The 56,607-nt window shown below is 73.9% G+C and carries 52 protein-coding genes (1 of these 52 only partly in view); 30 read left to right on the top strand and 22 right to left on the bottom strand.

What is annotated here, in order from left to right; translation table 11 throughout:
• On the bottom strand, positions 1–1,032 hold the 5' portion of the coding sequence (locus V6U89_RS21625) for a RelA/SpoT family protein (RefSeq protein ID WP_334573228.1). It extends 756 nt beyond the left edge of the window; only the first 1,032 of its 1,788 coding nucleotides appear in the window; the start codon lies at positions 1,030–1,032; its stop codon lies off the left edge, out of view.
• A gap of 128 nt (positions 1,033–1,160) precedes the next feature.
• Positions 1,161–2,918 carry a DEDD exonuclease domain-containing protein gene (locus V6U89_RS21620; RefSeq protein ID WP_334573169.1) on the bottom strand — a complete coding sequence of 586 codons (1,758 nt, stop codon included), beginning with the start codon at positions 2,916–2,918 and terminating at the stop codon, positions 1,161–1,163.
• A gap of 127 nt (positions 2,919–3,045) precedes the next feature.
• Here V6U89_RS21620 and V6U89_RS21615 point away from each other — a divergent pair, with 127 nt between their 5' ends.
• The 4 genes from V6U89_RS21615 (at position 3,046) to V6U89_RS21600 (ending at position 7,325) form a co-directional block, all read left to right on the top strand.
• Positions 3,046–4,449 (top strand): NYN domain-containing protein, encoded by a 1,404-nt coding sequence (locus V6U89_RS21615; protein ID WP_334573168.1) that lies wholly within the window; start codon positions 3,046–3,048, stop codon positions 4,447–4,449.
• 121 nt (positions 4,450–4,570) lie between these two features.
• Positions 4,571–4,783 carry a hypothetical protein gene (locus V6U89_RS21610; protein WP_088961052.1) on the top strand — a complete coding sequence of 71 codons (213 nt, stop codon included), beginning with the start codon at positions 4,571–4,573 and terminating at the stop codon, positions 4,781–4,783.
• A gap of 161 nt (positions 4,784–4,944) precedes the next feature.
• A complete protein-coding gene (locus V6U89_RS21605; protein WP_334573167.1) occupies positions 4,945–6,204 on the top strand; it encodes a M48 family metallopeptidase in 1,260 nt (419 codons plus the stop codon).
• Positions 6,201–7,325 (top strand): glycosyltransferase family 4 protein, encoded by a 1,125-nt coding sequence (locus V6U89_RS21600; protein ID WP_334573166.1) that lies wholly within the window; start codon positions 6,201–6,203, stop codon positions 7,323–7,325. Before V6U89_RS21605 ends, V6U89_RS21600 begins: the two co-directional genes overlap by 4 nt.
• Before the next feature lie 637 nt (positions 7,326–7,962).
• Here the strand turns inward: V6U89_RS21600 and V6U89_RS21595 are convergent.
• Positions 7,963–10,080, bottom strand: a complete 2,118-nt coding sequence (locus tag V6U89_RS21595) for an MMPL family transporter (RefSeq protein WP_334573165.1) — start codon at positions 10,078–10,080, stop codon at positions 7,963–7,965.
• Positions 10,081–10,222: 142 nt separating this feature from the next.
• Between V6U89_RS21595 and V6U89_RS21590 the strand changes: the two genes are divergently transcribed.
• A complete protein-coding gene (locus tag V6U89_RS21590; protein WP_334573164.1) occupies positions 10,223–11,527 on the top strand; it encodes a sensor histidine kinase in 1,305 nt (434 codons plus the stop codon).
• On the top strand, positions 11,479–12,192 hold the full coding sequence (locus tag V6U89_RS21585; protein WP_334573163.1) for a response regulator transcription factor: 714 nt from the start codon (positions 11,479–11,481) through the stop codon (positions 12,190–12,192). Before V6U89_RS21590 ends, V6U89_RS21585 begins: the two co-directional genes overlap by 49 nt.
• Here the strand turns inward: V6U89_RS21585 and V6U89_RS21580 are convergent.
• The 5 genes from V6U89_RS21580 to V6U89_RS21560 all read right to left on the bottom strand — a co-directional run bounded on the left by V6U89_RS21580 (position 12,181) and on the right by V6U89_RS21560 (position 19,185).
• Positions 12,181–13,884: a putative bifunctional diguanylate cyclase/phosphodiesterase gene (locus tag V6U89_RS21580; protein ID WP_334573227.1), complete on the bottom strand. Its 1,704-nt coding sequence runs from the start codon at positions 13,882–13,884 to the stop codon at positions 12,181–12,183. The two genes, V6U89_RS21585 and V6U89_RS21580, sit on opposite strands and share 12 nt — an antisense overlap.
• Positions 13,885–13,972: 88 nt before the next feature.
• A complete protein-coding gene (locus tag V6U89_RS21575; protein ID WP_179801083.1) occupies positions 13,973–14,785 on the bottom strand; it encodes an SAM-dependent methyltransferase in 813 nt (270 codons plus the stop codon).
• A gap of 212 nt (positions 14,786–14,997) precedes the next feature.
• Positions 14,998–15,666 carry a response regulator transcription factor gene (locus tag V6U89_RS21570; protein WP_007072219.1) on the bottom strand — a complete coding sequence of 223 codons (669 nt, stop codon included), beginning with the start codon at positions 15,664–15,666 and terminating at the stop codon, positions 14,998–15,000.
• Positions 15,667–15,673: 7 nt separating this feature from the next.
• A complete protein-coding gene (locus tag V6U89_RS21565) occupies positions 15,674–17,365 on the bottom strand; it encodes a sensor histidine kinase (protein ID WP_334573162.1) in 1,692 nt (563 codons plus the stop codon).
• A gap of 14 nt (positions 17,366–17,379) precedes the next feature.
• Positions 17,380–19,185, bottom strand: a complete 1,806-nt coding sequence (locus V6U89_RS21560; protein ID WP_334573161.1) for an AMP-dependent synthetase/ligase — start codon at positions 19,183–19,185, stop codon at positions 17,380–17,382.
• 208 nt (positions 19,186–19,393) lie between these two features.
• On the opposite strand from V6U89_RS21560, the gene V6U89_RS21555 reads away from it, so the two are divergent.
• From V6U89_RS21555 to V6U89_RS21530, 6 genes are all read left to right on the top strand, one after another.
• Positions 19,394–19,849: an SRPBCC family protein gene (locus tag V6U89_RS21555; protein ID WP_334573160.1), complete on the top strand. Its 456-nt coding sequence runs from the start codon at positions 19,394–19,396 to the stop codon at positions 19,847–19,849.
• 31 nt (positions 19,850–19,880) lie between these two features.
• Positions 19,881–20,549 carry a hypothetical protein gene (locus V6U89_RS21550; protein WP_334573159.1) on the top strand — a complete coding sequence of 223 codons (669 nt, stop codon included), beginning with the start codon at positions 19,881–19,883 and terminating at the stop codon, positions 20,547–20,549.
• Between the two features lie 73 nt (positions 20,550–20,622).
• On the top strand, positions 20,623–21,570 hold the full coding sequence (locus V6U89_RS21545) for an ROK family glucokinase (RefSeq protein WP_334573158.1): 948 nt from the start codon (positions 20,623–20,625) through the stop codon (positions 21,568–21,570).
• Positions 21,567–22,283, top strand: a complete 717-nt coding sequence (locus V6U89_RS21540) for an endonuclease/exonuclease/phosphatase family protein (protein ID WP_334573157.1) — start codon at positions 21,567–21,569, stop codon at positions 22,281–22,283. The genes V6U89_RS21545 and V6U89_RS21540 overlap by 4 nt, the downstream gene beginning before the upstream one ends.
• A gap of 107 nt (positions 22,284–22,390) precedes the next feature.
• Positions 22,391–23,797, top strand: a complete 1,407-nt coding sequence (locus V6U89_RS21535) for a flavin-containing monooxygenase (RefSeq protein ID WP_334573156.1) — start codon at positions 22,391–22,393, stop codon at positions 23,795–23,797.
• A 76-nt stretch (positions 23,798–23,873) separates the two neighbouring features.
• The gene (locus V6U89_RS21530; RefSeq protein WP_442933969.1) at positions 23,874–24,668 is read left to right on the top strand and encodes an alpha/beta hydrolase; all 795 of its coding nucleotides are present in this window, start codon (positions 23,874–23,876) and stop codon (positions 24,666–24,668) included.
• Positions 24,669–24,674: 6 nt separating this feature from the next.
• On the opposite strand, the gene V6U89_RS21525 is transcribed toward V6U89_RS21530, so the two are convergent.
• Both V6U89_RS21525 and V6U89_RS21520 read right to left on the bottom strand, forming a co-directional pair.
• Positions 24,675–26,108 carry an alpha,alpha-trehalose-phosphate synthase (UDP-forming) gene (locus V6U89_RS21525; protein WP_334573154.1) on the bottom strand — a complete coding sequence of 478 codons (1,434 nt, stop codon included), beginning with the start codon at positions 26,106–26,108 and terminating at the stop codon, positions 24,675–24,677.
• Positions 26,109–26,286: 178 nt separating this feature from the next.
• Complete coding sequence (locus V6U89_RS21520; protein WP_334573153.1) at positions 26,287–27,126, bottom strand: DUF308 domain-containing protein; 840 nt, start codon at positions 27,124–27,126, stop codon at positions 26,287–26,289.
• Positions 27,127–27,374: 248 nt separating this feature from the next.
• On the opposite strand from V6U89_RS21520, the gene V6U89_RS21515 reads away from it, so the two are divergent.
• Positions 27,375–28,085, top strand: coding sequence for a lysophospholipid acyltransferase family protein (locus V6U89_RS21515; protein WP_334573152.1), 711 nt, complete (start codon positions 27,375–27,377; stop codon positions 28,083–28,085).
• A 148-nt stretch (positions 28,086–28,233) separates the two neighbouring features.
• On the opposite strand, the gene V6U89_RS21510 is transcribed toward V6U89_RS21515, so the two are convergent.
• A complete protein-coding gene (locus V6U89_RS21510) occupies positions 28,234–31,818 on the bottom strand; it encodes an ATP-binding protein (RefSeq protein ID WP_334573151.1) in 3,585 nt (1,194 codons plus the stop codon).
• 157 nt (positions 31,819–31,975) lie between these two features.
• Between V6U89_RS21510 and V6U89_RS21505 the strand changes: the two genes are divergently transcribed.
• Positions 31,976–32,191: a hypothetical protein gene (locus tag V6U89_RS21505; protein ID WP_334573150.1), complete on the top strand. Its 216-nt coding sequence runs from the start codon at positions 31,976–31,978 to the stop codon at positions 32,189–32,191.
• A 60-nt stretch (positions 32,192–32,251) separates the two neighbouring features.
• Here V6U89_RS21505 and V6U89_RS21500 read toward each other — a convergent pair whose 3' ends face one another.
• Entirely contained in the window at positions 32,252–32,944 is a 693-nt protein-coding gene (locus V6U89_RS21500) for a Crp/Fnr family transcriptional regulator (protein ID WP_088961072.1), read from the bottom strand.
• 283 nt (positions 32,945–33,227) lie between these two features.
• On the opposite strand from V6U89_RS21500, the gene V6U89_RS21495 reads away from it, so the two are divergent.
• The 5 genes from V6U89_RS21495 to V6U89_RS21475 all read left to right on the top strand — a co-directional run bounded on the left by V6U89_RS21495 (position 33,228) and on the right by V6U89_RS21475 (position 36,842).
• The gene (locus V6U89_RS21495; protein WP_334573149.1) at positions 33,228–33,725 is read left to right on the top strand and encodes a polyadenylate-specific 3'-exoribonuclease AS; all 498 of its coding nucleotides are present in this window, start codon (positions 33,228–33,230) and stop codon (positions 33,723–33,725) included.
• A 67-nt stretch (positions 33,726–33,792) separates the two neighbouring features.
• Positions 33,793–34,296: a pyridoxamine 5'-phosphate oxidase family protein gene (locus V6U89_RS21490; RefSeq protein WP_334573148.1), complete on the top strand. Its 504-nt coding sequence runs from the start codon at positions 33,793–33,795 to the stop codon at positions 34,294–34,296.
• A gap of 179 nt (positions 34,297–34,475) precedes the next feature.
• Entirely contained in the window at positions 34,476–35,504 is a 1,029-nt protein-coding gene (locus V6U89_RS21485; protein WP_334573226.1) for a 6-phosphofructokinase, read from the top strand.
• Positions 35,505–35,577: 73 nt separating this feature from the next.
• Entirely contained in the window at positions 35,578–36,396 is an 819-nt protein-coding gene (gene proC / locus V6U89_RS21480) for a pyrroline-5-carboxylate reductase (RefSeq protein ID WP_334573147.1), read from the top strand.
• Positions 36,397–36,491: 95 nt separating this feature from the next.
• Positions 36,492–36,842 (top strand): DUF2203 domain-containing protein, encoded by a 351-nt coding sequence (locus V6U89_RS21475; protein WP_334573146.1) that lies wholly within the window; start codon positions 36,492–36,494, stop codon positions 36,840–36,842.
• 15 nt (positions 36,843–36,857) lie between these two features.
• On the opposite strand, the gene V6U89_RS21470 is transcribed toward V6U89_RS21475, so the two are convergent.
• A complete protein-coding gene (locus V6U89_RS21470; protein ID WP_334573145.1) occupies positions 36,858–37,538 on the bottom strand; it encodes a class F sortase in 681 nt (226 codons plus the stop codon).
• The gene (locus V6U89_RS21465) at positions 37,535–38,401 is read right to left on the bottom strand and encodes a DUF4397 domain-containing protein (RefSeq protein ID WP_334573144.1); all 867 of its coding nucleotides are present in this window, start codon (positions 38,399–38,401) and stop codon (positions 37,535–37,537) included. Before V6U89_RS21465 ends, V6U89_RS21470 begins: the two co-directional genes overlap by 4 nt.
• A gap of 147 nt (positions 38,402–38,548) precedes the next feature.
• Between V6U89_RS21465 and V6U89_RS21460 the strand changes: the two genes are divergently transcribed.
• Together V6U89_RS21460 and V6U89_RS21455 are read left to right on the top strand one after the other, a co-directional pair.
• Positions 38,549–39,031 (top strand): GNAT family N-acetyltransferase, encoded by a 483-nt coding sequence (locus V6U89_RS21460; protein WP_334573143.1) that lies wholly within the window; start codon positions 38,549–38,551, stop codon positions 39,029–39,031.
• Positions 39,032–39,040: 9 nt separating this feature from the next.
• Positions 39,041–39,589: a GNAT family N-acetyltransferase gene (locus tag V6U89_RS21455; RefSeq protein WP_334573142.1), complete on the top strand. Its 549-nt coding sequence runs from the start codon at positions 39,041–39,043 to the stop codon at positions 39,587–39,589.
• A gap of 459 nt (positions 39,590–40,048) precedes the next feature.
• On the opposite strand, the gene V6U89_RS21450 is transcribed toward V6U89_RS21455, so the two are convergent.
• Positions 40,049–40,738 (bottom strand): NADPH-dependent F420 reductase, encoded by a 690-nt coding sequence (locus V6U89_RS21450; protein ID WP_442933964.1) that lies wholly within the window; start codon positions 40,736–40,738, stop codon positions 40,049–40,051.
• Between the two features lie 238 nt (positions 40,739–40,976).
• Between V6U89_RS21450 and V6U89_RS21445 the strand changes: the two genes are divergently transcribed.
• Complete coding sequence (locus tag V6U89_RS21445) at positions 40,977–41,780, top strand: SGNH/GDSL hydrolase family protein (protein ID WP_334573140.1); 804 nt, start codon at positions 40,977–40,979, stop codon at positions 41,778–41,780.
• Between the two features lie 107 nt (positions 41,781–41,887).
• Here V6U89_RS21445 and V6U89_RS21440 read toward each other — a convergent pair whose 3' ends face one another.
• A complete protein-coding gene (locus tag V6U89_RS21440; RefSeq protein ID WP_334573139.1) occupies positions 41,888–42,376 on the bottom strand; it encodes a glutathione peroxidase in 489 nt (162 codons plus the stop codon).
• Between the two features lie 143 nt (positions 42,377–42,519).
• Between V6U89_RS21440 and V6U89_RS21435 the strand changes: the two genes are divergently transcribed.
• Positions 42,520–44,148, top strand: a complete 1,629-nt coding sequence (locus V6U89_RS21435; RefSeq protein WP_334573138.1) for a glycosyl hydrolase family 18 protein — start codon at positions 42,520–42,522, stop codon at positions 44,146–44,148.
• Between the two features lie 68 nt (positions 44,149–44,216).
• Here the strand turns inward: V6U89_RS21435 and V6U89_RS21430 are convergent, their stop codons facing one another.
• Positions 44,217–45,191, bottom strand: coding sequence for a helix-turn-helix domain-containing protein (locus V6U89_RS21430; protein WP_334573137.1), 975 nt, complete (start codon positions 45,189–45,191; stop codon positions 44,217–44,219).
• Positions 45,192–45,518: 327 nt separating this feature from the next.
• On the opposite strand from V6U89_RS21430, the gene V6U89_RS21425 reads away from it, so the two are divergent.
• From V6U89_RS21425 to V6U89_RS21415, 3 genes are all read left to right on the top strand, one after another.
• On the top strand, positions 45,519–46,001 hold the full coding sequence (locus V6U89_RS21425) for a hypothetical protein (RefSeq protein ID WP_334573136.1): 483 nt from the start codon (positions 45,519–45,521) through the stop codon (positions 45,999–46,001).
• Between the two features lie 69 nt (positions 46,002–46,070).
• Complete coding sequence (locus tag V6U89_RS21420) at positions 46,071–47,477, top strand: class II 3-deoxy-7-phosphoheptulonate synthase (RefSeq protein ID WP_334573135.1); 1,407 nt, start codon at positions 46,071–46,073, stop codon at positions 47,475–47,477.
• Positions 47,470–48,498 (top strand): threonine aldolase family protein, encoded by a 1,029-nt coding sequence (locus V6U89_RS21415; RefSeq protein ID WP_334573134.1) that lies wholly within the window; start codon positions 47,470–47,472, stop codon positions 48,496–48,498. Before V6U89_RS21420 ends, V6U89_RS21415 begins: the two co-directional genes overlap by 8 nt.
• Before the next feature lie 287 nt (positions 48,499–48,785).
• Here V6U89_RS21415 and V6U89_RS21410 read toward each other — a convergent pair whose 3' ends face one another.
• Positions 48,786–49,637, bottom strand: a complete 852-nt coding sequence (locus V6U89_RS21410; protein WP_334573225.1) for a deoxyribonuclease IV — start codon at positions 49,635–49,637, stop codon at positions 48,786–48,788.
• Between the two features lie 2 nt (positions 49,638–49,639).
• Positions 49,640–51,622 carry a Stk1 family PASTA domain-containing Ser/Thr kinase gene (gene pknB, locus V6U89_RS21405; protein ID WP_334573133.1) on the bottom strand — a complete coding sequence of 661 codons (1,983 nt, stop codon included), beginning with the start codon at positions 51,620–51,622 and terminating at the stop codon, positions 49,640–49,642.
• A 143-nt stretch (positions 51,623–51,765) separates the two neighbouring features.
• Here pknB and V6U89_RS21400 point away from each other — a divergent pair, with 143 nt between their 5' ends.
• Entirely contained in the window at positions 51,766–52,155 is a 390-nt protein-coding gene (locus V6U89_RS21400; RefSeq protein ID WP_334573132.1) for an Rv2175c family DNA-binding protein, read from the top strand.
• 101 nt (positions 52,156–52,256) lie between these two features.
• Here V6U89_RS21400 and V6U89_RS21395 read toward each other — a convergent pair whose 3' ends face one another.
• Positions 52,257–53,339, bottom strand: a complete 1,083-nt coding sequence (locus V6U89_RS21395; RefSeq protein WP_334573131.1) for a polyprenyl synthetase family protein — start codon at positions 53,337–53,339, stop codon at positions 52,257–52,259.
• A 9-nt stretch (positions 53,340–53,348) separates the two neighbouring features.
• A complete protein-coding gene (locus tag V6U89_RS21390; protein ID WP_334573130.1) occupies positions 53,349–54,584 on the bottom strand; it encodes a transcriptional regulator in 1,236 nt (411 codons plus the stop codon).
• 130 nt (positions 54,585–54,714) lie between these two features.
• Between V6U89_RS21390 and V6U89_RS21385 the strand changes: the two genes are divergently transcribed.
• The 3 genes from V6U89_RS21385 to V6U89_RS21375 are packed head-to-tail and all read left to right on the top strand — an operon-like array spanning position 54,715 to position 55,924.
• Complete coding sequence (locus V6U89_RS21385; RefSeq protein WP_334573129.1) at positions 54,715–54,909, top strand: hypothetical protein; 195 nt, start codon at positions 54,715–54,717, stop codon at positions 54,907–54,909.
• A complete protein-coding gene (locus V6U89_RS21380) occupies positions 54,906–55,631 on the top strand; it encodes a DUF2637 domain-containing protein (protein ID WP_334573128.1) in 726 nt (241 codons plus the stop codon). Before V6U89_RS21385 ends, V6U89_RS21380 begins: the two co-directional genes overlap by 4 nt.
• Complete coding sequence (locus V6U89_RS21375) at positions 55,628–55,924, top strand: hypothetical protein (RefSeq protein ID WP_334573127.1); 297 nt, start codon at positions 55,628–55,630, stop codon at positions 55,922–55,924. Before V6U89_RS21380 ends, V6U89_RS21375 begins: the two co-directional genes overlap by 4 nt.
• Before the next feature lie 502 nt (positions 55,925–56,426).
• Here V6U89_RS21375 and V6U89_RS21370 read toward each other — a convergent pair.
• A partial coding sequence (locus V6U89_RS21370; RefSeq protein ID WP_334573232.1) for a DNA-binding protein occupies positions 56,427–56,607 on the bottom strand: 181 nt, incomplete at its 5' end.

Here is a 56,607-nt window from a genome sequence, read left to right as displayed (position 1 = left end):
GACGCTGGTGTGCAGCGACCGGTAGAGGTTGTTCTTCGGGGAGGCGATGAAGTCCTTGAAACGGCCGGGGACGGGCCGCCAGCGCCCGTGCACCGCGCCGAGCGCGGCGTAGCAGTCGGTGGCCGGGCCGTCCACCACGATCACGATCCGGGGCAGGTCGAACGGGGCGGTGTGGCCACCGGCGACGGTGTCCTTCCAGATCGAGTAGAGGTGCCGGGGTCGGGGGCTCACCTCGGCGTCGACCCGGCTGCGGCGCAGCGCCGTCCTGGTCTGGGCGACCACATCGTCCAGGTAGGCGTCCCACCCGGGCCGGTCGTGCACGTGCCGGGCGATCCGGGCGTGCTCCTCGGGATGCAGGTGCAGTAGCACCACGTCGTCCAGCTCGCGTTTGAGGGTCTGGATGCCCAGCCGGTCGCAGAGCGGAACGAGCACCTCCTGGGTCTTGCGGGCGATCCGCTCGCGGGACGCCGCCGAGCGCACGCCGAGAGTACGCATGTTGTGCAGCCGGTCGGCCAGCTTGATGATCAGCACCCGGACGTCCTTGCCCGCCGCGATGATCATTTTGCGGATCGTCTCCGCCTCGGCGGCCTTGCCGTAGAACTCCTTGTCGAACTTGGTCACCCCGTCGACCAGGTGGGCCACCGCGCGGCCGAAGTCCTCGCAGAGCGCCTGCAGCGTGTAGCGGGTGTCCTCCACCGTGTCGTGCAGCAGCGCCGCCACCAGGGTGGTGGTGTCCATGCCGAGGTCGGCGCAGATCTGGGCGACCGCCAGCGGGTGGGTGATGTACGGCTCGCCGCTCTTGCGGAACTGGCCGCGGTGCATGTTCTCCGCGATCGTGTACGCCCGGCGCAGCACCGACGTCTCGGCACTGGCGTGGATGCCCCGGTGGGTGCGGACCAGATGGTTGACCGGGTCGGTGTCGTTGGTCGGCCAGGTGAGCAGGGACCGCAGCCGGCGGGCCAGCGGCAGCTCCCCGGGCTGGGTCGGGAGCGCGCCCCCCAGGGCGGCGCCGTGTCCGGCGTCGACGTCCACGAGGGACACCTCCTCACCCCGGCTCCGCGATCACCATCTCTGGTAACCGGAAGCAGGCCCACGAAACGGGCAGGACTGCACTCCCTTAACAGCCTAAGTCAGTCACCGTCGTCCGATCGGTCACTTGCTCATGAGCGTTCGGTCGAGAGTTGGTGGGATCCGCCGTTCTCGGCCTTGGCCAGCAGGTCGCGGAAGCGGCCCGCACCGGACACCGGCGAGGACCACTCGGAGGACATCTCCACCAGCCGGGTCTCCGGCCGCTCCAACCAGGACAGGATGCGTTCGGTCTCCTCGGCGGAGGCGCGCGGCACCGGCCCGTGACCGGGCTCCACCGTCTCGGCGGTGGCCCGGATCGCGGTGATGGTCGGTCGAGGATGGACCCCGGACGGGGAGACCCCCGCCCCGGCGAGCCGGCCGTGCCGGACCAGCGCCAGCTCCCAGCCCCCGCCGGGAGCACGCCGGGCCGCGGTCAGCTCGGCGATCCGGGTCAGCCCGGCCAGCCGCTGCATGCGTACGCTCGCCCGCAGCACCGCCGCCAGCCGGGAGCGCACCACCGCCGCCTCCTCGTAGCGCTGGCCCGCCGACAGCGTCTCGATCCGGGCGAGCAGGGCGTCGACCACCACCTGCGGGTCGCTGGCCGTCGCCGTGCGAAACGGTGCGGCGGCGCGGTGGTCGTACTCCTCGGGGGTGATCCGGTGCTCGCAGGGCGCCGGGCAGCGACCCAGCTCGGCCAGCGCGCAGGCCGGCGTGACCGTGCGCAGCGAGAGCCGGTGGGTGCACTGGCGCAGCGGGACGGCGTCGTGGAAACCGGCGGCGGCCAGCTCGGCGGCCTGCTTGGAGCGGAACGGCCCCAGGTAGGCGGTGTCGCCGGGGGCGAGGCTGCGCACCACCGACAGCCGCGGATAGGGACCGTCGGTCAGCTTGAGCCAGACCATCCGCTCCGGGAACTTGGAGCGCCGGTTGTACGGCGGGGCGTGCGCCGCGATCAGCCGCAGCTCGCGGACCTCGGCCTCCAGCGGGTGGGCGCACTCGACCGCCTCCACCCGCTCGGCGGCGGCCAGCATCTCCGAGATCCGGGCCCGCTTCTCCGCCGCGGTGAAGTAGCTGCGCACCCGGGTGGCGATGTCGCCGGAGGTGCCGACGTAGAGCGGCCGGTCGTCGGCGGCCCGGAAGATGTAGACCCCGGGCACCTTGGGCAGGCCCTCGGCGAGGTGCCGCTTGCGGCGCTGGGTGGGGGTGACCGCGCGGGCGAACTCGATGGCCTCGCCGACCGTGTCCACCCGGTGCCCGCCCAGCCGCCCGATCAGCCCGTGCAGCACGTCGACGGTGGCCTTGGCGTCGTCCAGCGCCCGGTGGGTGGGCTGGGTGGCGGTGCGGAAGTAGGCGGCGAGGGTGCCGAGCTTGCGGTTGGGCACCTCGTCGCGGGTGAGCACCCGGCGGGCCAGGGCGGCGGTGTCGAGCACCCGCGGGTTGGGCCAGCGGTAGCCGTGCTTCGCGCAGGCCGCCTTGAGGAAGCCCACGTCGTAGGGGGCGTTGTGGGCGACCAGCACGGCGTCGGCGATGAACTCCAGGAAGCTCGGCAGCACCTGCTCGATCGGCGGGGCCGGGATCAGCATGGCCTGGGTGATGCCGGTCAGCACGGTGATGAACGGCGGGATCGGCACCCCGGGGTTGACCAGGGTGGCCAGCACCCCCAGCTCCTCGCCGCCGCGCACCTTGACCGCGCCGATCTCGGTGATGCCGCCGCCGTCCGGGGCGCCGCCCGTCGTCTCCAGGTCGACGACCACGAAGGTCGTCGCGTAGAGCGGCAGCGCCGGGTCCACCCCGCCGCCCGCTGTCGGATCCAGACCGGCCAGCGTCTGCTGGACGTACTCGCCAGGTGCCACGCGCGGCAGGCTAGCGGCCCGGTCCGACACTCCCGTCGCAGCGGTCCCAGCCGTCACCGTCGGTCTAGGATGAGAGATCGGCTCACTCACCCGGCGGTGGGCCCGGTCGCGGTGGGAGACTTGCCCCATGCCCCTCACCGAGCCGTACGACGACCACCTCCCGGAGGAGGGGTCGTCCACCGCCGCGCCCGACGGCGGAGCGGAACCGGGTGCGGGGGCGCCCGAGCCGGAGCCCACCCTCCCCGAGCCGGTCCGCCAGCGCATCGTCACGCTCACCGCCGCGGTGCTGCCCGGGCTGCCCGCCGACGAGTTGCCGGTGCCGCTGCGCCGGGTGGCGAAGTTCGCCCCGAACCGCCGCGCCCGGCTGGGCGCGCCGGTGATCGCCGCCCAACTCACCGCCGACCCGCTGTTCCGCCAGCGGGTCACCGCGCGGGTGCTCGCCGACGCCGGCGACCTGGGCGCCGCCGTGGTCGAGGGCACCGCGCCGGCCGCCGCCGACCCGGTCGAGGTGGCCGCGCTGGCGTACCTGGCCCGGCCCCGCGGCTGGCGGGAGCTGATCGAGGCCAGCGGCGCCGCCGTGCGGGCCGAGGCGGACAGCGCCGTCATCGCCGAGCTGGTCCGGGAGGCCGAGCAGCGGGCCACCCGCGCCGAGCACGACCGGGCGGTGGCCCGGGTCGAGGCGGAGAAGCTCCGCGACGAGCTGGCCCGGGTCCGCGAGGAGCTGGGGCAGTTGCGGGAGGAGAACCGTCAGGTCCAGCGGACGCTGCGGGAGACGCAGGCGCGCGAACGCCGGGCCAACGAGCTGCTCGCCACCGAGCGGGGCCGGGCGGCCCGGGCGGCCGCCGACAGCGACGCCGAGCTGCGCCGGGCGCGGGCCCGGCTGGCCGAGGCCGAGGCGGCGGCCGGGGTGGCCCGGGCCAGCGCCAAGGAGTCCCGCTCGGTCGACGACGCCCGGCTCTGGCTGCTGCTGGAGACCATCGGCCAGGCCGCCGTCGGGCTGCGCCGGGAACTGGCGCTGGACCCGGTGGAGAAGCTGCCGGCCGACTTCGTGGCCGACGCGTTCGCCGACTCGTCGGCGGTCACGCCCGCCGGCACCGCCGCCCGCGCCCGGGACACCGACGACCCGGCCCGGCTGGACCAGCTGCTCGCCCTGCCCCGGGCGCACCTGGTGGTCGACGGCTACAACGTCACCAAGCGCGGCTTCGGCGAGATGTCCCTCGAACAGCAGCGCAAACGGCTGATCACCGGGCTGGGCGGGATCGCCGCGCAGACCGGCGACGAGGTCACCGTGGTCTTCGACGGGGCGGAGCGGATGCACGGGCTGCCGCCCACCCCGCGCGGCGTGCGGGTGCTCTTCTCCCGCAAGGGGGAGACCGCCGACGAGCTGATCCGCCGCCTGGTCCGGGCCGAGCCGGCCGGCCGGCCGGTGGTGGTGGTCTCGTCGGACCGCGAGGTCGCCGACGGCGTGCGCCGGCACGGCGCGTACCCGCTCGGCGCGGACTCGCTGCTGCGCCGACTGGCCCGTTCCTAACTCTTGATCACTGTTGTCCGGTTCTGTCGTACCCGGTGACTAGTGTCCGACCTGACCGACGGTGCGCGGGTGGTGACCAGGCTGTCGCACCCGCCGCGCCGCACTCCGTCAGGGAGGCACGATGCTCATCGACTGCGACAGGTGCGGGATCCGCGGCGCCGGCTGTAACGGCTGCCTGGTGACGGCTCTGCTCGACGCCGACTCGCCGGCTGCCGACCTCGGGCCGGCCGAGCTCCGGGCGGTCGAGGTGTTCGCCCGGGCCGGCTTCGACGTGGAGGTGCTGGCCCACGAGGCCGCGCCGACCCGTGCCGCCCGCCGGCGCCGGGTGGCCTGACCGGCACGCCGTTCCCGCAGGGGCGTCCGCCCCGTGGACCGCGCGGGCACCGCGCCGGGCCCGGTGGCGGCGGGCAATAGGATGGGCGCTCACGGCGGGAGGAGCGGCGGCATGACGCGGTTACGGCGTGGTGGCGGCGGGCCGGCGGACGAGGTGCCGGCGTGACCCCCCGCGGGTGGGCGGTGCTGACCCTCGGCGGGCTGGTGCTGGCGCTGCTGGTCGCCAGCATCGTGCTGGTGCCGTGGAGCCGGCCGCCGGCACCCCGGGCCGACCAGGTCGCCGCGCTGGGCGAACTTCCCGCCGACCGGGTGGCCCACGCGCGGGAGTTCCGCTCCGCGCTGCGCCCTGGCGCGTACGGCGCGCTGGTGGTCGGGTTGCTGGTGGCGCTGCTGCTCGGGCTCACCCCGCTCGGCGCCCGCCTGGTCGAACTGGCGGGGCGCCCCTTCGGCGGCCACTGGACCGCCCGCGCGGTGCTCGGCGGGCTCGCCGTGGTGCTCCTCGCCGACCTGCTCACCCTGCCCTTCGCCGCCTGGCGGCAGTCCGTGCTCACCCGGTACGGGCTGAGCACCCACGGCTGGAGCGGCTGGGCTGTCGACCTGCTCAAGTCGTACGCGGTCAGCGCGGTCATCGGCGCGATCGCGCTGCTCGGCTTCTACACCGTGACCCGGCTCGCCCCCCGCTGGTGGTGGGCGTTCGGCGCCGCCGGGGCGGCCGGCCTGGTCGTGCTGCTGTCGTTCGTGCTGCCGGTGCTGGTGGAGCCGGTGTTCAACCGGTTCACCCCGATGGAGCAGGGTCCGCTGCGCACCGAGCTGATGGCGATGGCGGCTCGCGACGGGGTGCCGGTGCGCGACGTGCTGGTCGCCGACGCCTCCCGACGGACGAAGGCGGTCAACGCGTACGTCTCCGGGCTGGGGCCGACCCGGCGGGTGGTGGTCTACGACACCCTGCTGCGCGAGGCCACCCCGGCCGAGGTGACCAGCGTGGTCGCGCACGAGCTGGGGCACGCGAAGGACCGGGACGTCTGGACCGGCACCCTCACCGGCGCGCTCGGCGCCGCCCTCGCGGTCGTCGCGCTCTACCTGCTGGGCTCCTGGGGGCCGCTGTTGCGGCTGGCCGGCGTCGACTCGGTCGCCGAGCCGCGCGCGTTCCCGCTGCTGATCGCCCTGGTGACGGTGGCCGGGCTGGTCGCCGCACCGGCGCAGGCGCTGGTCTCGCGCCGGGTCGAGGCGCGCGCCGACGCGCACGCGCTCGCGCTGACCGGCGACCCGGCCACCTTCGAGGCGATGCAACGCCGGCTGGCCGGGGTCAACCTGGCCGATCCCGACCCGCCGCGCTGGGAGTACCTCTGGTCGGCGTCGCACCCGTCCACCGTGGAGCGGATGGCCGCCGCCCGCGCCTACGCCAGGGAGGCCGGTAGATGAGCCGGACGCTGCTGATCACCAACGACTTCCCACCCCGCCCCGGCGGCATCCAGTCCTTCGTGCACAACCTCGCCGTCCGCCAGCCCTCCGGCTCCGTGGTGGTCTACGCCTCCAGCTGGCGGGGGGCGGCGAAGTTCGACGCCGACCAGCCCTTCGAGGTGGTCCGGGAGCGGACCCGGGTGCTGCTGCCCACCCCGCTGGTGGCCCGCCGGGCCGCCCGGCTGGCCCGCGAGCACGGCTGCGACACCGTCTGGTTCGGCGCCGCCGCCCCGCTGGGCCTGCTGGCGGCCGGGCTGCGCCGCCGGTCGGGGATCCGCCGGGTGGTCGCGCAGACCCACGGCCACGAGGTCGGCTGGGCCGCGCTGCCCGCCGCCCGGGCCGCGCTGCGCCGGATCGGCCGCGGCACCGACGTGGTCACCTATCTCGGCGACTACACCCGGGTACGGCTCGAACGGGCGCTGCACGGGGTGACGGATCTGCACCGGCTGGCTCCCGGCGTCGACGTGGACACCTACCACCCGTCCGTCGACGGCGAGCCGGTCCGCGTCCGGCTGGGCCTGGCCGACCGGCCGGTGGTGGTGTGCGTGTCCCGGCTGGTGCCCCGCAAGGGGCAGGACATGCTGATCCGGGCCATGCCGGAGATCCGCCGCCGGGTCCCGGACGCGGCGCTGCTGGTGGTCGGGGGCGGGCCGTACCGGGCGGCGCTGGAGAAGCTGGCCCGGCAGACCGGCGTGGAGCGCGACGTCGTCTTCACCGGCTCGGTGCCCGCCGCCGAGCTGCCCGCGCACTACGCCGCCGGTGACGTCTACGCGATGCCCTGTCGCACCCGCAACCGTGGCCTGGACGTCGAAGGGCTCGGCATCGTCTACCTGGAGGCCTCCGCGACCGGCCTGCCGGTGGTCGCCGGCGACTCCGGCGGCGCGCCGGACGCGGTCCGCGAGGGGGAGACCGGGTACGTGGTGCGTGGCCGGGACGTCGCCCAGCTCGCCGACCGGGTGGCCACCCTGCTCGCCGACCGGGACCTGGCCCGGCAGCTCGGGGCGGCCGGCCGGGCCTGGGTGGAGCGGGAGTGGCGCTGGGAGACCCAGGCGCAGCGGATGGCCGCCCTGCTCGCCGGCTGACGACCGGCACGCTCGGCGGGCGCGGGCACGCTCGGCGGGTGTGGGCGAGGGCGACGCGGCCAGGCTGCGGGGCGCCCGCTCGGGTCATGCCCGATAAGTCGTGCGGCTTTGGTCGTGCGGCTTTGGTCGTGTCGCTCCGGTTGTGCCGGCTGTGGTTGCGCGGCTTCGGGTGTGCGGCTCCGGTCGCGTCGGTTCCGGTTGTGCCCGCTCCCGTCGTGCCCGATCGGGTCGCGCGGGATTGCGGTCGCGCCGTTCCGGGGCATGACACCACTGCGAGCGCGATACCGCAGAGGTATCAATATGACTCTGAGGTATCACGCTCTTTCAGTGACGGCCGGGCCGGCACGACACGCCCGTGGCGGCTCGGGAGCGGTGCGGCGTCCGCATATCAAACGGCAGCGGCCGGGGTCGCGGTGCCGGGTCGTGGCCTGCTTGCCTGTCCGGCCGTGAACGTGAGCCTCGTTGAGACTCCGCGCCTCGATCTCCGCCAAGCATGCGGGGCGGCCGGGTGTCGCGGTGTTGGGCTCCCGGCAGACGGGGCGGCCGGGCTTCGTGGTGCCGGAGTCGGCACGCGGGGACCGGGCGGACCGGGCGGCGAAGCCCGGCCCGCCCGGTCCGGCGGAGGGTGCGGTGTGGGTCAGGCTCCGGCGGGGATCCGCTCGGCCGGTGCGGCCGGGGGCGTCGCGGCGGTCCGCCGGGACAGCTTCCCCGGCCACCAGGTGCGGGCGCCCAGGTCGAGCGCCAGCGCCGGGATGAGCAGGCTGCGGACCAGCAGCGTGTCGAGCAGGATGCCGACGGCCACGATCACCCCGGTCTGCATCGACGGCACCAGCGGCAGCACGCCCAGCGCGCCGAACGTGGCCGCGAGCACCACCCCCGCGCTGGTGATGACGCCGCCGGTGACGGTCAGCGCCCGCAGGACGCCCGGCCGGTGGCCCAGCTGCGCCGCCTCCTCCCGGGCCCGCGTCATCAGGAAGATCGTGTAGTCGACGCCGAGGGCGACGAGGAACAGGAACGCCTGCAGCGGGATGCCCACGAAGAGCTTGGTGTAGCCCAGGGCGTCCAGGACGAAGCCGGCGGCCCCCATCGCGGCGGCGTACGACAGCACCACGCTCACCATCAGCAGCAGCGGCGCGACCAGCGCCCGCAGCAGGAGCACCAGGATGACGAGGACGACGGCGAGGATCAGCGGGATGACCACCCGGTTGTCGCGGCCGACGATGCGCTCCTCGTCCACCAGCACGGCGGTCCTTCCGCCGACCAGCGCCTGGGCGCCGGGCACCTCGTGCACCGCCGTGCGGAGCCGCTGCACGGTCGCCATGGCGGCGTCGCTGTCCGGCGTGTCGGCCAGCACCGCGGGGACCCGTACCCAGGCGCCGTCCGGCGAGCGCTCCGGCTCGTCGACCCGGGCGACGCCGGGCACCGCCCGGGCGGCGGCGATCACCTGGTCGGCCGCACCGGCGGCGGCCAGGATCTCCGCCGGCGACGCGGAACCGCTCGGGTAGTGCGCGGCGATCAGCCGCTGGCCGGTCACCGAGCCGACCTCGGAGGTGAAGGACTCCTCGTTGGGCAGGCCGATGCTGAGGTTGCCGATGCCGAAGGTCAGCGCGACGAGCGCCGCCGCGGTGCCGATCCAGACCGCGCGGGGACGGCCCCCGACCAGCCCCGCGATCCGGCGCCAGAGCCCGTGGTCGGCGGTGACGTCGGCGCTGACGGCGGTCGGCGTGTAGCGCGGCACGAACGGCCAGAAGAGCCACCGGCCGCACAGGACGAGCACCGCCGGCAGCAGGGTGGTCATCGCGAGCAGGGCGGCGCCGATGCCGACCGCGCCGACCGGACCGAGGCCACGGGTGGACGGCAGGTCGGCGGCGAGCAGGCAGAGCAGTCCGATCGCGACGGTCGCGGCCGAGGCGCAGATCGCGCCGAACGACCGGCGCAGTGCCACCCGCATCGCCTCGTGCCGGTCGGCGTGCCGGCGCAGCTCCTCGCGGTACCGGGCGATCAGCAGCAGGGCGTAGTCCACGCCGACGCCGAAGACCAGCACCGTCAGGATGGTCTGGCTCTGGAAGTCGACGGTCACCCCGCCGTACTTCGCCATCAGGTACACGATGCCGCCGGCGAACTGGTTGGCGATGCCGACGGTGACCAGCGGGATCAGCCAGAGCACCGGGCTGCGGTAGGTGACCAGCAGCAGCACCGCGACGGTGGCCGCGGTCGCCAGCAGCAGCGTGGTGTCCATCCCGCCGAAGGCGTCGAGGACGTCGCTCTCCGCCGCCGCGTCGCCGGTCAGCGCGGTACGCAGGCCGGCGGGCTGGTCGAGGGCGAGGCGCTCCTTGACGTCGGTCACCGCCTCCGGGCGCTGGGTGTCGTCACCGGCGACCGGGAAGGACACCAGCAGCGCCTTCCCGTCTTCGCTGGGCACCAGGGGCGACACCGCGCCGCCGTCGGCGTACCGGACGAAGACGGCACGGTCGGCCTCGGCCTTGGCGCGGTCGGCGTCGGTGAGGCCGCTGTCGCGGACGTAGACGGCGATCGCCACGGGCTTCTTCGAGTCCGGGAAGGCCGCCTCGGCCCGCTCCACGGCCCGGCTGCTCTCCACGCTGGCGGGCAGCAGGCCGAGCGTGTCGTTGTTCTGCACCTCGCTCAGCTTGATGGAGAGCGGGCCGGCCACCGCGACGAGGACCAGCCAGAAGACGATCAGGGCGTACTTGCTGCGTCGGCCGGACGGCAGACCGGCCAGTCTTTGCCGGGACATGTCGGGTTCCTCCGAGGATCGGGTTCGCTTCCTGCCTCAGATCCTTCTGGCCGGCGGGCGTGCGGACAGGAGTGCCACGTCCCCGACGCCGGTGGTCCTAGCACCACCGAGCCCGGGGCGGTCGTGCCCGAGAATGGAACCCGTGGACAGCCCCGTACGAGAGTTCGCCCGCCAGACGGTCCGGCCCGGCGCGACCGCCGCCCTGCAGGGCCTGGCCGTCGCCGTGCTCTCCCTGACCACCAACGTCGCGCTGTTCGTGCTGTCGCTGGTGTCGCTGCTGCTCATCCCCGCCTTCGGCATCGGCTTCGCGCTGTTCCCGATGGCGACGGCGTTGGTGCGGCTGTCGATCGGGTTGCAGCGCCGGCTGGCCCGGTGGGGCGGCGTACCCATCGCGACGCCGTACCGGCCGCTGCCCGAGGGGGCGCAGTTCGGCACCTGGCGGCGTTTCCGGTGGGTGGTGGGCGACCCGGCCACCTGGCGGGACTTCGCCTGGCTGGTCCCCGGCGCGGTCACCGGCGGGGCGTGCCTGCTCGGGTTCGCCCTGCCGCTGTACGGGCTGGAGGGCTCGCTCGGGGTGCCGCTGCTGCTCTACCTCCTCGCCGACTCCTACGGATACGGCCTGTTCTGGCCGATGACCAACCTGGCCGAGGCGCTGGCCGCGCTGCCGCAGGGCTGGCTGCTGCTGCTCGGCGGCCTGGCCGTCGCCCCCTGGCTGGTCTGGCTGCACCTGCGCTTCGCCCGGCTCTTCCTGGCCCCCACCCGGGCGGCGGAGCTGGCGCTGCGGGTCCGCCAGCTCACCGTCACCCGGGCCGACACCGTCGACGCTCAGGCGGCCGAGCTGCGCCGCATCGAGCGGGACCTGCACGACGGGGCGCAGGCCCGGCTGGTCGCGTTGAGCATGAGCATCGGCCTGGCCGAGCAACTGCTGGAGCAGGACCCGACGGCCGCCGGGAAGCTGTTGGCCGAGGCGCGGGAGACCAGCGGTCAGGCCCTGGTCGAGCTGCGCGGCCTGGTGCGCGGCATCCACCCGCCGGTGCTCGCCGAGCGCGGCCTGGACGGCGCGGTCCGGGCGCTCGCGCTCGCCGTGCCGCTGCCGGTGGCGGTCGAGGTGGACCTGCCGGGCCGCCCGGTGGCGCCGGTGGAGTCCGCGGCGTACTTCGCGGTGGCCGAGGGGCTGGCGAACGTCACCAAGCACAGCGGCGCCACGCACGCCTGGATCCAGCTGAGCTACGGCGACGGTCGACTGACCATGGTGGTGGGTGACGACGGCCGGGGCGGCGCCGATCCGGCGGCGGGCAGCGGCCTGGCCGGGATCGGACGACGGCTCGCGGCCTTTGATGGAACGATGGTGGTGACCAGTCCGCCCGGCGGGCCCACAGTCGTGACCATGGAGCTGCCTTGCGAGTTGTCATCGCCGAAGACCTCGCCCTCCTCCGGGACGGGCTGACCCGCATCCTCGAGGCGTTCGACTTCGAGGTGGTCGCGGCCGTCGACAACGGACCGTCGGTGCTGTCGGCCCTGGTCACCCACCGCCCGGACGTGGCGGTGCTCGACGTGCGGCTGCCGCCGACCTTCACCGACGAGGGGTTGCAGGCCGCCATCGGAGCCCGCGCCGAGATCCCCGGCCTGCCGATCCTGGTGCTCTCCCAGCACGTCGAGCAGCTCTACGCCCGGGAGTTGCTCTCCGACCGCGCCGGTGGCGTCGGCTACCTGCTCAAGGACCGGGTCTCCAACGTGGCCCAGTTCGTCGACGCGGTACGCCGGGTGGCCGGCGGCGGCACGGTGATGGACCCGGAGGTGGTCTCCCAGCTGCTGGCCAGCCGGTCCGGGGCCGAGCCGTTGCAGGAGCTGACCGCCCGCGAGCGCGAGGTGCTGGGCCTGATGGCCGAGGGACGGTCCAACGCGGCGATCGCCGCGCGGCTCTTCGTCACCGAGAAGGCGGTCAGCAAGCACATCAACAACATCTTCAGCAAGCTGCGGATGCCGCCGTCGGACGACGACAACCGGCGGGTGCTGGCGGTGCTGACGTACCTCAACGGGGACGACAGCCAGCTGCCGGTGCCGGGCCGGGCGCCGCGGCGTACCGCCGCCGGGCCGTCGCTACCCGGCTGAGGCCAGCGGCTCGGCACCGGCCACGGTGGACAGCGCGGGGGAGCGGCCGAGGCAGCCCTCGGCCGGCCCCGGCCGCCCGAAGTACCAGCCCTGGCCGGCGTCGCAGCCGATCGCCCGCAGCCGTTCGGCCTGCCCGGCCGTCTCCACCCCCTCGGCGGTGACGGTCAGGTCGAGCGCGTGGGCCAGCGACACCAGCGAGGCGAGGATCCGCTCGTCGGTGCGGCTGGCCGGGTCGACCGCCGGCGCGCGCAGCCCGGTGACGAACTCCCCGGCCACCTTCAGCTCGGTCACCGGCAGGTCCCGCAGGTACGCCAGGTTGCAGTAGCCGGTGCCGAAGTCGTCGATGGCGATCCGTACGCCGAGGTCGGCCAGGACCCGCAGGGCCCGGACGGGCTCCTCCGCGGTGCTCATCATGGTGCTCTCGGTGATCTCCAGCTGGAGCCGTTCCGGCGGCAGGCCGGTGGCCGCCAGCAGGCCGCGCACCTCCTGCACCAGGCCGGGCCGGTGCACCTGGCGGACCGCCAGGTTGACGCTGACGAAGGGTGCCGGCGTGCCCCAGCTCTCCGCCTCGCGGCAGGCCTCCGCGAGCACCCAGCCGCCGAGCCGGACGATCAGGCCGGTCTCCTCGGCCAGCCCGATGAAGCTGTCCGGCCGCAGCACCCCCAGCTCCGGGTGGCGCCAGCGGACCAGCGCCTCCACGCCCAGCATGGTGCCGTCGCGCAGCGAGGTCAGCGGCTGGTAGTCGAGGAAGAACTCGCCCCGGTCGATCGCGGCGGGCATCGCCGCGGCGAGGGCGTACCGGGCCAGGTCGGCGCGGTGCCGGTCCGGGTCGAACACCGACCAGCGGGCGCCCCCGGCCGCCTTGGCCCAGTGCAGGGTGCTGTCGGCCGCCCGCATCAGCTCGCCGGGGGTGGTGCCGGCCACCGGGCGCTCCACGATGCCGATGCTGGCGGTGACGGTCAGCTCGTGCCCGTCGACCAGGGCCGGCTCGGCGAGCACGGCCAGCGCCGCCTCGGCGACCGCGACCGCGTCGTCGACCCGGGCGGTGCGCTCGACCAGGATGACGAACTCGTCGCCGCCGAGACGGGCCAGCAGGTGCTCGCCGAGCGCCGCGCGCAGCCGCCGCGCCACCGACATCAGCAGGGCGTCGCCGACCTGGTGCCCGAGCGAGTCGTTGACCACCTTGAACCGGTCGAGGTCGAGGAAGCAGACGCCCACCCGGTCGGCGCACCGGCTCGGCGCGCCGATCGCCGCGGTGAGCCGCTCGGTGAACAGGACCCGGTTGGGCAGGCCGGTCAGCGGGTCGTGGGTGGCCTGGTGGCGGAAGCGGGACTCGCTGTCGCGCAGCGCCCGCTCGGCCTGGGCCCGGGCCACCATCGCGGCCCGACGGATCGACTCCTGCTCGTCGAGTGTCCGGTCGCGCAGCGCCCGGGCGTAGCCGGTGGCGACGGTGGCCAGCAGCCGGGCCATCCGGTCCTCGACGTCGTCGGCGACCAGCCCCAGGTCGCGGATCAGGCGGAGCTGGATGACCTCCATGGTGCGGCCGAGACCCTCGGCCGAGGCGATGTGGGCGGCGACCAGCTCCGCGCCCACCTGGTGCCCGACGCGCGGGTCGAACGGCTCGGCCCGCAGCGCACCGGCCAACCGCTCGGTGAGCCGTTGCAGCAGCAGCTCCAGCTGCGCCTGGGTCATCGGCAGGTAGCTGGTGCCCGAGACCGCCTTGGCCCAGGCGCGAGCGAACACGCCGGGGCGCGACGGGTGCCCCGGCAGGTCCGGCGTCTCACCCACCGAGGCGTCCGACGCCACCCATGAAGACCGCCTGCGCGGCGTCCTCGGCGCTCTCCGGCGACTCCGGCCGCCACTGCGGCACCCACACCACGCCCGGTTCGAGCAGCGTGAAGCCGTCGAAGAGCGCGGTCAGTTCGGCCCGACTGCGGATCGAGAGCGGGCTGTCGGTGCGGCGGTAGACCCGCTCGGCCTCGGCCCGTTCGCCGGTGTGGCCCCGGTCCTCGTCGGTGGCCTGCGACAGCACCAGGTAGCTGCCCGGGGCCAGCGTCTCGCGCAGCGTCCGCAGGATCTCCTCCGGCCGGTCGGCGTCCGGGACGAAGTGCAGCACCGCCACGATCAGCACGGCCACCGGCTGGGAGAGGTCGAGCAGCTTGGTCACCTCGGGATGGCTGAGGATCGCCGCCGGGCGGCGCAGGTCCTCCTGGACGACCGTGGCGCCGGGGTTGCCCTGCAGGATCTCTCGGCTGTGGGCCACCGCCACCGGGTCGACGTCGACGTAGACCACCCGGGAGTCGGGCGCGGCGCGCTGGGCGATCTCGTGCACGTTGCCGACGGTGGGGATGCCCGAGCCGATGTCGAGGAACTGGCGGACCCCGGAGTCGACCAGGTACTGCACCGCCCGCCGCATGAACGCCCGGTTCGCCTGGGCCATCAGTGGGGCCTCGGGGACCGCCTCCATCATCGCCCGGGCCGCCGCCCGGTCGGCCGCGAAGTTGTGCGAGCCGCCGAGGTAGTAGTCGTACATGCGGGCGACGCTGGGGCGCTCGATGTCGATGTCGTCGGGTGCCCAGTCCGGCCGCTGCATGCCCACCCCTTTAGTTGACAAACGCGAGGATGTCGCCCGCGCGGGCCACCCGGGTATTCTGCCCTCGCTTCGCCCCGGTGCAAAGACCACGGTCGTTGCGCGACGGTCTGCTCACTCAGGGCGCTGGCGGCGCTGCCGCGGCCGCGCCCCGGACAGGCGGGAGGTCCGCGACCGGCGGGCGGCGCGGACCTCTCGACGACGGGCCGGAGCCCTCAGAACTTCGGCGCGTCCGGGGCCTCGAGCAGGCCCAGCCGCAGCGCCGTCATCAGCGCCTGGGCGCGGTTGGCCGCACCCAGCTTCTCGTAGAGCTTCGAGATGTGGGTCTTGGCGGTGGACTCGCTGACGAAGAGCTGCTTGGCGATGCCGGCCACGCTCATGCCGTCGGCCAGCAGCCGCAGCACCTGCCCCTCGCGGGGGGAGAGCTGCGGACCGGACGGGGCCAGCCGGCGCTTCATCGCCTCGGCCAGGTCGGCCGCGGTGAAGGCGCTGGGAGAGGAGGCGGCGTGCCGGGCGGCGGCCACCACCTCGTCGGCCGGCGCGGTCTTCGGCACGAACGCGCTCGCCCCGGCCTCCAGCGCGCCGAAGAGCTGGTCGTCACCGGCGTACATGGTCAGCACGACGATCCCCATCGACGCGCTGGACTTGCGCAGGGCCCGGGTGGCCTCGAGGCCACTGCCGTCCGGAAGGCGCAGATCCATGATGACGACGTCCGGCTGCAGCGCGCCAGCCTGGCGTACGCCCTCCGCCGCCGTGGCGGCCTCGCCGACGACCTCGAACTGCCGGTCGCGCTCGAAGGCGTGCCGAAGCCCCTTGCGGATCAGGTCGTGATCGTCGACAAGGAGGACCTTGGTACGAGTGGCCGGTGTCGGGCTTGTGGTCATCCTCGGGTTACTCCCCTTCTGCTGCTGCGCTGCCACGCACGTTATCGCGCCGGGGCGAGGAACCGACCACCACCGCCACGGTCGTGCCGCTGGGCTGCCGCGGCCTGATCTCCAACCGGCCCCGGATACGTTCCGCTCTCTCGGCCATGATCGCAAGACCGTAGTGCCCGTCCGCGTGCTGGTCACCGATGCCGTGACCGTCATCCGACACTTCGATCTGCGCGTACGGGGGGTCCACCTCGCAGGTGACCCAGAGATTCGAGGCCCCGGCGTGCTTGCGCGCGTTGGTGACCGCCTCCTGCGCGATGCGCAGCAACTCGGCCTCGGTGGCGGCGGGCAGCCGGGCGGTGGACTCGTCCAGCGACAGGTGCACCCGCAGGCCGCCGGAGGCGCCGACGGTACGCGCGTACTCGGCGATCGCGGCGGCCAGGCCGCCGTGCCGGTCCACCTCGCTGCGCAGCTCGAACAGGCTCAGCCGCAGCTCGGTGATCACCCGGGTCACCTCGCCGCGCAGCGTACGCAGCCCCTCGGCGGTCTCGTCGGCGTCGTCGTGGACGGTGGCCAGGGCGTTGTCGATGCCGTAGCCGACCATCACCAGCTCCTGGGCGACCCCGTCGTGGATCTCCCGGGCCAGCCGCTGCCGCTCCTCGTTGGTGGCCAGCGAGCGCACCTCGTCGAAGAGCAGCGCCGCCTCCAGCCGCAGCGCGGCGGGGCCGGTCAGCGCGGTCACCCGGGACACCACCGGCGGCGGGTACGCATGCGCGGCGTCCGCCTCCAGGACCACCAGCCCGACCGTACGCACGCCGGCGACCAGCGGCACGATCAGCGCCGAGACGTCCCCGCCGCGGTGCGAGCGGGCCTGCGACCGGGCCGCGGTCTGCGGCTGCTGGCTGGCCCACGCGTCGGCGATGGCGGAGTCCGCGTCGAGCGTCGTCTCCCAGTCCACCCGGTCCACCCCGACCTGGGCGAGCACCACGAGCCGGCCGCCGCCGCTGGCCGAGAGCACCGCGGCCCGGTTGTTGGGCGCGACGCCGCGCAGCTCCTCCAGCAGGTGCTCGGAGATGCCGCCCGGGTCCAGGGTCGCGCCGGGCAGCTGCCGGGCGACCGTGCGCAGCTGGGTCAGCAGCCGGGTCGCCTCCGCGTACGGCTGTGGCTTGCCCTCGCCGCGGACCCGCATCACCTGGTGCAGCGTGCCGGCCGCGTAGAGCCCGAGCCCGGCCAGGATCAGCCACTGGGCGCAGACCGCCAGGTAGCCGGGCTGGCCGAGCTGCCGCCCGCCGTCCACCTCGGTGAACGCCCCGGCGATCAGCAGGGTCGCCGCGGCGACGCCGAGCAGCGCGGCTCCCTCGCGGAAGCGGCGGCGCAGCGCGGTCACCGTCACCGGCACCGCCAGGTAGGGCAGCACCGCCGAGGCGCCGAGCCCACCGACCGATCCGCCGAGGGTGGACTCGGCGGCGACCTGGCTGGCGGCCAGTCCCAGCACCACCGCCTCGGCGACCCGGCTGAGCGGGCCGAGCAGCCGGTGCCCGGGGGCGAGCACCGCCGGCAGGCCGGCGGCCGCCAGCAGGGCGATCCACCAGAGCTGGGCGGGGTCGCGGGTGGCGATCAGGGTCAGGGCGCCGACCAGGACGAGCATGATCCCGCGCGCCGCGGCGGCGAGGGGATACGGCTGGGGCCGGACGGGTGTGGAGGCGGGCACGTGACGGATGGTAGTCAGCTCCGGTAGATCTCGGCGATCTCGGACGCGTACGTCTTGTGCACGACCTGCCGCTTGACCTTGAGCGACGGGGTCAGTTCGCCGGTGGCCTCGGTGAAGTCCCGGGGCAGGATCCGGAAGACCTTGATCGCCTCGGCCTTGGAGACCGCCTGGTTGGCCACGTCGACCGCGCCCTGGATCTCGACCAGCAGCTCCTCGTGGTCGAGCAGCTCCTCGACCCGGGTGTCCTCCGGCAGGCCGTGCGAGGCCAGCCACTTCGGCAGGGCCTCCTCGTCGACGGTGACCAGCGCGGCGATGAACGGCTGCCGGTCGCCGACCACCAGGCACTGGCTGACCAGCGGGTGCGCCCGCACCTGGTCCTCCAGCACGGCCGGGGCGACGTTCTTGCCGCCGGCCGTCACGATGATCTCCTTCTTGCGGCCGGTGATGCTGACGAAGCCGTCGCTGTCGATGTGGCCCAGGTCGCCGGTGCGGAACCAGCCGTCGTCGGTGATCGCCTCGGCGGTCGCCGCCTCGTTGCGCCAGTAGCCCTGGAAGATCAGGTCGCCGGAGATCAGGATCTCGCCGTCGTCGTCGATCCGGATGGTGACGCCGGGCAGCGGCCGGCCGACCGTGCCGATCCGGGTGGCGGTGGGCAGGTTCGCGGCGGCGGCGGGGGAGGTCTCGGTCAGGCCGTAGCCCTCGCAGATGGTCACCCCGATGCCGCGGAAGAAGTGCCCGAGCCGGGCGCCGAGGGGGGCGCCACCGGAGATCGCGTCCCGGCAGCGGCCGCCGAGCGCGGCGCGCAGCTTGCGGTAGACCAGCTTGTCGAAGAGCGCGTGCTGGGCGCGCAGGGTCAGGCCGGGGCCGTCGGGGGTCTCCAGCGCCTCGCTGTAGGCGATGGCCACCCGCTCGGCCCGGTCGAAGATCTTGCCCTTGCCGTCCGCCTCGGCCTTCTGCCGGGCGCCGTTGTAGACCTTCTCGAAGACCCGGGGTACGGAGAGCACGAAGGTCGGCTTGAACGCCTGGAGCTCGGCGACCAGGTTCTTGGTGTCGGGGCAGTACGCCATGGTGGCCCGGGCCTGCACCACGCCGATCTGGATCAGCCGGGCGAAGGCGTGCGCCAGCGGGAGGAAGAGCAGGGTCGACGCGCCGGGCCGGAACAGGTTCGGCAGCACCGGCACGGCGTTGGCGATGTCGGCGTACATGTTGCGGTGGGTCAGCACGCAGCCCTTGGGCCGGCCGGTGGTGCCGCTGGTGTAGATGATCGTGGCGACGTCGGCGGAGCGGACCGCCGTGCGGCGCCGCTCGACCTCTTCCGGTTCGACCGACGCGCCGGCCGCGGCGATCTCGTCCACCCCGCCCAGCTCGATCTGCCAGACCTGGCGCAGCTCGGGCAACCGGTCGCGGACGCCGGCGACCAGGGTGGCGTGCGCGTTGGACTCCACCACGACGGCGACCGCGCCGGAGTCGGCGAGGATCCAGGCGGCCTGCTCGGCGCTGGAGGTCTCGTAGATGGGCACGGTGACCGCGCCGGCCGCCCAGATGGCGTAGTCGAGCAGGGTCCACTCGTAGCGGGTGCGGCTCATCAGCGCGACCCGGTCGCCCGGGTTGATGCCGGAGCCGACCAGGCCGCGGGCCACAGCGACGACCTCGTCGCGGAACTGCCGGCAGGTCACGTCCACCTGGGCGGCACCCTCGGCGCGGGCGGGCCGGACGAACTGGACCGCGTCCGGCGCGGCCTCGGCGTTGTCCCAGACCGGGTCGGTCAGGTTGGCCGCGTCGCCGATGGTGACGATCGGCGGGACGGAGAACTCGCGCACCTGCACTCCCTCGTGCTCGCACTGGCCGGGCCGGCCGCCGTGGCGGGTCGGCTTTGTCGAAACCTACCCGCACGCCCGGGTGGGTGAGGTAGGGAGGTTGCCCGCCCGCCTGGTGGGACGCCGCCGTCCCGGGGCCGGCGGCCCGGCGCGGCGCGCGTGGCCGGGGTCAAGCGCCGCGCGCCGGGGTCGCTCCGGGTAGCCTCCCCCCATGGCGGACTCCTCCACCCAGTCGATCATCATCGGCGCGTCACCGGACCGGGTGGCGGCGGTCATCTGCGACTTCGCGAGCTACCCCGAGTGGACCGAGGCGGTGCGCCGGGCCGAGGTGGTCGAGGAGTACGAGGACGGCTACGCCAGCCAGGTCCACTTCACCATCGACGCCGGCGTGATGGCCGACGAGTACGTGCTGGCGTACGAGTACGCCGAGGACCTGTCCCGGATCGAGTGGCACCTGGTGGCGCCGTCGAAGATGCAGAAGTCCCAGCGCGGGTCGTACGACATCGTCGGCAACCCGGACGGGACGTCGACGGTCACCTACACCCTCGAGGTCGAGCTGTCGGTCGGCATGCTCGGCATGTTTCGCCGCAAGGCCGAGAAAATGATCATGGATACGGCGTTGAAGCAGCTCAAGCGCCGGGTAGAAGCAGCCGGTGCGGCACAGTGACGCAGCCGGCGGCACGGTAGAGGAGCCGACGATGGCGGGTACGCAACCGGGCTCCGCCCGGGAGGAGGCCGAGCGGCTCGTCGCCACGCTGCTCGCCACGGCACGGCTGGCCAACGCCGGCTCCGGCGGCGGTCCGTGGGGTCCGCTCGGTGGGATCCTCAGCGGTGTCCTCGGTCACAGTGGCGGCGCGTCCGGCCCGGCCGGGGGCGCCGGCGGCACCGGGGGATTCGCCACCGGATCGCCGGAATGCTGCGTCTGTCCGGTCTGCCGCGGTATCGCGGCGCTCCGCGATCCGAGTCCGGAATTCGCCGAGCGGCTCGCCACCGGCGCGGGTGATCTGGCCGCCGGGATCGCCAGTCTGCTGCGCGCGTTCGCTCCCGCCGACAGCGGGGAAGCCACGGACAGGGCGGCCGGAGCGGCCGGCGCGCCCGGACCCGCCGCCGGGTCGGACGCCGACGCCGACCACGTGTGGCGCGAGGCGACCCGTACCGGGCATGATTCTCCGTCGGCGCCGGAGCGGGACGTCTGGTCCGCCGCCACGCGGGCGGAGGACGTGGTCGTGCCGGCCGCCGCCGCGCCCGTCGACGACGCCGGGCCGGTCGCACCGGCCCAGGTCCGGTCGACGGCCGACCGTCCGGTGGTGCCCGCCTCGCGAGCGCCGGCCGGCGCGGGCGGGGACGCACCAGGCGACGAGGCCTGAACACGGGACATCCGACATCGCAGCCGGCCGGTCCGGCCGATGTCGGGCAGCACAGCAGAGGGGAGTGGCAGCGGTGACGCTGACCATCGGAGTCGACGTCGGTGGCACGAAGGTGGCCGGCGGTGTCGTGGACGACACCGGCAAGGTTCTCGTGCAGGCCCGACGGGACACCCCCGCGGACGACGTCGGCAAGACCCGCGACGTCATCATCGAGCTGGTCACCGAACTGGCGATCGGGCACGATATCGACGCGGTCGGCATCGGCGCGGCCGGCTGGATCGACGCCTCCCGCTCCACCGTGCTGTTCGCCCCCAACCTGGCCTGGCGGGACGAACCGCTGCGCGAGTACGTCAGCACCGCCACCGGCCTGCCGGTGATCGTGGAGAACGACGGCAACGTGGCCGCCTGGGCCGAGTTCCGCTACGGCGCGGCCCGCGACGCCGACGACTCGATGGTCATGTTCACCATCGGCACCGGAGTCGGTGGCGGCATCGTGCTCGGCGGCGAGCTGCTGCGCGGCGCCAACGGCATCGCGGCCGAGCTGGGCCATATGCTGACCGTCCCGGACGGCCACCTGTGCGGCTGCGGCCGGCTCGGCTGCATCGAGCAGTACGCCAGCGGCAGCGCCCTGGTCCGCTTCGCCCGGGCCGGCGCCCGGCAGGAGCCGCAGCGCGCCACCGCCCTGCTGGAGCTGGCCGGCGGCGACGCCGAGGCGGTCACCGGCCGGATGGTCACCGCCGCCGCGAAGGCCGGCGACCCGGTCTCCGCCGAGGCGTTCGCCCAGGTCGGTCGCTGGCTCGGCACCAGCCTCGCCGACATGGCCCAGATCCTCGACCCGCAGGTGCTGGTGGTCGGCGGCGGCGTCGTCGAGGCCGGCGACCTGCTGCTCGGCCCGACCCGGCGCTCGTTCACCGACGCGCTGGCGCAGCGCAGCCGGCTCCCGGTGGCCGAGGTGCGCCCCGCCGAGCTGGGCAACACCGCCGGCGTCATCGGTGCCGCCGACCTCGCCCGCCGGCTGTGACCGTCGCGCCGGCCCCCGCCGGCGGCGTCCGGCTGCGGGTGGTGTCGTACAACATCCACAGCCAGCGTGACGACACGGCCGCGCTGGCGGCGGTGGTCCGCGAGGCGGCCCCCGACGTGGTGATCGTGCAGGAGGCACCCCGCCGGTTCCGCTGGCGGCAGCGCTGCGCCACCCTCGCCGAGTCCTTCGGCCTGGTGGTGGCCGCCGGTGGCCTGCCGTCGCTGGGCAACCTGCTGCTCACCAGCCTCCGGGTGCGGGTGCTGGCCACCCGCTGCCAGCGGTTCCCGCTCACCCCCGGGCGGCACCTGCGCGGCGCGGCGTACGCCGAGTGCGCGGTCGGCGGCGCGCGGTTCCTGCTGGCCGGCTCGCACCTGTCCACCGACCCGGCCGAGCGGCCCGGCCAGGCCGCGCTGCTCAAGCGCGAGCTGGCCGGCGCCGACCTGCCGGTGGTGCTGGGCGCGGACCTCAACGAGGGCCCGGACGGGGCGGCCTGGCGCACCGTCGGCACGGGACTGACCGACGCGGCGGTGGCCGCCGGCGCCGCCGACCGGCACACCTACTCCTGCGCCAACCCGCGCCGGCGCATCGACGCGCTCTTCGTCGATCCCCGGGCCACCGTGGTCGGCTACGACGTGGTCGACACCCCGCTCACCCGGCGGGCCAGTGACCACTTCCCGGTCCTGGTCGACCTGCTCCTGCCGGCCACCGCCTGAGCCCGGCGCCGGTGCGCGCCCGGAGTGCCGGGCTGGACAACCGGCTCCGGGTACGGGGAGGATGCCCGTCGAACCGGCGTTCGTGCCGCACATAAGGAGATTCCCCGGTGCCCCCCTCCACCGAGCACGGCCGGCCCGATCCGGAGACCACGCTCACCCCGAGCCGGGACGGCCGCCCGGTCTCCGACCGGGGCGACACGGTCTGCGTCATCGGCGCCGGCGCCAGCGGCCTGACCGCCGTGAAGAACCTGAAAGAGCACGGCTTCGGCGTCGACTGCTACGAGCGGGAGACCGGCGTCGGCGGCGCGTGGAACTGGCGGCACGACCGCAGCCCGGTGTACGCCAGCACCCACCTGATCTCCTCGCGGCCGTTCACCCAGTTCCCCGACTTCCCGATGCCGGACTCCTGGCCGGACTACCCGCACCACAGCCAGCTGCTGTCCTACTTCGAGCGCTACGCCGACCACTTCGACCTGCGCCAGCACATCTGGTTCGGCACCGAGGTCGTCCGGGTCGAGCCGGTCACCGGCGACCGCTGGGACGTCACCACCCGCAGCACCGGCGGGTACGGCCCGGAGCGCACCTCCCGCTACGCCGCGGTGGTGGTCGCCAACGGGCACAACTGGTCGCCGAAGCTGCCCCGCTACGAGGGGCTGGAGGAGTTCCGGGGCGAGGTCATGCACGCCTCGTCCTACAAGGACCCCGCGCAGCTGCGCGGCAAGCGGGTGCTGGTGGTCGGCGCGGGCAACACCGGCTGCGACATCGCGGTCGAGGCCGCCCAGCAGGCGTCCCACTGCTGGCACTCCACCCGCCGCGGCTACTGGTACGCCCCGAAGTACGTCCTCGGCCGCCCGGCCGACCAGGTCAACGACGCCCTGCTCGCGCTGCGCGTGCCGCTGCGGGTCCGGCAGTGGCTCTACCACTGGACGCTGCGGCTGACCGTCGGCGACCTGACCCGGTTCGGCCTGCCGAAGCCCGACCACCGGGTCTACGAGACCCACCCGATCGCCAACAGCCAGCTGGTCTACTACGTCGGCCACGGCGAGATCACCCCGGTGTCGGAGCTGGCCCGGTTCCACGCCGGCGGGGTCACCCTCACCGACGGGCGGGAGATCGACCCGGAACTGGTCGTCTTCGCCACCGGCTACCTGCCCCGCTTCGAGTTCCTCGACCCGAAGGTGCTCGGCGACGACGACGCCTCGGGTCGCCCCCGGCTCTGGCTCAACGCCCTCGTCCCGGGGTACCCGACGCTCGCGGTGGCCGGCCTGGTGCAGCCGGACTCCGGCATCTTCACCCTGTCGCACTGGCAGACCGTGCTCTTCGCCCGGTTGCTCCAGGCCCGGCTCGGCCGCCCGGAGCGGGCCGCCGCGTTCGCGTCCAAGGTGGCGGCCGGCGCCGGGGAGCGGTACTCCGGCAAGGTCAAGGACAGCAGCCGGCACTGGTTCGAGGTGGGCCACGCCGACTACCTGCGCGCCGTCCAGCGCGCCCTGCACGAGCTGGAGGGTGTCCGGTGAGCGCGAGGAACGCAGCGCAGCGGAGTCCCGCAGTCGCGAACGAAAGGCAGGCCCGGTGAGCGAGCGGCTGCGGATCATGCGGGGCCGGGAGTGGGCCCGTCCGGTCCGCCCGGCCCGGCGGGAGGTGCTGGGCGCGGTCCCGGAGCTGGAGGAGGGGCGGCCGCCGCTGCTCTTCGTCCCCGGCTTCGGGCACGGGGCCTGGGCGTTCGCCGAGCACTGGCTGGAGCACGCCGCGTCGCGCGGCTTCCCGGCGTACGCGCTGAGCCTGCGCGGGCACGGCGGCAGCGAGCCGGCGCCGGAGGCGACGCTGCGGGCGTACACCCATGACGTGGTCCAGGTGGCGGCGGGCCTGCCGCGCCAGGCGGTGCTGGTGGGGCACGGCGCCGGGGCGCTCGTGGTGACCCACGCGCTGGCGCGCTACCCGGCGCGGGCCGCGGTGCTGGCCGCGCCGGTGCTGGGCGGCTGGTCGACGGCCGGCGTGGCGCTGCGCCGCAACCCGGTCGGCACGCTGCCCGCGCTGTTCGGTGCCGGCCTGCGGCTGCACCGCCGGCAGCTGTTCAGCGGGGAGTTGCCCGAGGCCGACGCCCGCCGGCACGTCGCGCGGCTCGGCCGGGCCGGGCGGCGCGCGCAGTGGCAGCTGCTGGCCGGCCGGGAGGCCGAGCCGGCGGTCGGTCGCCCGCCGGTGCTGGTGCTGGGCAGCCCGGACGACCGGGTGGTGCCGCCGGCCGCGCTGACCCGGGCCGCCCGCCGGTACGGCTCGGCTCCGCTGCTCTTCCCGGGCATGGGGCACGACCTGATGCTCGACGCCCGGTGGCGGGAACCGATCGACGCGATCCTCGACTGGCTGGTCAAGGACCCGCAGCGGGGGTGACCGGGATCAGCCGGTGCTGCCCAGCCGGGTCACCAGCGAGCCGGTCTGGTCCAGGGCGCTGAGGTAGGAGCGGGCCCAGGCGCGGATGTCGTGGCGGTGCAGGTGCGCCCGCATCGCCCGCATCCGGTCGCCGACGTCGTCCGGGCCGGCCCGCAGCGCGGTGCGCAGCATCTGCTTCAGGCCCTCCAGGTCGTGCGGGTTGACCAGGTACGCCTGCTCCAGCTCGGCCGCCGCGCCGGCGAACTCGCTGAGCAGCAGCGCGCCGGTGTCGTCCACCCGGGCGGCGACGTACTCCTTGGCGACCAGGTTCATCCCGTCCCGCAGCGGGGTCACCGCCATCACGTCGGCGACCCGGTAGAGGGCGGCCAGTTCGGCGCGGTCGAAGGGCTGGGTGAGGTAGTGGATGGCCGGCTCGCCGACCCGGCCGAACTCGCCGTTGATCCGGCCGACCTCGCGCTCCACCCGGTCCCGCAGGATCTGGTACTGGCCGACCCGCTCCCGGCTGGGCACCGCCACCTGGACCAGCACCGTGTCCCGGACCTTGACGTCGCCGCTGGCCAGCAGCTCGCTGTAGGCCTTGAGCCGCTGCTCGATGCCCTTGGTGTAGTCCATCCGGTCGACGCTGAGGATCACCTGCTGCGGGTCGCCGAGGTCGTGGCGCAGCCGGCGGGCCCGGGCGGTCACGTCGGGACGGCCGGCGAGCGCGGCCATCTCGGCCGTGTCGATCGAGACCGGGTACGCCCCGACCCGCACCACCCGGTCGTCGACGCCGATCCGCCGGTCGGTGGCCGGCAGGCCGAGCACCTTCACCACCAGCTGGGCGAAGTTGTGCGCGGCCTGGGCCCGCTGGAAGCCGATCAGGTCGGCGCCGAGCATGCCGCGCAGCAGCTCGGCCCGCCGGGGCAGCTGCATGAACAGCTCCGGCGGTGGGAACGGCACGTGCAGGAAGAAGCCGATCCGCAGGTCCGGCCGGAGCGCCCGGAGCAGGGCGGGTACCAGTTGCAGGTGGTAGTCCTGCACCCAGACCAGACCGCCCGGCTCGGCCACCGCCGCGGCCGCCTCGGCGAACCGCTGGTTGACCCGCTGGTACGCCTCCCACCAGCGGCGGTGGTACACCGGCTGCTCGACGGCGTCGTGGTAGAGCGGCCAGAGGGTGGCGTTGGCGAAGCCCTCGTAGTGGTCGCGCAGGTCCTCGGCGGTGAGCGCGACGGAATGCATCCGGACGCCGTCGATGTCGGGCAGGCGGGGCGCGGGACCGGTGCCGCCGGCCCAGCCGACCCAGGTGGCCGGGGTGTGTCGCAGCAGCGGGTGCAGCGCGCTGACCAGCCCACCGGGGCTGCGGCGCCACTCGCAGGCGCCGTCGGGCGCCACGCTGTCGTCGATGGGGAGCCGATTGGCCACCACCACGAGGGAACTGGAAGTCGGTCGCATCTCGGGCATTCCGATCCGCAGTGGGCCGACCACCGCGAGGGAGGAACAACCGGGCAGCCGGCCGGAGGGGGAAGTGACGGACAGCGGTATTCCTACTGACCGTAAGTTACACCACTGTTACCTCGGCCGCGGGGGCCCTGACCGTCCCGGGATACGGGCGAAGCGTGCCGATCGGACGCCGGGAGCGTCAGACGACGGCGCCGTCGTCGGGATCCTCGTCGTCCTCGTCGCCGGGGCGCAGCCGCCAGATCAGCGTGACGAAGCCGGCGAGGATGCCGGTGAACCCGAGCAGGGTCACCACCGAGGCGTCCACCGGCAGCAGCGCCGGGTTGAGGAAGAGCACGAAGCCGAGCACGATCGCCAGCACGCCGACCACCGCGTACTTCGACACCCGGGGCAGCGGCGGGGGCGGGGGCGGGGTGTAGCCCTCGTCCGGATCGCCCGGCAGGTCGGCGCCGAAGGTGTCCAGACCGTCCAGCAGCGAGGGCTCCTCGGCCCGCGGCCGGCCCACCGAGACGCCGGAGATGTCCGCCGCGTACGGCAGCCGCCGCACGTCGGTGGCGGTCGGGCCGGTGGCCTCCTCGGTGCGGGTCGCCGGCGCGCCGGCCGGGCCGGTCGGGCCGGTCGGGTCGTCGTCGACGTCCTCGGCGGCGGGCCAGGGGTGGCTGCCGGCGGCCGGGGCGGTGTGGAACGCGGCGACGATCCGGTCCCACTCGGCGTCGACGTCCGGCTCGCCGCGCGGCGGCTCCGGGGTCGACTCGTCGGCGAGCTGGGTGAGGTAGTCCCGGGCGGTGGTCAGGTGCGAGCGGTCCACGTAGAGCCGGTCGACCGGGCGGGCCGGGACGGTGGTGGTGCGGGTGATCGGGTTGAGGTCGGCCGACGGCTGGAGGTAGGCCGCGATCCCGCCGGCGGCGAGCACGTCGAGCAGGTGCTCGCCGACGCGCGGATCGACGTCGCCCGCGACGGCGTACTCGCTCGCGTCGAGCCCGTTGTCCCGCCGCCCCCGGCGGGCCCCACCCGCTGACACCGGACATCCTCCTCGGCGCACCTCACGGTGCAGGTTGTGTCGGCGCCCCGTACGCCGTGCCCTGAATCGTGACACGTCCGGACCCGGTTCCGGGAGTGCGTTGTGGCGTGCCGCTCCCGGTTCGTAGGCTCAGGGCCGACGATCCCACCGACCGACGGCCATTCCCGGCGCGGTCGCCGGGCCCGCCCGGCAGCCCACCGGCCCGATTCTCCGGTGGTGTCGCCCGCCCCTGCTCCGGAAGGACACCGTTGCTGTACTGGCTGATGAAGTACATCATCCTCGGCCCGCTGCTCAGGCTGATCTTCCGTCCCCGGGTGGAGGGGCTGCACCACGTACCGGAGACCGGTCCGGTGATCCTCGCCAGCAACCACCTGTCGTTCTCGGACTCGATCTTCACCCCGCTGATCGTGCCGCGAAAAGTCACTTTCGTGGCCAAGGCGGAATACTTCACCGGTAAGGGCATCAAAGGCTGGCTCACCAAGGCGTTCTTCGCCGGCACCGGCTGCATCCCGGTCGACCGCTCCGGCGGCCGCGCCGCCCAGGCGGCCCTGGACACCCAGCTCAGCGTGCTGCGGGCCGGCGGCGTCGCCGGGATCTACCCGGAGGGGACCCGGTCGCCCGACGGGCGGCTCTACCGGGGCAAGACCGGGGTGGCCCGGCTCGCGCTGGAGAGCGGTGCCCCGGTGGTGCCGGTGGCGATGCTCAACCTCGACGAGATCCAGCCGCCCGGCAAGCTGATCCCCAAGATCGCCCGGGTCCGGATCCGGTTCGGCCCGCCGCTGGACTTCTCCCGCTACGCCGGCCTGGCCGGCGACCGCTTCGTCGAGCGGGCGGTGACCGACGAGATCATGTACGAGCTGATGGAACTCTCCGGTCGCGAGTACATCGACATGTACGCCGCCAAGCTCAAGAACCAGCCCCCCACCGAGCCGGTCACCCGCGAACCGATCGCCGCCTGACCAACCCCACCGCCGACCCATCACGCCACATGCCGCCGTGAGCGGGCAGTTTCACGGAAAGAGTGGCTATTCCGCGCGGAATAGCCACTCTTTCCGTGAAAGTGGGCGGATCTTGGGCCCGGGTGGTGGGTGGGCGAGGGGGTGGGGGTCAGGAGGCCAGGGCGGGGCCGGCCTGCGGGACGGGGCCGCGGGCCAGGTCCAGTAGCCCGGGGGCGTCGTTGCGCAGGGCGAAGGTGCGCACCTCGGCCAGCGGCGCCCGGGCCGCCGGGTCGCCGGCCAGGGTCAGCTCCGCCGCCGCCAGCGCCAGGGCAAGCACCCGGTCGGTGACGTCCGGGATGCGGGCGTAGATCTCCGCCCCGGCCAGGTGCAGCTCGCCGGCGCGCCGGTGGTCGCCGTCCGCCGCGGCCAGCGCCCCGGTCACGGTGCGCAGCGCCGCCTCCGACCACGGGGTGCGGTGGGCCAACTGGTCCAGCATCGCCCGGACCCGTACGGCGGCGTCCCGGCCGGCCAGCGTCGCCGCGTACGCCGCCGCCGCGATCCACTCGCCGCTGGCCAGCGCCGGCACGGCCGTCCACGCCTCGGCCAGCTCCTCCACCAGCGCGGCGGCCTCGTCGAGTCGTCCCTGCAAGGCCCGGCAGAGCGCGGCCATCCCGAGCATCGTCCAGTACGGCCGGTGGAAGCCGCTGCGGCGGGCCGTCTCCAGCGCCGCCGCCACGTCGTCGCGGTGCCGCTCGGCCCCCACGGCGGCCGGCCCGTCGCCGGCGGCCGGCAGCGGGCGCGGTGCCGGCGGCACCGGCAGGCCCCGCAGCACCAGCAGGCACGAGCGCAGGCCGCGCACCTGCATGTCCCAGCCGCCGGTGGGGGTGTCCACGAACGCGTCGGCGGCGGCCAGCAGCCGGCCGAAGTCCCCGTCGAAGTACGCCCGCATCGCCTCGCCGGAGTAGCTGGTGGCCAGCGTCTGCCCGCTGCCCCGGGCGGCCGGCGCGGTCGACAGCAGCGCGTCGGAGCGCAGCCAGTCGCCCTCCTCGCGCAGCGCGAAGGCGAGGTTCTGCAACGCCCGGGGCAGGGCCAGCAGCTGCTGGGCTCGGCTCAGCTCGACCAGCGCGTGCAGCTCGTCCAGGCCGGCCCGGTCACCGGCCTGGTAGCGAGCGGTGGCCGCGGTGATCCGGGCGTTGGTGCGGATCTCCGCCAGGCCCAGCCGCTCGCCGATCCCGGCCGCCGTCTCGGCGGCGGCCACCGCCGCGTCCCGCTCGTAGTTGAGCATGTGCAGCCGGCCCAGCTCGGCGTGCGCGTCCGCCTTCTGGGCACTGTCCGGCAGCGGCGCGAAGAGCGCGACCGCCCGGTCCAGGCAGGCCACCGCGGCACTGCGGTCGGCGCGCAGCCAGGCGGCCTGGCCGAGCAGCGTCCAGGCCCGGGCGGCGCAGGCGTCGTCGCCGTGCGCGAGCAGCCGGTCGGCCAGCGCGTGCAGCTGCTCCGGGCCGCCGCCGGACAGGAAGGCGTTGCCGTCGCGGTAGAACGAGATCTCGGTGCTCAGCAGCTCCAGTTGCAGCCGGTCGACCGGGTCGCTGTCGTCGGCCAGGCCGAGGGCGCGGCCCGCGTGGCTGGCCGCGGCGTCCAGCCCGTGCAGGGCGTACGCGCGGCGGGCCGCCCGGTGCAGCGCGGCCCGCGCGGGGCCGGCGTACCGCTGGATCGGCATGCCCAGCGTGCGGGCGATCTCGTGGGCCGCCCAGCGGTGGTGCGCCAGCACCTCGGCCAGGTCGGTGTCCCGGCTCTGCGACAGCGCGTCCAGCCAGCCCGCCGTCCGCTCGTGCCGGGCCACCCGCTCGGTACGCGGCAGCCGCTGGTAGCAGACGTCGCGCACGAGTACGTGCCGGAACCGGAACTCCGGCTGCCCGGCCATCGTGGACGCCGCCTGCTCGTGGACGAAGTCGCGCTGCTCCAGCCGGCGCAGCGACCGCTCCACCGACTCGACCGGCTGGCCCAGCGCGGCGGCCACCGCCCCCGGCCAGAACTGCACGCCGACCACCGAGGCGGCCAGCAGCACCGCGCGGTCCTTGGCGTCGAGCAGGTCGACGCGATTGGCGATGACCGAGTGCACGCTCTCCGGCATCGGCAGTTCGAGGTGCTTCTCCAGCGACCAGCCCCGCCCGGACTGGCGCAGCGCGCCCTGTTCGATCAGCATCCGCACGTACTCGTGGGCGTAGAGCGGGTTGCCCCCGGCCACCTCGATCAGCGGGCTGAGCATGTCGGCGGAGAAGGCCGCCTGGCCGAACATGTGCGCGTAGAGCGAGGCGATGCCGGTGTCACGCAGCGGCGGGAGGGTGATCGTCACCGAGCCGGTGATGGTGCCCGCCCAGCTCGGGTCCCGGTCCACCAGCTCCGGGCGGGCGGTGCAGAGCAGCAGCAGCGGCACGTCCCGGGCCGCGGCGCCGAGCAGCTCGACGAAGCGCAGCATCGCGTCGTCGGCCCAGTGCAGGTCCTCGAAGACCAGCACGGTGGGACGGCGGGCGGCCAGCGCCAGCAGGAACCGCCGCCAGGCCGACTCGGTCTCCTCGGCGGGCAGCGTGACGCCGGCGAGCCCGACCAGCGGGCGCAGCGCGTCGACCAGCCGGTCCCGCTCGCCCGGGCCGACCAGCTCGGCCGCCGCCGCGCTCAGCCGGCGGGACGCGGTGAGGGCCGGGTCGGTGTCGAGGATGCCGGCCTCGGTCTTGACGATGTCGGCCAGCGCGGCGAACGTGACGTTCTCGCCGAACGGCGGGCACCGCCCGGTACGCCAGCTCACCGGTTCGTCGACCAGCCGCCCGGAGTGCCGGTACAGCTCCCGGATCAGCCGGCTCTTGCCGATGCCGGCCCGGCCGAAGAGCGTCACCACCTGGGGGCGGCGGTCCCGCAGCGACCGGTGCAGGGCGTTGACCAGCAGGCCCAGCTCGTGTTCGCGGTCGATCAGCGGGGTGGCGTCGGGTTCCCGGTCGGTCGGCTGCCGGCGTACCGGGGACAGGGCCAGCCAGACCTCGGTGGGCGAGGAACGCCCGCGCAGGGTGACCGGCGGCTGCTCGGCGTACCGGATGGCGTCCTTGGTCAGCGCGTGGGTGTTGCCGCAGACCAGCACCCCGCCGGGCGGCGACACCGACTGCATCCGGGAGGCGGTGTTGACCACGTCGCCGGCGACGATGGCCTGCCCGCCGTCGCGGGCGGCGGCCACGTCGACCAGCGCCTCGCCGGTCGCCACGCCCACCCGGAAGCGCAGCTCGTCGGCGCCGGTGGGGGCGAACCGGGTGAGCACCCGTTGCAGCTCCAGCCCGGCCCGCACGCAGCGCAGCGCGTCGGTCTCGGTGGCCACCGGGGCGCCGAACAGCGCCATCACCGCGTCGCCGATGTACTTCTCGACCACGCCGCCGTACTGCCCGACGACCCGCTTGGCGGCGGAGAAGAAGCCGGTCTGCATGCCGCGGACCTGCTCGGGGTCGGCCCGTTCGACGTACGGCGTGAAGTCGATCAGGTCGACGAAGAGCACGCTGACCCGGCGGCGGTCCTCCTGCGGGGTCGCGACGGGCCGGCCCGAACCGGCGCGGGGCGCGCCGCACGAGGTGCAGAACACCGCGTCGGTGGCGAGCGGCCGCAGGCAGTGCGGGCAGAGCGCACCCAGCTCCGTCCCACAGCCACCGCAGAAGCGGTCGCCGTCGGCGGCGGTACGTCCACAACGGTCACACTGCGCGGAGATGACGCCCTCCACTGGTCTGCCTGCCGGTCGTCGCCCGATGTCCACCGTGAGTATCGCCGGTGCCGGCGCTGTCAGGTACCGGGCTGTTGGCTTGTGGACACTCCTCCGGCCGGTTGGGAGAGCTACATTCAGGCGGCCGAAATCCCATCAATGATCAAGGGGAGAGATCATGGTATATGTGAAGCTGGAGAGCGACTGGACCGACGGTGACGGCGTCGCCCACTCCGCGGGGGAGTCGGTCGACGTCGACGCCGCCACGCTGGCCGTGCTCCAGGCCGAGGGGATCGTCAGCGAGCAGTCCGGTGACGGCAAGGACGGCACCGACTGGGCCGGGCCGACCGGCGCCACCACCAGTTGGGCGGGGCCGACCAGCACCACCCCGTGAGCCGGAGACGGTGAGCCGACGACGCGGCCGGCGCAGGCAGCGCCCGGCCGCGTCGCGCGGTCAGCGGTCGTTCATCCCGGCCCGGCGGCGCAGCGCCGACACGTCGGTGACGACGATCCGGCGACCCTCGGTCCGCAGCCAGCCCCGGCTGGCGAAGGAGCCGATCGCCTGGTTGACGCTCTGCCGGGAGCCGCCGGCCATCTCGGCGAGCTGGCTCTGGTTGAGCTCGATGGTGATCATCGGGGCCTGGCTCTCGCCGGCCAGCCGGACCAGGGTCTTGGCCACCCGGCCGGGCAGGTCCAGGAAGACGTGGTCCGCGTTCTGCTCGGTCAGCCGGCGGATCAGGCCGCCCAGCGAGCGCATCACCGCGTCCAGGATGCGCGGGTTGGAGTGCACCAGCTCCATGAAGGCGGGCCGGGACAGGGCCAGCGCGGCGGAGTCCTCGATCGCCTCGGCGGACGCCGAACGGGTGGAGGCGTCCAGCAGCGAGACCTCGCCGAGCACGTCCGGCGGTCGGATCACCGACAGCACCGCCCGTTCGCCGGTCGGCGCGGTGCGGAACACCGCCACCGCCCCTCGGCGCAGCACGATCAGCGACTCGCCCGGGTCGTTCTCCACGAAGAGCAGCTGGCCCTTGCGGTACGTGCGCGGCACCGCCGCGGCGATCACCCGCTGCCGCACCTCCGGCTCCAGCCCGGCGAACATCTCCACGCCCGTCAGGGCGTCACCCGGCTCCGGCAGGCGCATCTCCACGGCCCAACCCCTCCCCGGTCAAGGACCACAACTCGCTCACCGGGTGAACCTGACGGCCCCTGAAGAGGTGAACTGACACCAATTCGGCGTCCGGTAGCGGTACACATCAGATCATGACGGTCCAGTCGCTTGCTGTACACCCCTCAAATCGTCTGCGTGACGCCGCCGGTCGGGGTCGGTGTGCCGGCTGAGGTGCGGTTTCGCCCTGGTGGCAAGGGTGGGGAGCCGGTCGGGAACGGACCCGGGCGGCGGACGCCGCCGGGCGTACGCGAGGATTGACGCGATGGTCTACCGCTATTTCTACGACTGCGAATTCATCGAGGACGGCCTCATCGTCGACCTCGTGTCGATCGGTGTCGTCGACGAGTACGGCCGCGAGTTCTACGCGGTCTCCACCCAGTTCGACGACTCCCGCGCCGTGCCCTGGGTGCGCCGCAACGTGCTCGACAAGCTGCCGTCCCCGGCCGAGCGCGCCTGGCGCTCGCGCGAGCGCATCCGCGACGACCTCTACGAGTTCCTGCTGGAGCCGATCCGTGACCGCCCGGGTGAGCAGCTCGAACTCTGGGCCTGGTACGCCGCGTACGACCATGTGGTGCTGGCCCAGCTCTGGGGGGCGATGCCGGCGCTGCCCCGGGAGATCCCCCGGTTCACCAAGGAGCTGCGCCAGCTCTGGGACGACCGGGGTCGGCCGAAGCTGCCCGACGCGGACGCCGACCGGCACGACGCCCTGGTCGACGCCCGGCACAACCTGGCGCGCTGGCGGGCGATGACCGGCCGGTGAGGCCATGCGGGTTTGACCCGTTCTGTCCGGGGCACCGGTTCGATGAGCCGATGCGAGGGAGTTCACGATGAGTAGTGACCCGACCAGCGTCGCCGACGCCCGCCGCCGGGTGACCGAGCTGATCCGGCAGGCCCGGATCTGCATGCTGACCACCATCGGTGTCGACGGGCGGATGGTGAGCCGGCCGATGGCGTTGCAGGAGGCGGAGTTCGACGGCGACCTGTGGTTCTTCGCCTACGCGGACTCGCCGAAGGTGCGCCAGATCCGGGTCAACCCGGAGGTGAACGTGGCCTTCTCCGACCAGCGGCACGACGCCTGGGTGTCGGTCTCCGGCACCGCCCAGGAGGGCTACGACCGGGCGAAGGCCGAGCGGCTGTGGAACCCGCTGCTGAAGACCTGGTTCCCGGACGGCCTGGACACCCCCGGCCTGACGCTGATCAAGGTGCACGCCAACTCCGCCGAGTACTGGGACTCGCCGGGCGGCGCGGTGGTCAACCTGCTCGGGTTCGCCCGGGCGGCGGTGACCGGCAGGCCGCCGAAGGTGGGCGAGAACCACGAGGTCAGCTACTGACCGGTAGCCCGTTTCGGCCGGTGGGACGGGCCGGGGCGCGGTGTCGGCGGACACTCACGCCGACTACAGTGCGCACTGACGGCCCGCCCCGGGCCGGCAACGGCGCCGATGGTCTGATCTGACACATATCCTGGGGCTTATCCGGGCTTCACCTGATGCTCCAGGAGGATGAGCAGATCATGCGTATCGGCGTGCTCACCGGCGGCGGCGACTGCCCAGGTCTCAACGCGGTCATTCGGGCGGTGGTCCGCAAGGGCGTCGCCACCTACGGTCACGAGTTCGTGGGCTTCCAGGACGGCTGGAAGGGCCCGCTGGAGGGCCTGTCCAGGCCGCTGGGCATCGCGGAGGTCCGCGGCATCCTGCCGCGCGGCGGCACCATCCTCGGCTCGTCCCGGACCAACCCGTTCAAGATTGAGAACGGGGTGGAGCGGATCAAGGAGAACCTCGCCGCGCAGGGCGTCGACGCCCTGATCGCGATCGGCGGCGAGGACACCCTCGGCGTGGCCACCAAGCTGCACGAGCTGGGCGTCAACGTGATCGGCGTGCCGAAGACCATCGACAACGACCTCGGCGCCACCGACTACACCTTCGGCTTCGACACCGCGGTCAACATCGCGATGGAGGCCATCGACCGGCTGCACACCACCGCCGAGAGCCACCACCGCACCCTGGTGGTCGAGGTGATGGGCCGGCACGCCGGCTGGATCGCCCTGCACGCCGGCCTCGCCGGCGGCGCCAACGTGATCCTGCTGCCGGAGCGGCAGTTCGACGTCGAGCAGGTCGCCGGGTACGTCGAGAAGCGCTTCCAGCACCAGTACGCCCCGATCGTGGTGGTCGCCGAGGGCGCCCAGCCGCTGGACGGCCAGATGGTGCTGCACAACCAGGAGCTCGACTCGTTCGGCCACGTCCGCCTCGGCGGCATCGGCCAGTGGCTCGCCGAGCAGTTGGAGGCGAAGACCGGCAAGGAGGCCCGCACCGTCGTGCTCGGCCACATCCAGCGCGGCGGCACCCCGACCGCCTTCGACCGGGTGCTCGCCACCCGACTCGGCCTGCAGGCGATCGACGCGGCGCACGAGGGCGACTGGGGCAAGATGGTCGCGATGCAGAGCACCGACATCGTCCGGGTGCCACTGGCCGACGCCACGGCTGAGCTGAAGACCGTGCCGCTGGAGCGGTACGCCGAGGCCGAGGTCTTCTTCGGCAGCTGATCGCCCGGTGCCGGCGGCGCGACGGATCACCCGCCGCGCCGCCGGCCACCGTGACGGAAGGGGTACCACAGCGATGGCAGCGGGCAGGCACACGGTCGCCGTGATCGGCGCCGGCAAGATCGGCGAGCTGATGCTCTCCGGGCTGCTGCGCTCCGGCTGGCCGGTGGAGCGGCTGCTGGCCACCGCCCGGCGTCCGGCGCGCGCCGAGGAGTTGACCGCCCGGTACGGCGTACGGGTGGTCGACAACCTCACCGCGGTCGAGGAGGCGGCGGTGCTGGCGATCTCGGTCAAGCCGCAGGACGCGGCGACCCTGCTGGACGAGATCGGCCCCAAGGTTCCGCCGGACAAGCTGGTCATCTCGCTCTGCGCCGGCCTGCCCACCGGCTTCTTCGCCCGCCGGCTGCCCGACGGCACCCCGGTGGTCCGGGTGATGACCAACACGCCGGCCCTGGTCGACCAGGCGATGACCGCCATCTCGGCCGGCGCGCACGCCACCGGCGCGCACCTGGAGCTGGCCGAGGAGATGTTCACCCCGCTCGGCGCCACCATCCGGGTGCCCGAGTCCCAGCAGGACGCGGTCACCGCGCTCTCCGGCTCCGGTCCCGCGTACTTCTATCTGCTGGTCGAGGCCATGATCGACGCGGGCATCCTGCTCGGCCTGCCCCGGCAGGTCGCGCACGAGCTGATCGTGCAGACCGCGATCGGCTCGGCGGTGATGCTGCGCGACTCCGGGGAGCACCCGGTGAAGCTGCGCGAGGCGGTCACCTCACCGGCCGGTACGACCATCTCCGCGGTGCGGGAGCTGGAGAAGCACGGCGTGCGCGCGGCGCTGCTGGCCGCCCTGGAGGCGGCCCGCGACCGGGCCCGCGAGCTGGCCGCCCAGGCCGACTGAGCCCGCCGGCGGGCGGGCCGAAGGCACGGCGTCCCGGGATGGTCCGGGCGTGGGCTCGGCCGCCCGAGGACGTCCCGGTGGCCCATACTTGCCGGGTGTTCACTCTCGCCCAGGCACGGCACCTGGTGGCCACCCTGCGCCCCCGCGTCGACGAGCTGATCCGGCTCCGCGCCGACCTCGCCGAACTCCGCGCAGACCTGGCGGCCTCGGGGCTCTCGGCCCTCGGCGGCCGGGCCGAGGTGAAGGGGCTGGAGGCCCGGCTGCACGCCGTGCTGGAGGAGCTGAACTCCCACGACATCCAGGTCAAGGGCATCGCCCCGGTGCTGCTGGACTTCCCCGGCGAACGCGACGGCCGGCCGGTGCTGTGGTGCTGGCTGGAGGGGGACACCGACGTGCGCTGGTACCACCGCGCCGAGTGCGGCTTCGCCGGCCGCCGACCGGTCTGACGAGCGGTCGGACGCTCAGTCGGCCGCCGAGCGGGGGAGCGGGTCGGTCGACGGCTCGGCGACCGCGAAGACCACCACGTTGTCCCGGTAGTGGCCGGTGCGCCGGTCGAAGGCGCCGCCGCAGGTGATCAGGCGCAGCTCCGGGCCGGGGGTGGGGCCGTACACGGTGGCGGTGGGGAAGGCGTCCTTGCGGGTGCGCAGCGACCCGCTGACCCGGAAGGCCAGCCGTTGCCCGCCCCGCCGAACCTCGATCCGGTCGCCGGCGCGCAGCTCACCGAGGCGGGCGAAGACGGCCGGTCCCCGGCGGGAGTCGAGGTGGCCGGCGATCACCGCCGGCCCCGGGTCGCCGGGCGCGGGCCCGCCGCCGTACCAGCCGGCCCGGTCGTGGTCGGCCGGCGGGACCAGGTGGCCGGCGGCGTCCAGCCCGAGCTCCGCGAGGTCGGCGTCGACGCCGATCCGCGCGACGCGTACCCGGGTGGGGGGACCGTGCGGCGCGGGCAGCGGGGCGGCGGTCGTCGCGCAACTGACGGCGCAGCCGGGCCGCCAGGTCGGCGGTGGCACCGGCGCGGCCTCGCCGGCCAGCCCGACGCCGGTGCCGGCGGCGAGGCAGACCGCCGCGCCGGCCGCGACCAGCGCGGCCAGCGGCGCCCGGCGGTCGCGGTGCCGCCGGATCGCGAAGCCGGGCCGGCTGGTCACCAGACCGGTCGCCGCCGGCGCCGCACCAGCAGCGCCGCCCCGACCACCACGGCCGCCGCGAGCAGGGCGCCGGCCACCATCGGGTACGCCCCGAGCCCGCGCCCGGCCAGCCCACCGGCTCCCGCCGGCACCCCGCCGGCCGGGGTGACCGCCCCGCCCCGGGCGTCCTCACGCAGCTCGGTGGCGAGCCCACCGCGGCGGCCGTCCAGCACCAGCAGCGAGTAGACCCGACCGCCGCTGAGGGTGACCTCGGCGTCCGTGGTCGGGCCGTTGTCCCCGCCCAGCCGCAGTCGCCAGCGTCCCGGCTCGATTTCGCGATAGTCGGTGGTGGTGGCGAAGCGGACGGCGTCGGCGATGGCCGGCCCGTCGGTCGCCGCGACGTCGATCACCGGTGCCCGGACCGACGCCTGCACGACGCGGACCTTGGCCTGCCCGAGGGCCGGGGCGCTGAGGTCGTCGGCGAGCACCCGCAGGCCGAGGTCGGCGTGCCGGCCCACCCCGGCGACCGTGTACGCCGCGCCGGCCTCGACGGCCACCTCGGTGGTGAGCACCGGTGGTTGGCTGGCCGGGGCGCCCGCCTCGCGCATCGCCACCGCGTACCGGCCGGCGGGCAGGGTCAGGTAGTCGGAGACGACGCCGTAGCCGACGGCGGGGAAGACCCGGGGCTCGGCCGCGCCCGGCGCGGAGAGGTAGACGTCCACGGCGGGGGTGTCGGGGGAGAGGTGCGCGAGGCGGACGTACCCGACGTCCTGTGGCGCGGCGGCCCGGGCGGGTGGGGTGGCGGCGGCGGTCAGCGCGGCGCCGAGCAGCAGCGCCCCGGCAGCGGCGACCAGCCGGCGGGGCGCGGTACGGAGCTGGGGCATACGTCGCCTCCGAGGCGTGTCAGGGGACCGGTCACAGAGTGTCGTCCAAGAGACTGCGGCGCAACTCCCGACGCGCGTGTCGCCGCCGTTCCCGACCAGCGGAATAACCTGCGACACCCGGCCGCCGGGGTGCGGTACCGTCCGATCATGATCAAGGTGCGGCGGGCCGGACCCGGTGACGCGGCGGAGATCGTCCGGCTGCGCGGGGTGATGCTGGCGTCGATGGACGGGACGGCGCCGCCGCCCGGCCCGTGGCAGCCGGCTGCCCGGGAGGTGCTGCGCGAGCGGCTCGCCGACCCGGCGGACCCGATGGCCGTCTTCGTGGTGGACGCCCCCGACCGGCCCGGCGTGCTCGCCGCCTGCGCGACCGGCACCATCGAGCGTCGCCTGGGCGGGCCGGGCAACCCCAGTGGACTGACCGGCTACGTGTTCAACGTGGTCACCGATCCGGGGTACCGGCGGCGCGGCTACTCCCGGGCCTGCATGACGGGCCTGCTCGACTGGTACCGGGACCGCGGCGTACTGAAGATCGATCTGCGGGCGTCGGTGGCCGGCGAGAGGCTCTACCGCTCGCTCGGCTTCCGGGACACCCCCGGCCCCACCCTGCGCCTGAGCCTGCCCGCGTCCTGAGGAGTCGCCGTGTTCGCCCTGCCGTTGGCCGGTTCCGCCGAGCTGCGCCCGCTGTCGCCCTGGTGTGCGGAGGATTTCCTGGCCCACCTCGACCGGGCCCGGGAGCACATCGCGCCCTGGGTCGGCGCGTCCTTCGTGGCCACCGACCTCGATTCGGCCCGGACCGTGCTGCGTCGCTACGCCGATCTGTGGGCGCGCGACGCCGGCGGCATCTGGGGCATCTGGGACGACGGGGTCCTGGTCGGCGGGGTGATGTTCGTGTCGTTCGACGCGGCGCTCGGCGTCTGCGAGGCGGGCTGCTGGCTGGAGCCGGCGGCCGAGGGCCGGGGGCTGGTCACCCGCGCGGTCGGTCGGATCGTCGACTGGGCGGTGGGCGAGCGGGGCATCCAGCGGGTGGAGTGGCGCACCAACGCCACCAACACGCGCAGCATCGCCGTGGCCCGGCGGCTCGGCATGCGCCGGGACGGCACGCTGCGGCAGCTCTACCCGGGCCCGGCGGGCCGGATCGACATCGAGGTCTGGTCGGTGCTCGCCGACGAGTGGCGCTCGCCGGCCTGACCCCGACCCGTCCTCCCGGGTGGCTGGGTCTGCGCCGGGCGGCCAGGACGCCGCGACGGGGGCCGGCCCGCAGCGGTGGCGGTGCCGGACCGGCACCGCCACCGGGTCAAGCGTCGCCGCTCAGCTGTCGGCTTGACCTCCTCCGCCGCCATGAATGGCGGGGATTCCCTCCGCGCTGCGCGCGGAACGCGCAACGCCCGGGTGGGTTCCTGCTTCACCGCGGCCAGCCAGGACAAGTCCTGGTCTTACGTCCGCTCCACAGGCGTTTACCGTCTCCGCAAGCCCTGCGGCGACAATGTCACGCTGTGTCCGTCGTGACGCTTCGGAGCTTCCGGAACTACCCTTCGCCCCGCACGTGGCCACCGTAACACCGTCTGCCGACGTCCCGTCAACGACACGGCTCGGGCCCTGGCGGCCCTCCCCGCGCGGGCCTTCACCCCCGCCCTGAAGGGCGCAGCACTAGCCCGCATCCCGGTAGCGGCGGGCGGCGGCCAGCGCGGTCCGGACCTGCTCCGCGTTCCTCGCGGCGGGCCGCTCCCAGTCGTTCGGGTCGGCCGAGTAGAGGCCGGCGTACGCGGCGGTGTCCCGCTGGAACCGCCAGCCCTCGGCCAGCGGCCCGACGTCGACCGCGTCGTACCCGAGCGAGTCGAGGAACGCGGTCACCGCCGCCTTGGCGTCGGCGTCGTCGCCGGCGATCGGCAGCGCGCTGCGGTCGGCGGCCCCGGCCGGGCGGGCCAGGGCGCGCAGGTGCGCGAAGTAGATGTTGTTGAAGGCCTTGACCACGCTGGACTGCGGCAGGTGCGCCTGGAGCAGCTCACTGGTGGTGGTCGACTCGTCGTCCAGCTCCGGGAAGTGCCCGTCCCGCTCCGGGTAGTAGTTGTTGGTGTCGATGACCGTCTTGCCGGCCAGCGGCGCGGCGGGCACCTCGCGGTAGGCCCGCAGCGGAATGGTGACCACGACCAGGTCCCCCGCTGCGGCGGCCTCGGCCGGCGTGGCCGCCCGGGCCCGCGCGCCCAGATCCTCCACCAGGTCCTTCAGCGTCTCCGGTCCGCGCGAGTTGCTGAGCACCACGTCGTGACCGGCGGCCACCGCCAGCCGGGCCAGGGTGCCACCGATGTTGCCGCTGCCGATCAGTCCCACAGTTGTCATGTCCGTTGCCAACTCCGGTGTGGACGTCGGCATTCCCCACCGCCGCGCTTGGTTATTCGGCCGGCGGCGCGCACGGATCGTCCCGTGGCGGAATCCTTCATCATCGATCGCATCACTGGCAATAGTTTGTATCGCTAAGTATCTATCTGCATCTGCCGCGCAATCGGTGATCTTCCGACCCGCGTCAATCAATTGATATCTATCTCACACCACCACTTCCCACCCCCAGGAGTGCGACGTGCGGAGATCCCGTTTCGTGACCCTCGCCCTGAGCCTCGCCGCGTCCCTCGGCGTCACGCTCGGCATCGCGGTGCCCGCCCAGGCATCCCCCAGCGACCAGTACGTCGCCCTCGGCGACTCGTACGCCTCCGGCGTCGGCGCCGGGAGCTACACCGCCGAGAGCGGTTCCTGTCAGCGCAGCACCAGCGCGTACCCGGCGCTGTACAACACCAACATCAGGCCCGCCTCGTACCGCTCGGTGGCCTGCTCCGGGGCGACCACCACCAGCGTGACCAACACCCAGCTCTCCGCGCTCTCGGCGAGCACCACGCTGGTCAGCATCACCGTCGGCGGCAACGACGTCGGCTTCTCCACCATCATGACCACCTGCGTGCTGCAGGGGGAGACGCAGTGCGTGGCCGCGGTCCAGGCCGCCGAGGACAAGGCCCGGGCGCAACTGGCCGGCCTGCTGGCCGGCGTCTACAACGGCATCCGCAGCCGGGCACCGTCCGCCCGGGTGGTGGTCGTCGGCTACCCGGTCTTCTACCAGCTCGGCACGTTCTGCGTCGGGCTCAGCGCCACCTCCCGCGCGAAGATCAACGAAGGCATCAACCTGGTCGACGACATCACCCGCAGCGCCGCGGCCGCCGCCGGCTTCACCTTCGCCGACGTCCGGTCGATCTTCGTCGGGCACCAGTTGTGCAGCTACGGGGAGAAGTGGCTGCACGCCTTGAACTACACCAACATCGGCATCTCGTACCACCCGACGGCGGCCGGCCAGTCCGGCGGCTACTACCCGGTGTTCCGCTCGGCGGCCGGCTGATCCCGCCACCGCCGCCCCGGCGGCGCCACGCCGCCCACCGGCCGGTGGGCGGCGCGGTCGCGCCTTCGTCCGGTGTGGACGGCACGGCCCCCTGGGCGGGCGGCGGCTCAGGCCGGCAGGACCTTCTCGATGCCGGCGCGCAGTTCGGCGGAGTCCGGGGTGACGGTCGGGGCGAACCGGGCCGCGACCGTGCCGTCCGGCGCGACGAGGAACTTCTCGAAGTTCCACCGCACGTCCCCGGTGTGCCCCTCGGCGTCGGGGGTGCCGACCAGTTCCGCGTAGAGCGGGTGCCGCGCCGGGCCGTTGACGTCGACCTTCTCGGTCAGCGGGAAGGTGACCCCGTAGTTGACCTGGCAGAAGTCGTCGATCTCGTCGGCCGTGCCCGGCTCCTGCCCGGCGAACTGGTTGCACGGCACCCCGAGCACGACCAGGCCCCGGTCGGCGTACGTGGTGTAGAGCTCCTGGAGGCCGGCGTACTGCGGGGTGAGGCCGCAGCGGGAGGCCACGTTCACCACCAGCAGCGCCCGGCCCCGGTACGCGGCCAGGTCGGCCGGGCCGCCGGTCAGGGCGTCGATCTCGATGTCGAAGACGGTCATGTCGCGAGGCTACGCGTCCCGGCGCGGGCGCCGCCGGGGTCCACCGGGAAATCGATAGATGCACATCTTGACGAAGTGATGACAGCGTGAGTAGCGTCTCCCCATCTTCTGGAAAGTTTCCTAACTGTTGGAGGAGGTGCCATATGAACAGATCGCTCCGCCGCGCCCTCTGGGCCGGCGCCGTGGTCGCGCTGACCGTCGCCGCGGTGCCGGTGACCTCGGCGTTCGGCGCCGGTAGCGTGACCGCCACGTTCACCAAGGCGCAGGACTGGGGGACCGGCCACGAGACCCGCGTGACCGTCGCCAACGGCTCCAGCTCCAGCGTCGACACCTGGCGCATCGAGTTCGACCTGCCGTCGGGCACCACCATCAGCAGCTTCTGGGACGCCGACGTCACCAGCAGCGGCAACCACTACGTCGCGGTCAAGAAGAGCTGGGCCGGCCCGCTCGGCCCCGGCGCCAGCTTCAGCTGGGGCTACAACGGCACCGGGGCGTACAAGGCGCCGCTGAACTGCACCGTCAACGGCGCGCCGTGCGGCGGCGGCAGCACCCCGCCGCCGACCACCACCGCGCCGCCGACCACCACCCCGCCCACCACGACCCCGCCGACCACGCCGCCGCCGACCACCCCGCCGCCCACCACCCCGCCCCCGACCGGGGGCAAGAAGATCGTCGGCTACTTCGCCGAGTGGGGCGTCTACGGCCGCAACTACCACGTCAAGAACATCCACACCAGCGGGTCCGCGGCCAAGCTGACCCACATCCTGTACGCCTTCGGCAACACCACCGGCGGGCGCTGCACCATCGGTGACAGCTACGCCGACTACGACAAGGCGTACACCGCGGCCGACAGTGTGGACGGTGTCGCGGACACCTGGGACCAGCCGCTGCGCGGCAGCTTCAACCAGCTGCGCAAGCTGAAGAAGATGTACCCGCACCTGAAGGTGATCTGGTCCTTCGGCGGCTGGACCTGGTCGGGTGGCTTCACCCAGGCCGCGCAGAACCCCGCCGCCTTCGCCGACAGCTGCTACAACCTGGTCGAGGACCCGCGCTGGGCCGACGTCTTCGACGGCATCGACGTCGACTGGGAGTACCCCAACGCCTGCGGCCTGCAGTGCGACAGCAGCGGACCGAACGCCTTCAAGAACGTGGTCGGCGCCCTGCGGTCGAAGTTCGGCTCCAGCGCGCTGGTCACCGCCGCCATCACCGCCGACGGCAGCACCGGCGGCAAGATCGACGCCACCGACTACGCCGGCGCGGCGTCGTCGCTGAACTGGCTCATGCCGATGACGTACGACTACTTCGGCGCCTTCAACCCGCAGGGCCCCACCGCCCCGCACTCGCCGCTCACCTCGTACACCGGCATCCCGCAGCAGGGCTTCAACTCCGACGCCGCGATCCAGAAGCTCAAGGCCAAGGGCGTTCCGGCCAGCAAGCTGCTGCTCGGCATCGGCTTCTACGGCCGGGGCTGGACCGGGGTCACCCAGACCGCCCCGGGTGGCACCGCCACCGGCCCCGCCCCGGGCACCTACGAGCAGGGCATCGATGACTACAAGGTCCTCAAGAACACCTGCCCGGCCACCGGCACCATCGCCGGCACGGCGTACGCCAAGTGCGGCAGCAACTGGTGGAGCTACGACACCCCGTCCACCATCGGCGGCAAGATGACCTACGCCAACAACCAGGGCCTCGGTGGCGCCTTCTTCTGGGAGCTCTCCGGTGACACCGGCAACGGCGAGCTGATCGGTGCCATCAAGGGCGGTCTCGGCTGAGCCGAGCGCCGACGCACCACCCACACGGCGGGGAGGGACACCCACGGTCCCTCCCCGCCCGCGTGCGCTCACCGTCGGGCGGCCCGCTCCCGGTGCTCTCGGGGCGACATGCCGTACCGGGCGCGGAACGCCCGGCTGAAGTGGGCCCGGTCGCGGAACCCGCAGCGCGCGGCCACCTCGTGCACGGGCAGGCCGCCCAGCCGGGGATCGGCCAGGTCGCGCCGGCAGCGCTCCAGGCGGCGGGCGCGGATCAGGCCGGCGACCGTGGTGCCGGTGCCCTCGAAGAGCCGGTGCAGCGACCGCAGCGACAGGTGGTGCGCCGCGGCCACCGCGGCCGGGGTCAGCTCCGGGTCGGCCAGGTGCCGCTGCACGAACGCCTCGATCCGGGTACGCAGCCCGGTGACCCGGACGTCCACCGGCAGGGCGCGGGCGTCGTCGAGCCGGCCGGCCAGGGTGCCGGCGATCAGCGCCAGCGCCACCTGGTCGAGGTGGGCGGCGTCGGCGGGCGCGTACTGCTCGGGGTGGTCGACGACCTGGCGCAGGAAGCGGGCCAGCAGCAGCCCCATCCCGCTGCCGGCAGGCAGTTCGGCGGCGAGCAGCTCCTCGATCCGGTGCGCCGGGAGCGGCAGCGCCGCGTGGGGCACCAGCGCGGTCAGCGTGCGCAGCGGGCCGGCGGAGGCCCCCTCGGTCTGGTGCGACGAGCCGTGCGGGCGGACGGTGTCGACGAGGTTGAAGCCGGACGGGGCGAGCGGCGCTGAGCGCCGCTGCTGCGACATCGCGCCGTGCCCGGACAGCGGCAGGGCCAGCTGGTACAGCTCGGGATCGGTGCTGCGGATCATCCGGCGGGTCCGGTCCAGCTCCAGCGAGGGATACCGCCACTCGCCGAGCCGGACCACGCCCAGGTCGACCACCCGCGCCGAGGCGATGAAGTCGGCGGCGTGGGCACTGCTGATCCGGGCCGGCACCGATTCCCGGGCCACCAGCTCCTGCCAGAAGTCGAACCGCTCGGCCGGTGGCAGCCACGCGGTGTCGACCGATGCCACGGGAAGGATGGGCGGTCACCTCCTGCCACGGCGACGCGCCGGCCGCGTCGACCACCGCAGACTAGCCAGCCCCCGTCGGGTGCGCGAGGCGACGGTGCCCCGGCAGGCGCTCCGGCCCCGCCGCAACTCCCGGCGCACCGGCGGCGGTCCGTGCGCCGCCGGCTCGGCCGGTGGTCGGGGCCCGCCGTCGGGTATCCGTCACCCCTTATCGGTCGTGCGGGTGCCGCACTGGAGAGCGGCGGGGCATGACGGCCTGCCATGCAGGTTGGTCGATGTGACAGACTCGCCGCTCGGCATCTCTCGATGTCCGCAGCGAGGGGAGGATCCATGCGCCCGAGGCACCGCGCCGCCGGCGTCGCCGCGCTGGCACTGCTGCCGCTGTCCCTGCTCGGCTGCGGGATCGGCGGCGACGACGACGCGGGCGACGGTCCCGCCATCGGGCGCGCCCCCGCCGAGGAGGCGGCCAGCAAGTCCCGCGAGCGGGTGCAGGCCTACCTCGACGCGATGGCCGCCAAGGACGTCGCGGCCGGCCGCAGCCAGCTCTGCGCGCCGATGCACCAGGCCTTCGACACGGCGGCCACCGGCCCCAACGGTGACTTCGCGGACCACTTCGAGGTGCCCAAGGCGGCCATCACCGACGTGCGCTCCGGCCCGCGCGGGCAGGAGGTCAGCGCCTCGGTGACCGTTTCGGTCGGCGCCCGGGAGGTATCCCGGCCGCTGCTGTTCACGGTCACCCGCAGCGGCGCCGACTGGTGCATCTCCGGCGAGGCGCCCGGCGGGCACACCCCGGAGCCGTCGGTCAACCCCTGACCCTCCCATCTGCCGGAACCGTCCCCCTCGACGGCGGGTCACCCCGGCCGTCGCCGTACGCTTTCCCTCATGCGCCATGAGTGGCATCAGCTGAGCTACCCCGCCGTGAGCAGCCCCGGGCTGCAGACCAGCCGACCCACCGTCGACTCCGCCGAGGACGCGGCCCTCGGCCTGGACCGCTGGCGGGACCTGCCCCGGGCGCAGACCCCGCCCTGGCCCGACCCGGCGCAGGTGGCCGAGGTCTGCAAGGTGCTCGACGTCGTGCCGTCGGTGGTCGCGCCCTACGAGGTCGACCAGCTCCGGCAGCGCCTCGCGCTGGTCTGCGAGGGCAAGGCGTTCCTCCTCCAGGGCGGCGACTGCGCCGAGACCTTCGCCGACAACACCGAGAGCCACCTGCTGGCCAACGCCCGCACCCTGCTCCAGATGGCCATCGTGCTGACCTACGGCGCGTCGCTGCCGGTGGTCAAGGTCGCCCGGGTCGCCGGCCAGTACACCAAGCCCCGGTCCCTGCCGACCGACGCCCGCGGGCTGCCCGCGTACCGCGGCGACATGATCAACGCGCTGGAGGCCACGCCGGAGGCGCGGATCGCCGACCCGCAGCGCATGATCCGGGCGTACGCGAACTCGGCCGCCGCGATGAACATGCTCCGGGCGTACCTGGCCGGCGGGCTGGCCGACCTGCACGCCGTGCACGACTGGAACAAGGGTTTCGTCAAGAACTCGCCGGCCGGCGAGCGCTACGAGGCGATCGCCCGGGAGATCGACCGGGCGCTGGCCTTCATCCGCGCCTGCGGGATGACCGAGGACGAGGCGCTGCGAACCGTCACCCTCTACTGCTCCCACGAGGCCCTGGCCCTGGAGTACGACCGGGCGCTCACCCGGGTCTCCGACCGCCGGGCGTACGGGCTGTCCGGGCACTTCCTGTGGATCGGCGAGCGGACCCGGCAGCTCGACGGGGCGCACATCGACTTCATCTCCCGGATCGCCAACCCGATCGGCGTCAAGCTCGGCCCGACCACCACCCCGGACGAGGCCATCGAGCTCTGCGAGAAGCTCAACCCGGACAACATCCCCGGCCGGCTCACCCTGATCAGCCGGATGGGCAACCACAAGGTCCGCGACGCGCTGCCGCCGATCGTGGCCAAGGTGACCGCCGCCGGCGCCAAGGTCGTCTGGCAGTGCGACCCGATGCACGGCAACACCCACGAGTCGTCCAACGGCTACAAGACCCGACACTTCGACCGGATCGTCGACGAGGTGCTCGGCTACTTCGAGGTGCACCGCGGCCTGGAGACCCACCCGGGCGGCCTGCACGTGGAGCTGACCGGCGAGGACGTCACCGAGTGCCTCGGCGGCGCCCAGGGCATCGAGGACCTCGACCTGCCCGATCGGTACGAAACCGCCTGCGACCCGCGACTGAACACCCAGCAGTCGCTGGAGCTGGCCTTCCTGGTGGCGGAGATGCTGCGTGGCTGAGTTCATCGACCTGCGGTCCGACACGGTGACCCGGCCCACCACCGGGATGCGGGAGGCGATGGCCACCGCCGAGGTCGGCGACGACGTCTACGGCGAGGACCCGACGGTCGCCGCGCTGGAGGCCGAGGTCGCCGCGCTCTTCGGGCACGAGGCGGCGCTGTTCGCCCCGACCGGCTCGATGGCCAACCAGATCGCCCTCCAGCTCGTCGTGCCCCCCGGTGACGAGCTGCTCTGCGACGCCGACGCGCACGTCGTCACGTACGAGATCGGCGCCGCCGCCGCGTACGGCGGGATCTCCTCGCGGACCTGGCCGGCGGTCGGCGCGGACATCGACCCGGACGTGGTGGCCGGCATGGTCCGGCCCGACGGCTACTTCGCGGTGCCCACCCGGGCGATCGCCGTCGAGCAGACCCACAACCGGGGCGGCGGCGGGGTGATCCCGCTGACCATCCTGCGCGAGCTGCGCCGGGTCGCCGACGACCACGGGCTGGCGCTGCACTGCGACGGGGCCCGGATCTGGCACGCGCACGTCGCCGACGGCGTGCCGCTGGCCGAGTACGGCGCGCTCTTCGACACGCTGTCGGTCTGCCTCTCCAAGGGCCTCGGCGCCCCGGTCGGCTCGCTGGTGCTCGGCAGCGCCGAGAAGATCGACCGGGCCCGGTTCATCCGCAAGCGGATGGGCGGCGGCATGCGCCAGGTCGGCGTCCTCGCCGCCGCCGGCCGGTACGCGCTGGCCCACCACGTCACCCGGCTCGCCGAGGACCACGCCAAGGCCGCCCGGCTGGCCGAGGCGGTCGCCCCGTTCGGGGTGCTCGCCGTGCCGGTCCGGACCAACCTGGTCCCGCTGGACCTGACCAAGCACCCGCTGGACGCGAAGGCCCTGGCCGCCGCCGCCCGTGCCGAGGGCCTGCTGGTCTCGGTGCTCGGCCCGCGCACCGCCCGCCTGGTCACCCACATGGACGTCGACGACGCCGGGATCGACCGCGCGGTGGAGATCCTCACCCGCCTGCTGCGCGCCTGACCCACTCCCGCACCCGAGCCCCGCGCCCACCCGGCCCGGGGCTCGGCTGCGTTTCGACCACCCACACTGCCCGTGCCCACACTGCCCGTGCCCGCGCGGTCAGGGGCCCGCCGGTCCGGCCCGCGCGGTCCGGGCCCGCGCGGTCCGGGCCCGCCGCAGCCGTGTTGATCAAGGAGTTTGCGTCAGGATCCGGTCCGGAACTGACGCAAACCTCTTGATCAACGAGGCGAGCCGGGTGGGGGCGGGCGGGGGGCTCGGCGCGGGACCGGAGGCGTGCGCGGGGTGGGTCAGGGGTGGAGGCGTTTGAGGGTGGCGATGTCGGCGGCGTGGCCCTCGTGCTTCTCGGTGGGGGTTTCCACCACCACGGGGACGCCGGCGGTGGCCGGGTGGGCCATCAGTTCGGCGAACGCGGGCTCGCCGATGCTGCCCTTACCGATGTTCTCGTGCCGGTCCCGGGTGGAACCGCACAGGTCCTTGGAGTCGTTGGCGTGCACCAGCCGCAGCCGGTCCGCCCCGACGGTCGCCACCAGGGTGTCCAGCGTCGCCGTCATGCCGCCCTCGGCGGCCAGGTCGTGCCCGGCCGCCCAGGCGTGGCAGGTGTCGAAGCAGACCCCGAGCCCGGGGTGCCGGTCCACCGCGTCCAGGTAGGGGCCCAACTGCTCCACCCGCGACGCCAGCGAGCGACCCCCGCCCGCGCTCGGTTCGACCAGCAGCATCGGCCCGCCCGCGGCCGCCGCCTCGTCCAGCAACGGCAGCAGCGTCTCGCGGACCTGCCGCATGGCGGCCTCGGCGTGCCCCGCGTCGACCGCGCTGCCCGCGTGGAACACCACGCCCCGGGCGCCGATCGCCCGGCCGCGGCGCAGCGCGTGCGCCAGGGTCTCCGCCGAGCGCTGCACCGTCGCCGCCGTCGGGGAGCCGAGGTTCACCAGCAGCGAGGCGTGGATGAAGACCGGGACGCCCCGCTCGGCGCAGCCGTCGGCGAACAGCGCGTCCTGGGTCGGGTCGCCGGCGGGCAGCGCCCAGCCACGCGAGTTGGAGACGTAGACCTGCACCACCTCGGAGCCGGCCGCGTCGACGTACGGCAGGGCCGCCCGGGCCAGTCCGCCCGAGGTGGGAGTGTGTGAGCCGACGGGTCGCATGGTCACAGGCACCCGATGGTGACCGGCGTGGCCGGCGGCACCGGTGAGTTCTCGGGCGGGTTCTGGAACCGGACGATCCCGTTCGGGTTGAACTGCACGGTCACCGGGAAGCCCTGACTCTCCAGCTGCTGCTTGGCCTGCGGGCACGGCAGGTCGACCACCCGAGGCATGATCACCTGGGCCGGGCCCTTGCTGACCTCGAGCCGGACCTGGGCGCCCTTCTCGACCCCGGCGCCGTTGGCCGGGCTCTGCCCGAGGATCTCGTCCTTCGGCTTGTCCGAGTCCTTGTACGTCTCCACCGGCACCAGGCCGAGCTGGGCCAGCGCGGCCCGCGCCTCGTTGACGTTCTTGCCGAGCAGGTTCGGCACCGAGATCGGCGCCCGGCCCTTGCTCAGGATGACGGTGATCTTCGTGCCCGGCTTCACCTCGGCGCCGACCTTCGGGTTGGTCTCCAGCACCACCCCGGCGGGCAGATTGTCGTCGTAGCGGGGGGTGCCCTTGGCCACCAGCAGCTTCGCGCTGGTCAGATCCACCTCGGCCAGCTCGAACTCCTTGCCCACCACGTCCGGCACGGGGAACCGCTCCGGGCCCAGCGAGAGGGTGAGCGTGATGGTGCCACCCTTGAGGATCTTGGCGGCCGAGACCGGATCCTGCGCCACGACGCTGTCCCGGGGGGTCTTCTCGTCGTAGCGGGGCTCGGCGTAGACCAGGGTGAAACCGGCCCGGTCCGCCTGGGCCTGCGCCTCGGCCTTGCTCAGGCTCACCAGTTCCGGGGCGACCGTGTAGCGCCCCACCCCGACCCACCAGCCGCCCAGCGCGGCGAGCAGGCCGAGCGCCACCACCGCGGCGGCGACCGAGAGCCGACCGCGCTGGCTGCCCATCAGGCGGGTGCGCAGCGCGGCGAACCGGGCGCCGAGGTCCGACTCCGGGGCGGCCCGACGGCGGTGCGTCCGCTGCTGGCCCCCCTCCGGCAGCCGTGCCCAGGCGGGGCGCTCGGCCGGGTGGACCGCCGCCACGACCATGGTCGGCTGGGCCACCGCCGAGGTCTCGTCGCCCACCGGGCGCAGCACGGCGGTGTGCGTGTTCGGGTTGCCCAGGTCGTCCCGGGCCACCTGCACCTCGGCCAGCAGGGCGCCGGCGTCGGTCGGGCGGGCGCCGGGGTCGCGCCGGGTGGCCCGCGCGACCAGGTCGTCGAGCGCCTTGGGCAGCGCGGGTACCAGGGTCGACGGGGCCGGTACGTCCCGGTCGACGTGCTGCCAGGCGACGTCCACCGGCCGGTCCCCGTCGTACGGGACGCGCCCGGTGAGCATCTCGAACAGCACGATGCCGGCCGAGTAGACGTCGGTGCGCGGGTCGGCGTGCCCGTCGGTGACCAGCTCCGGCGCCACGTACGCGACGGTCGCCATGAGCTGGTTGCCGTTCTCCTCCTCGGCGCTGGCCTCGACCGCCCGGGCCAGGCCGAAGTCGGCGACCTTCACCACGCTGTCGACGAGGTTCGCCACGCCGCCGGTGGGCGCCTCGGCGACCAGCACGTTCTCCGGCTTCACGTCCCGGTGGACCAGCCCGGCCCGGTGCGCGGCCGCGATCGCGGCGAGCATCTGCTCCATGATCGCCAACGCCTCGTCCGGGTTGAGCCGGCGCCGCTCGGCCAGCACGTCGCGCAGGGTGCGACCGCGGACGTACTCCATGACCAGGTACGGCAGCCCGCCGTGGGTGCCCTGGTCGTAGACCGCCACCACGTTCGGGTGGGTCAACCGGGCGATCGTCTTCGCCTCGTCGGTGAACCGCGCCATGAACCCGGCCGTCCGGCCGCGGGCCTCCGGCGCCTGGGTCGGGTGAATGATCTTGACCGCCACGGTGCGCTCCAGGCGCTCGTCGGTGGCGGTGTACACGGTCGCCATCCCGCCGCGCGCGACGCGCCCGCGAATGCGGTAACGCCCGTCGAGCAGCGAGCCCAGCAACGTGTCGGCGACCTGTGTGTCCATCGGCAGGCAGTCTATGTGTCCAGAGGGTGAAGGTTGAACAGGATGCTACAGCCGGGGCACGATCCGGTCCGTCCCGCAGCGCTGTCCCAGGCCACCCGGGGTGCCGCTGCGCCCGGGCCGGAGCGACGTGGCAGGGTGGTCGGGTGACCGATTCCGTACCCGCCGATGAGGCTTCCGGCGCCGCTCTCGCCGGCCCGTCCGACCCGGCCGCCTGGCTGACCCTGCCCGACGTGGCCGAGCGGCTCGATGTGCCGATCAGCAAGGTCCACCAGATGATCCGCGACCGGGAGTTGATCGCCGTCCGCCGCGACGGCGTCCGCCGGATTCCCGTCGACCTGGTGGCGAACAAGACGGCGCTCAAGCACCTGCCCGGCGTGCTGAACCTGCTGGCCGACGCCGGCTACGACGACGAGGCCGCCCTGCGCTGGCTCTACGAGCCCGACGACACCCTCTCCGGCGGCACCGCCGCGGCCACCCTCGGCGGCGACCACGCCCGCGAGGTCAAACGCCGCGCCCAAGCCCTCGGCTTCTAACCCTCAGGGCACCTCGCCCCGTTGCTCATGAAGTTGTTGCCACCGACGCTGACGTGTCGGGGCAACAACTTCATGATCAACTCTGACGGACCGGGAGGGGGTCAGTCGGCGCGGCGGGTGGCGGCGATGGCGAGGTCGACCAGGGCCTGGCGGGCCTCGGTGTCGAGGTCGACCGTGGTCAGCGCGGCCAGCGCGGCGTCGGTGAGGGTGACGATCCGCTGCTCGGTACGGGCCAGCGCGCCGCTGGCGCTGATCAGCTCCCGCAGCCGCGCCACCCCGGCCTCGTCCAGCGCCGGATCGCCCAGCTGGCCGAGCAGCAGCTCCCGACCGGCGTCGTCGGTCGCCTCCACGGCCGCCGCCACCAGGTAGGTGCGCTTGCCCTCGCGCAGGTCGTCGCCGGCCGGCTTGCCCGTCTGCGCCGGGTCACCGAAGACCCCCAGCACGTCGTCGCGGAGCTGGAACGCCTCGCCCAGCGGCAACCCGTACGCCGAGTAGGCCGCCCGTACGTCCGCCGACGCCTCGGCCAGCGCGGCACCGAGCAGCAGCGGCCGCTCGACCGTGTACTTGGCCGACTTGTACCGGGCGACCTTGCCGGCCCGCTCCACCGAGGTGTCCCCGGTGACCTGGGTCAGCACGTCCAGGTACTGCCCGACGGTGACCTCGGTGCGCATCTCGTCGAAGACCGGCCGGGCCCGGGCCACCGTCCGCGGCTCCAGGCCGGCGGAGTGCAGCAGCTCGTCCGACCAGACCAGGCAGAGGTCGCCGAGGAGGATCGCCGCCGCGTCGCCGAACCCGTCCGGGTCGCCGCCCCAGCCGGCCGCCCGGTGGCGGGCGGCGAACCGCCGGTGCACCGCCGGCTCGCCGCGACGGGTGTCGGAGCGGTCCATCAGGTCGTCGTGGATCAGGGCGCTGGCCTGCACGAACTCCAGCGCCGCCAGCGCGGTCACCACGTGGTCGGAGTCGACCCCGCCGGCGCCCCGGTACCCCCAGTAGCCGAACGCCGGGCGCAGCCGCTTGCCGCCGCCCAGCACGAACGCCTCGATCGCCTCGGCGACGGGCACCAGCGCGTCGTCGACGCCGGTCATCCAGGTGCGCTGGTTGGCCAGGAACTCGGCCAGGGCCTTGTCGACGCGCTGACGCAGACCGGCGCGGTCGACGGGGGAGACGGGAGCAGCGTGGGTCACGTACCGACGCTAGCCGGTCGAGGTTGGCCGCGTCCCCCCACCGGGTCGGCGCGTCGCGCCCGCCGCGCCCGCCGTGCCACCCCGCCGCCCCGGCGCGGGCGGTCGGGAGAGGGCGGGAACCGGGCTGCGGGGCAGAAAACCGCGGGCGTCGGCGAGTAGCGCGGCGTAGCGGCGTACCGCCGGCTCGGCGCGGTGCGCGGCCAGCCGCCGCTCCAGCTCGACCAGCGGGGTCGCGGCCCGTGCCGACCCGGCGCGGACCGCGTCCAGCAGCGCGGCCCCGGCCACCGCGCAGGCCTGCTCCACCTCGCCGAGCTGGAGCAGGCCGCGGGCCAGCCAGCCGCCGTAGACCGCTGCCCGGCGGGGCCGGCCACCGCGCCGGGCGGCGCGCAGCAGCGGCAGGGCCGGCCGGGGTCGGCCGAGCGCGACCAGGGCGCGGCCGGTCATCGCCGCCAGCTCGGTGTCGTCGAGCCAGTAGAGCCAGGCCGGCTCGGCGCCCGGCTCGACCGCACCGGCCGCCTGCCGCGCCGCGTCCAGGGCCTGCCGGGCGGCCCGGGCCCGCCCGCCCAGCGCGGCCGCCAACGCCACCCGGTGCAGCAGCAGCGCCCGCAGCCCCGGACCGGCCGACCGCCGGGCTCCCGCGTACGCGGTGCGGGCCAGCAGCAGCGCGCCCTCCGGGTCGCCGGCCCCGGCCAGCAGATGGCTGGCCGACCCGAGCACGTGCCCGGCGAGCGCCGGGTCACCGGCCGCCGCGGCGGCCCGCAGGCCGAGCCGGTAGGCGTCCAGCCCGGCGGCGGGATCGCCGGCGTCGGCGTGCAGCCACCCGGCGAGCTGGGCCGTCTCGGCCAGCACCGGCAGCAGCCGCCGCCGCTCGGCCGGACCCGCCCCGGCCAGCGCCCGGGCCGCCCGCCGCAGCCGGTACGCCGCGGCCGGGGCCAGGTCGGCGCCGCCGGTGAGGTCGTCGAGCCGGCGCAGCTCGGCCAGCTCGCCGGGGCCGGCCGGCCCGCCCGGGTCGGACCGGCCGGGTGCGCCCGCCGGGGTGGACCGGTGCGCCGCCGGCGCGACCAGCAGCGGAGCGTACGGGTCGGCCACCCAGCGTTGGGCCAGCGCGAGCAGGGCCGACCGGGACCGGGACCCGCCCGCGCCCACCGGGCCGTGGTGCCGGCTGCGCCCGGCGGCCTCGACCAGCAGCCCGGCCGGCGCGTCGAGCACGAGGGCGAGCCGGCGCAGCCAGCGGTCGCCCGGCACCCGGGCCTGGCGCTCCCAGCGGGAGATCTCGTGCCGGGCGGGCTTACAGGCAGGTTGACCCAGCTAAACCAGGGTTGAGAAGCCTTCCGGCCGATCTCTTAAGAGAGATCAACAACCGGAAGGAACCACGATGAAGATCGATATTGCCCGTGCAGTGCTGCTGATCCTGGCAGGGCTGACGCTGATCATCGCTGGCCTGATGCCTCAGCCCCAGCCTGAGCCGCAGCGTCGTGACTGGCGCTACGCCACTGCTGAGGAAGAGACAGCCTACGAGCACAAGCAGCTCAGCGACCTGCTGAAGGCGCAGCAGGAGGCGAACCGATGAACGCCCGTCGCTTCTTCTCTCTCGCAGGAACCGTTGCGGTCACTGTGATTGCCGCTGTCGGCAGCTATGACCACATGCGAGAGCTAGCCCTGATGGCTGGTCAGAGTCCGTTCCTGGCAACGCTTCTGCCGCTGTCGGTAGACGGCATGATCCTGGTTGCCACCCTGGCTCTTGGGGACGGTAGGCGCTCCCGCTGGTCCGCGTGGCTGGCGTTCCTGGTTGGCGTAGCCGCTTCCCTGGCTGCCAACGTGATCGTTGCGGAACCTAACGCCATCAGTCGGGTTGTGTCCGCATGGCCGGCAGTTGCCCTGTTGCTCACTGTGGAAGTGCTTGCCCGTTCCGGCAAGAGGCAGACCGTTCCGGCCTCCGATCAGCAGCCTTTGCCGATTTCCGATCAGCAGCCTGCCGCTCCCCTGCCGCTCCCTGAGCCTGCCGTTCCGGCAAGCGTGAGCGTTTCCCCTGCTCCTGAGCCTGTTGCTGATTCCGATTCGGAGCCTGTGCAGCCTTCCGTTCCGGCACGGATCAGCAAGCCTCGCAAGCAGCGTCAGCACGTGGTTCCGGCACATCCTGAGCGTTCCGATTCCGGAAAGGTTGACCCTGCCGAAATCGCCAGGCGTGCCGATGAGTTGAAGCCAAAGCTGGGCACCTGGCAGAAGGTTGCCGAGGAGCTTGGCATGAGTGTTCGCACCCTACAGAACTACCGAAAGGCAGTGACAGCATGAGCAAGCCAGAGTGTGTGACGCACGGACCGATCAACGGCTACGAGATCCGTGAGGCTTGGAGTTTCACCAACCAGGGACAGGTAGAGGGCTTGCGCCGATTCGTTCTCTCCTGCGGCTGTGAGCACATCGGCGCAGACATCAGGGCGGTTGACGTAGTGACCGAGGACCAGGCCGATGCGGCAGGCAACGACGTATACGTCATCGAGCTACAGATCATCGACTTCATGGAGCAGCCCGTAGTGACCTGGCAGGAAACCAGGGACGTACGAGCATGGAGCCAGCAGGCAGACTGAGCTACCAGGAAGAGGGGCCATCCGAGAGGGTGGCTCTTTTTCTTTGCCCGTAACCGAGTTTGATTCCGCCTCGCCCCGATTATCTAAGTAGGCACACGGATGAGGAGAGAACGATGAGCCTTCAGAGACGACTTGAGACAGCCCTTGAGATTGCCGTCAAGAGGCAGAAGCAGATTGAGAACGCAAGCGCAGAACTGCGCCAGGCACGAGAGGAGTTTGAGCGATGGATTGCTACAGGTGTGGGTACGCCTGGTCTGTACTGGTAATGAAGGAAGGCCGAGAGTTGGGATTCTGCACCTGGCATTTCGGCAGGAACGAACTAGCGCTAACTATTCACGGCTGGGAAGTGACTGAGGACAGACGGCCCGGCAGCCAACGCAGAACGATAAGGCCAAGATAGGAAAAGGGACAGCCAGTGGGGGCGGCTGTCCCTTTCCTTTTCCGGAGTTATCGCAAGAGCACCCTGTTGATTGACTCCGGAGTCGCCATCGTAGGCCAGGCGCTATGCCTCGTCCAACTCAGGTCGCTTCTGGGCAATCCAGCGCTCTACATCCTCAGCAAGCCAGACGTTGCCCATAGCCAGCTCGGCTACAGGCTCAGGGAAGTCACGCCTGTTGGTGGGGACTGCCCCCGGTTCGGTTGACTCCTGACCTGTGAGGATGCGTTCCTCGCTGGAAGGATGT

Source organism: Micromonospora sp. CPCC 206171, assembly GCF_036906755.1.
Taxonomy (GTDB): Bacteria; Actinomycetota; Actinomycetes; order Mycobacteriales; family Micromonosporaceae; genus Micromonospora; species Micromonospora purpureochromogenes.
The sequence above is the reverse complement of the archived record's forward strand: the minus strand, read 5'-3'. Positions and strand labels throughout refer to the sequence as shown.

Excerpts from the sequence above, each read along its gene's own strand:
- V6U89_RS21615 (WP_334573168.1), top strand. The coding sequence starts at position 3,046 with ATGCCCCTCACCGAGCCGTACGACGACCACCTCCCGGAGGAGGGGTCG.
- V6U89_RS21610 (WP_088961052.1), top strand. The coding sequence starts at position 4,571 with ATGCTCATCGACTGCGACAGGTGCGGGATCCGCGGCGCCGGCTGTAAC.
- V6U89_RS21600 (WP_334573166.1), top strand. The coding sequence starts at position 6,201 with ATGAGCCGGACGCTGCTGATCACCAACGACTTCCCACCCCGCCCCGGC.
- V6U89_RS21595 (WP_334573165.1), bottom strand. The coding sequence starts at position 10,080 with ATGTCCCGGCAAAGACTGGCCGGTCTGCCGTCCGGCCGACGCAGCAAG.
- V6U89_RS21580 (WP_334573227.1), bottom strand. The coding sequence starts at position 13,884 with ATGACCCAGGCGCAGCTGGAGCTGCTGCTGCAACGGCTCACCGAGCGG.
- V6U89_RS21575 (WP_179801083.1), bottom strand. The coding sequence starts at position 14,785 with ATGCAGCGGCCGGACTGGGCACCCGACGACATCGACATCGAGCGCCCC.
- V6U89_RS21570 (WP_007072219.1), bottom strand. The coding sequence starts at position 15,666 with ATGACCACAAGCCCGACACCGGCCACTCGTACCAAGGTCCTCCTTGTC.
- V6U89_RS21555 (WP_334573160.1), top strand. The coding sequence starts at position 19,394 with ATGGCGGACTCCTCCACCCAGTCGATCATCATCGGCGCGTCACCGGAC.
- V6U89_RS21550 (WP_334573159.1), top strand. The coding sequence starts at position 19,881 with ATGGCGGGTACGCAACCGGGCTCCGCCCGGGAGGAGGCCGAGCGGCTC.
- V6U89_RS21530 (WP_442933969.1), top strand. The coding sequence starts at position 23,874 with ATGCGGGGCCGGGAGTGGGCCCGTCCGGTCCGCCCGGCCCGGCGGGAG.
- V6U89_RS21525 (WP_334573154.1), bottom strand. The coding sequence starts at position 26,108 with ATGCCCGAGATGCGACCGACTTCCAGTTCCCTCGTGGTGGTGGCCAAT.
- V6U89_RS21505 (WP_334573150.1), top strand. The coding sequence starts at position 31,976 with ATGGTATATGTGAAGCTGGAGAGCGACTGGACCGACGGTGACGGCGTC.
- V6U89_RS21495 (WP_334573149.1), top strand. The coding sequence starts at position 33,228 with ATGGTCTACCGCTATTTCTACGACTGCGAATTCATCGAGGACGGCCTC.
- V6U89_RS21490 (WP_334573148.1), top strand. The coding sequence starts at position 33,793 with ATGAGTAGTGACCCGACCAGCGTCGCCGACGCCCGCCGCCGGGTGACC.
- V6U89_RS21485 (WP_334573226.1), top strand. The coding sequence starts at position 34,476 with ATGCGTATCGGCGTGCTCACCGGCGGCGGCGACTGCCCAGGTCTCAAC.
- proC (WP_334573147.1), top strand. The coding sequence starts at position 35,578 with ATGGCAGCGGGCAGGCACACGGTCGCCGTGATCGGCGCCGGCAAGATC.
- V6U89_RS21465 (WP_334573144.1), bottom strand. The coding sequence starts at position 38,401 with ATGCCCCAGCTCCGTACCGCGCCCCGCCGGCTGGTCGCCGCTGCCGGG.
- V6U89_RS21460 (WP_334573143.1), top strand. The coding sequence starts at position 38,549 with ATGATCAAGGTGCGGCGGGCCGGACCCGGTGACGCGGCGGAGATCGTC.
- V6U89_RS21450 (WP_442933964.1), bottom strand. The coding sequence starts at position 40,738 with ATGACAACTGTGGGACTGATCGGCAGCGGCAACATCGGTGGCACCCTG.
- V6U89_RS21440 (WP_334573139.1), bottom strand. The coding sequence starts at position 42,376 with ATGACCGTCTTCGACATCGAGATCGACGCCCTGACCGGCGGCCCGGCC.
- V6U89_RS21435 (WP_334573138.1), top strand. The coding sequence starts at position 42,520 with ATGAACAGATCGCTCCGCCGCGCCCTCTGGGCCGGCGCCGTGGTCGCG.
- V6U89_RS21425 (WP_334573136.1), top strand. The coding sequence starts at position 45,519 with ATGCGCCCGAGGCACCGCGCCGCCGGCGTCGCCGCGCTGGCACTGCTG.
- V6U89_RS21420 (WP_334573135.1), top strand. The coding sequence starts at position 46,071 with ATGCGCCATGAGTGGCATCAGCTGAGCTACCCCGCCGTGAGCAGCCCC.
- V6U89_RS21410 (WP_334573225.1), bottom strand. The coding sequence starts at position 49,637 with ATGCGACCCGTCGGCTCACACACTCCCACCTCGGGCGGACTGGCCCGG.
- pknB (WP_334573133.1), bottom strand. The coding sequence starts at position 51,622 with ATGGACACACAGGTCGCCGACACGTTGCTGGGCTCGCTGCTCGACGGG.
- V6U89_RS21385 (WP_334573129.1), top strand. The coding sequence starts at position 54,715 with ATGAAGATCGATATTGCCCGTGCAGTGCTGCTGATCCTGGCAGGGCTG.
- V6U89_RS21380 (WP_334573128.1), top strand. The coding sequence starts at position 54,906 with ATGAACGCCCGTCGCTTCTTCTCTCTCGCAGGAACCGTTGCGGTCACT.
- V6U89_RS21375 (WP_334573127.1), top strand. The coding sequence starts at position 55,628 with ATGAGCAAGCCAGAGTGTGTGACGCACGGACCGATCAACGGCTACGAG.